At 65.8% G+C, this 54662-nt stretch carries 59 protein-coding genes and 1 tRNA gene (2 of these 60 only partly in view); 34 read left to right on the top strand and 26 right to left on the bottom strand.

Annotation, left to right across the window (positions count from 1 at the left end; genetic code table 11):
* The 6 genes from ligA to C8J43_RS06135 form a co-directional block, all read left to right on the top strand.
* Positions 1-1156 carry the 3' portion of an NAD-dependent DNA ligase LigA gene (gene ligA / locus C8J43_RS06160; RefSeq protein ID WP_133030181.1) on the top strand. 968 nt of this gene lie to the left of the window's left edge, so 1156 of the gene's 2124 nt are visible here — the last part of the coding sequence; its start codon lies beyond the left edge, outside the window; its stop codon occupies positions 1154-1156.
* Between the two features lie 209 nt (positions 1157-1365).
* Complete coding sequence (locus tag C8J43_RS06155; protein ID WP_133030180.1) at positions 1366-4743, top strand: TonB-dependent receptor; 3378 nt, start codon at positions 1366-1368, stop codon at positions 4741-4743.
* A 196-nt stretch (positions 4744-4939) separates the two neighbouring features.
* The gene (locus C8J43_RS06150; protein WP_082470895.1) at positions 4940-6115 is read left to right on the top strand and encodes a sensor histidine kinase; all 1176 of its coding nucleotides are present in this window, start codon (positions 4940-4942) and stop codon (positions 6113-6115) included.
* Complete coding sequence (locus C8J43_RS06145) at positions 6112-6909, top strand: LytTR family DNA-binding domain-containing protein (RefSeq protein ID WP_031393111.1); 798 nt, start codon at positions 6112-6114, stop codon at positions 6907-6909. The genes C8J43_RS06150 and C8J43_RS06145 overlap by 4 nt, the downstream gene beginning before the upstream one ends.
* Before the next feature lie 174 nt (positions 6910-7083).
* Positions 7084-8100, top strand: a complete 1017-nt coding sequence (locus C8J43_RS06140) for a cell wall hydrolase (protein ID WP_133030179.1) — start codon at positions 7084-7086, stop codon at positions 8098-8100.
* A 478-nt stretch (positions 8101-8578) separates the two neighbouring features.
* On the top strand, positions 8579-10447 hold the full coding sequence (locus C8J43_RS06135; RefSeq protein WP_133030178.1) for an ABC-F family ATP-binding cassette domain-containing protein: 1869 nt from the start codon (positions 8579-8581) through the stop codon (positions 10445-10447).
* Positions 10448-10577: 130 nt separating this feature from the next.
* Here the strand turns inward: C8J43_RS06135 and C8J43_RS06130 are convergent, their stop codons facing one another.
* The gene (locus C8J43_RS06130; protein ID WP_133030177.1) at positions 10578-10889 is read right to left on the bottom strand and encodes a DUF3297 family protein; all 312 of its coding nucleotides are present in this window, start codon (positions 10887-10889) and stop codon (positions 10578-10580) included.
* 108 nt (positions 10890-10997) lie between these two features.
* A complete protein-coding gene (locus tag C8J43_RS06125; protein WP_056051987.1) occupies positions 10998-11381 on the bottom strand; it encodes a hypothetical protein in 384 nt (127 codons plus the stop codon).
* A 216-nt stretch (positions 11382-11597) separates the two neighbouring features.
* Here C8J43_RS06125 and C8J43_RS06120 point away from each other — a divergent pair, with 216 nt between their 5' ends.
* Complete coding sequence (locus tag C8J43_RS06120) at positions 11598-12251, top strand: L,D-transpeptidase family protein (protein WP_243645450.1); 654 nt, start codon at positions 11598-11600, stop codon at positions 12249-12251.
* A 467-nt stretch (positions 12252-12718) separates the two neighbouring features.
* On the opposite strand, the gene typA is transcribed toward C8J43_RS06120, so the two are convergent.
* The 3 genes from typA to C8J43_RS06105 all read right to left on the bottom strand — a co-directional run bounded on the left by typA (position 12719) and on the right by C8J43_RS06105 (position 17079).
* Complete coding sequence (gene typA, locus C8J43_RS06115) at positions 12719-14563, bottom strand: translational GTPase TypA (protein WP_056051990.1); 1845 nt, start codon at positions 14561-14563, stop codon at positions 12719-12721.
* A 90-nt stretch (positions 14564-14653) separates the two neighbouring features.
* Positions 14654-15631 carry a DUF2268 domain-containing putative Zn-dependent protease gene (locus tag C8J43_RS06110; RefSeq protein ID WP_133030175.1) on the bottom strand — a complete coding sequence of 326 codons (978 nt, stop codon included), beginning with the start codon at positions 15629-15631 and terminating at the stop codon, positions 14654-14656.
* 434 nt (positions 15632-16065) lie between these two features.
* The gene (locus C8J43_RS06105; protein WP_133030174.1) at positions 16066-17079 is read right to left on the bottom strand and encodes a zinc-binding alcohol dehydrogenase family protein; all 1014 of its coding nucleotides are present in this window, start codon (positions 17077-17079) and stop codon (positions 16066-16068) included.
* A gap of 152 nt (positions 17080-17231) precedes the next feature.
* Here C8J43_RS06105 and C8J43_RS06100 point away from each other — a divergent pair, with 152 nt between their 5' ends.
* Genes C8J43_RS06100 through C8J43_RS06090 form a run of 3 tightly spaced genes read left to right on the top strand, consistent with a single transcriptional unit; the run spans position 17232 to position 19340 of the window.
* Positions 17232-18443, top strand: coding sequence for a toxic anion resistance protein (locus C8J43_RS06100; RefSeq protein ID WP_056066683.1), 1212 nt, complete (start codon positions 17232-17234; stop codon positions 18441-18443).
* Positions 18444-18448: 5 nt separating this feature from the next.
* Complete coding sequence (locus tag C8J43_RS06095; RefSeq protein ID WP_243645449.1) at positions 18449-19156, top strand: hypothetical protein; 708 nt, start codon at positions 18449-18451, stop codon at positions 19154-19156.
* A 4-nt stretch (positions 19157-19160) separates the two neighbouring features.
* Complete coding sequence (locus tag C8J43_RS06090; protein ID WP_133030173.1) at positions 19161-19340, top strand: hypothetical protein; 180 nt, start codon at positions 19161-19163, stop codon at positions 19338-19340.
* Positions 19341-19458: 118 nt separating this feature from the next.
* On the opposite strand, the gene C8J43_RS06085 is transcribed toward C8J43_RS06090, so the two are convergent.
* From C8J43_RS06085 to ubiA, 4 genes are all read right to left on the bottom strand, one after another.
* Positions 19459-20319 carry a hypothetical protein gene (locus C8J43_RS06085; RefSeq protein ID WP_165899559.1) on the bottom strand — a complete coding sequence of 287 codons (861 nt, stop codon included), beginning with the start codon at positions 20317-20319 and terminating at the stop codon, positions 19459-19461.
* Between the two features lie 167 nt (positions 20320-20486).
* On the bottom strand, positions 20487-21251 hold the full coding sequence (locus tag C8J43_RS06080) for a 3'(2'),5'-bisphosphate nucleotidase CysQ (protein ID WP_133030171.1): 765 nt from the start codon (positions 21249-21251) through the stop codon (positions 20487-20489).
* Positions 21252-21294: 43 nt separating this feature from the next.
* Positions 21295-22641: a TldD/PmbA family protein gene (locus tag C8J43_RS06075; RefSeq protein WP_133030170.1), complete on the bottom strand. Its 1347-nt coding sequence runs from the start codon at positions 22639-22641 to the stop codon at positions 21295-21297.
* A 9-nt stretch (positions 22642-22650) separates the two neighbouring features.
* The gene (gene ubiA / locus C8J43_RS06070; RefSeq protein ID WP_133030169.1) at positions 22651-23592 is read right to left on the bottom strand and encodes a 4-hydroxybenzoate octaprenyltransferase; all 942 of its coding nucleotides are present in this window, start codon (positions 23590-23592) and stop codon (positions 22651-22653) included.
* An 82-nt stretch (positions 23593-23674) separates the two neighbouring features.
* On the opposite strand from ubiA, the gene C8J43_RS21825 reads away from it, so the two are divergent.
* The 3 genes from C8J43_RS21825 to C8J43_RS06055 all read left to right on the top strand — a co-directional run bounded on the left by C8J43_RS21825 (position 23675) and on the right by C8J43_RS06055 (position 26274).
* Complete coding sequence (locus C8J43_RS21825) at positions 23675-23836, top strand: hypothetical protein (protein ID WP_165899558.1); 162 nt, start codon at positions 23675-23677, stop codon at positions 23834-23836.
* A gap of 238 nt (positions 23837-24074) precedes the next feature.
* Positions 24075-24815, top strand: coding sequence for a 16S rRNA (uracil(1498)-N(3))-methyltransferase (locus C8J43_RS06060; RefSeq protein ID WP_133030168.1), 741 nt, complete (start codon positions 24075-24077; stop codon positions 24813-24815).
* A gap of 85 nt (positions 24816-24900) precedes the next feature.
* Positions 24901-26274, top strand: a complete 1374-nt coding sequence (locus C8J43_RS06055; RefSeq protein ID WP_133030167.1) for a glutamate--cysteine ligase — start codon at positions 24901-24903, stop codon at positions 26272-26274.
* Positions 26275-26384: 110 nt separating this feature from the next.
* Here the strand turns inward: C8J43_RS06055 and C8J43_RS06050 are convergent, their stop codons facing one another.
* Positions 26385-27659, bottom strand: coding sequence for an isoprenylcysteine carboxylmethyltransferase family protein (locus C8J43_RS06050; RefSeq protein WP_133030166.1), 1275 nt, complete (start codon positions 27657-27659; stop codon positions 26385-26387).
* A 155-nt stretch (positions 27660-27814) separates the two neighbouring features.
* Between C8J43_RS06050 and C8J43_RS06045 the strand changes: the two genes are divergently transcribed.
* A tRNA-Gly gene (locus tag C8J43_RS06045) sits at positions 27815-27888 on the top strand.
* A gap of 22 nt (positions 27889-27910) precedes the next feature.
* Here the strand turns inward: C8J43_RS06045 and C8J43_RS06040 are convergent.
* The 6 genes from C8J43_RS06040 to groES form a co-directional block, all read right to left on the bottom strand.
* Positions 27911-28312, bottom strand: coding sequence for a winged helix DNA-binding protein (locus C8J43_RS06040; protein ID WP_056052022.1), 402 nt, complete (start codon positions 28310-28312; stop codon positions 27911-27913).
* Between the two features lie 22 nt (positions 28313-28334).
* On the bottom strand, positions 28335-28793 hold the full coding sequence (locus C8J43_RS06035; protein WP_056052025.1) for a hypothetical protein: 459 nt from the start codon (positions 28791-28793) through the stop codon (positions 28335-28337).
* Between the two features lie 34 nt (positions 28794-28827).
* Positions 28828-29187: a hypothetical protein gene (locus C8J43_RS06030; RefSeq protein ID WP_056052029.1), complete on the bottom strand. Its 360-nt coding sequence runs from the start codon at positions 29185-29187 to the stop codon at positions 28828-28830.
* A gap of 2 nt (positions 29188-29189) precedes the next feature.
* The gene (locus tag C8J43_RS06025; protein ID WP_056052032.1) at positions 29190-29786 is read right to left on the bottom strand and encodes a sigma factor-like helix-turn-helix DNA-binding protein; all 597 of its coding nucleotides are present in this window, start codon (positions 29784-29786) and stop codon (positions 29190-29192) included.
* 340 nt (positions 29787-30126) lie between these two features.
* Positions 30127-31770, bottom strand: coding sequence for a chaperonin GroEL (gene groL, locus C8J43_RS06020; protein WP_056052034.1), 1644 nt, complete (start codon positions 31768-31770; stop codon positions 30127-30129).
* A gap of 120 nt (positions 31771-31890) precedes the next feature.
* Entirely contained in the window at positions 31891-32178 is a 288-nt protein-coding gene (gene groES / locus C8J43_RS06015; RefSeq protein WP_056052039.1) for a co-chaperone GroES, read from the bottom strand.
* Positions 32179-32654: 476 nt separating this feature from the next.
* Here groES and sppA point away from each other — a divergent pair, with 476 nt between their 5' ends.
* Positions 32655-34598 (top strand): signal peptide peptidase SppA, encoded by a 1944-nt coding sequence (sppA, locus tag C8J43_RS06010; RefSeq protein WP_133030165.1) that lies wholly within the window; start codon positions 32655-32657, stop codon positions 34596-34598.
* On the top strand, positions 34598-35194 hold the full coding sequence (locus C8J43_RS06005) for a GNAT family N-acetyltransferase (protein WP_133030164.1): 597 nt from the start codon (positions 34598-34600) through the stop codon (positions 35192-35194). Before sppA ends, C8J43_RS06005 begins: the two co-directional genes overlap by 1 nt.
* Before the next feature lie 321 nt (positions 35195-35515).
* Here the strand turns inward: C8J43_RS06005 and C8J43_RS06000 are convergent, their stop codons facing one another.
* A complete protein-coding gene (locus tag C8J43_RS06000) occupies positions 35516-36154 on the bottom strand; it encodes a trimeric intracellular cation channel family protein (RefSeq protein WP_133030163.1) in 639 nt (212 codons plus the stop codon).
* A 160-nt stretch (positions 36155-36314) separates the two neighbouring features.
* On the opposite strand from C8J43_RS06000, the gene C8J43_RS05995 reads away from it, so the two are divergent.
* Together C8J43_RS05995 and C8J43_RS05990 are read left to right on the top strand one after the other, a co-directional pair.
* Positions 36315-36620, top strand: a complete 306-nt coding sequence (locus C8J43_RS05995; protein WP_121884198.1) for a glycine zipper 2TM domain-containing protein — start codon at positions 36315-36317, stop codon at positions 36618-36620.
* A gap of 106 nt (positions 36621-36726) precedes the next feature.
* The gene (locus tag C8J43_RS05990) at positions 36727-37155 is read left to right on the top strand and encodes an OsmC family protein (RefSeq protein ID WP_056052049.1); all 429 of its coding nucleotides are present in this window, start codon (positions 36727-36729) and stop codon (positions 37153-37155) included.
* A gap of 57 nt (positions 37156-37212) precedes the next feature.
* On the opposite strand, the gene C8J43_RS05985 is transcribed toward C8J43_RS05990, so the two are convergent.
* A complete protein-coding gene (locus C8J43_RS05985) occupies positions 37213-37434 on the bottom strand; it encodes a hypothetical protein (RefSeq protein WP_056052052.1) in 222 nt (73 codons plus the stop codon).
* Between the two features lie 111 nt (positions 37435-37545).
* Here C8J43_RS05985 and C8J43_RS05980 point away from each other — a divergent pair, with 111 nt between their 5' ends.
* The 3 genes from C8J43_RS05980 (at position 37546) to C8J43_RS05970 (ending at position 40258) form a co-directional block, all read left to right on the top strand.
* A complete protein-coding gene (locus C8J43_RS05980; protein WP_133030162.1) occupies positions 37546-38274 on the top strand; it encodes a hypothetical protein in 729 nt (242 codons plus the stop codon).
* A gap of 317 nt (positions 38275-38591) precedes the next feature.
* On the top strand, positions 38592-38966 hold the full coding sequence (crcB, locus tag C8J43_RS05975; RefSeq protein WP_207893341.1) for a fluoride efflux transporter CrcB: 375 nt from the start codon (positions 38592-38594) through the stop codon (positions 38964-38966).
* A complete protein-coding gene (locus C8J43_RS05970; RefSeq protein WP_133030161.1) occupies positions 38963-40258 on the top strand; it encodes an RluA family pseudouridine synthase in 1296 nt (431 codons plus the stop codon). Before crcB ends, C8J43_RS05970 begins: the two co-directional genes overlap by 4 nt.
* 366 nt (positions 40259-40624) lie before the next feature.
* On the opposite strand, the gene C8J43_RS05965 is transcribed toward C8J43_RS05970, so the two are convergent.
* Positions 40625-41119: a DUF1440 domain-containing protein gene (locus tag C8J43_RS05965; RefSeq protein ID WP_133030160.1), complete on the bottom strand. Its 495-nt coding sequence runs from the start codon at positions 41117-41119 to the stop codon at positions 40625-40627.
* A gap of 114 nt (positions 41120-41233) precedes the next feature.
* On the opposite strand from C8J43_RS05965, the gene C8J43_RS05960 reads away from it, so the two are divergent.
* From C8J43_RS05960 to C8J43_RS05950, 3 genes are read left to right on the top strand one after another with little or no spacing between them, the layout of a single operon-like run.
* Positions 41234-41893 carry an HAD-IA family hydrolase gene (locus tag C8J43_RS05960; RefSeq protein ID WP_133030159.1) on the top strand — a complete coding sequence of 220 codons (660 nt, stop codon included), beginning with the start codon at positions 41234-41236 and terminating at the stop codon, positions 41891-41893.
* Positions 41890-42108 carry a hypothetical protein gene (locus tag C8J43_RS05955; protein WP_056489735.1) on the top strand — a complete coding sequence of 73 codons (219 nt, stop codon included), beginning with the start codon at positions 41890-41892 and terminating at the stop codon, positions 42106-42108. The genes C8J43_RS05960 and C8J43_RS05955 overlap by 4 nt, the downstream gene beginning before the upstream one ends.
* A complete protein-coding gene (locus tag C8J43_RS05950) occupies positions 42105-42785 on the top strand; it encodes an ATP12 family protein (RefSeq protein WP_133030158.1) in 681 nt (226 codons plus the stop codon). Before C8J43_RS05955 ends, C8J43_RS05950 begins: the two co-directional genes overlap by 4 nt.
* Positions 42786-42894: 109 nt before the next feature.
* Here C8J43_RS05950 and gmk read toward each other — a convergent pair whose 3' ends face one another.
* The 5 genes from gmk to C8J43_RS05925 all read right to left on the bottom strand — a co-directional run bounded on the left by gmk (position 42895) and on the right by C8J43_RS05925 (position 46262).
* Positions 42895-43545 carry a guanylate kinase gene (gene gmk, locus C8J43_RS05945; RefSeq protein WP_056489738.1) on the bottom strand — a complete coding sequence of 217 codons (651 nt, stop codon included), beginning with the start codon at positions 43543-43545 and terminating at the stop codon, positions 42895-42897.
* 72 nt (positions 43546-43617) lie between these two features.
* Positions 43618-43818, bottom strand: coding sequence for a hypothetical protein (locus C8J43_RS05940; RefSeq protein ID WP_056052077.1), 201 nt, complete (start codon positions 43816-43818; stop codon positions 43618-43620).
* Positions 43815-44027, bottom strand: a complete 213-nt coding sequence (locus C8J43_RS05935; protein WP_056489740.1) for a hypothetical protein — start codon at positions 44025-44027, stop codon at positions 43815-43817. Before C8J43_RS05935 ends, C8J43_RS05940 begins: the two co-directional genes overlap by 4 nt.
* A gap of 171 nt (positions 44028-44198) precedes the next feature.
* On the bottom strand, positions 44199-45590 hold the full coding sequence (fumC, locus tag C8J43_RS05930; RefSeq protein WP_133030157.1) for a class II fumarate hydratase: 1392 nt from the start codon (positions 45588-45590) through the stop codon (positions 44199-44201).
* Positions 45591-45776: 186 nt separating this feature from the next.
* A complete protein-coding gene (locus tag C8J43_RS05925) occupies positions 45777-46262 on the bottom strand; it encodes a ClpXP protease specificity-enhancing factor SspB (protein WP_056489744.1) in 486 nt (161 codons plus the stop codon).
* A 71-nt stretch (positions 46263-46333) separates the two neighbouring features.
* Here C8J43_RS05925 and hisB point away from each other — a divergent pair, with 71 nt between their 5' ends.
* The 9 genes from hisB (at position 46334) to C8J43_RS05885 (ending at position 52329) form a co-directional block, all read left to right on the top strand.
* Positions 46334-46921, top strand: coding sequence for an imidazoleglycerol-phosphate dehydratase HisB (hisB, locus tag C8J43_RS05920; RefSeq protein WP_060526386.1), 588 nt, complete (start codon positions 46334-46336; stop codon positions 46919-46921).
* Positions 46918-47235, top strand: a complete 318-nt coding sequence (locus C8J43_RS05915) for a YciI family protein (protein WP_133030156.1) — start codon at positions 46918-46920, stop codon at positions 47233-47235. The genes hisB and C8J43_RS05915 overlap by 4 nt, the downstream gene beginning before the upstream one ends.
* Entirely contained in the window at positions 47232-47837 is a 606-nt protein-coding gene (hisH, locus tag C8J43_RS05910) for an imidazole glycerol phosphate synthase subunit HisH (RefSeq protein ID WP_133030155.1), read from the top strand. Before C8J43_RS05915 ends, hisH begins: the two co-directional genes overlap by 4 nt.
* Entirely contained in the window at positions 47834-48568 is a 735-nt protein-coding gene (gene hisA, locus C8J43_RS05905) for a 1-(5-phosphoribosyl)-5-[(5-phosphoribosylamino)methylideneamino]imidazole-4-carboxamide isomerase (RefSeq protein WP_120301399.1), read from the top strand. Before hisH ends, hisA begins: the two co-directional genes overlap by 4 nt.
* Before the next feature lie 220 nt (positions 48569-48788).
* Entirely contained in the window at positions 48789-49562 is a 774-nt protein-coding gene (hisF, locus tag C8J43_RS05900) for an imidazole glycerol phosphate synthase subunit HisF (protein ID WP_133030154.1), read from the top strand.
* Between the two features lie 4 nt (positions 49563-49566).
* Positions 49567-49743, top strand: coding sequence for a hypothetical protein (locus C8J43_RS21820; RefSeq protein WP_165899557.1), 177 nt, complete (start codon positions 49567-49569; stop codon positions 49741-49743).
* A gap of 32 nt (positions 49744-49775) precedes the next feature.
* A complete protein-coding gene (locus tag C8J43_RS05895) occupies positions 49776-50093 on the top strand; it encodes a phosphoribosyl-ATP diphosphatase (RefSeq protein ID WP_056489754.1) in 318 nt (105 codons plus the stop codon).
* A 141-nt stretch (positions 50094-50234) separates the two neighbouring features.
* The gene (locus tag C8J43_RS05890) at positions 50235-50612 is read left to right on the top strand and encodes an HIT domain-containing protein (RefSeq protein WP_133030153.1); all 378 of its coding nucleotides are present in this window, start codon (positions 50235-50237) and stop codon (positions 50610-50612) included.
* A 112-nt stretch (positions 50613-50724) separates the two neighbouring features.
* On the top strand, positions 50725-52329 hold the full coding sequence (locus C8J43_RS05885) for an amino acid permease (protein ID WP_133030152.1): 1605 nt from the start codon (positions 50725-50727) through the stop codon (positions 52327-52329).
* 132 nt (positions 52330-52461) lie between these two features.
* On the opposite strand, the gene C8J43_RS05880 is transcribed toward C8J43_RS05885, so the two are convergent.
* Positions 52462-53475, bottom strand: coding sequence for an adenosine kinase (locus C8J43_RS05880; RefSeq protein ID WP_056052111.1), 1014 nt, complete (start codon positions 53473-53475; stop codon positions 52462-52464).
* Between the two features lie 179 nt (positions 53476-53654).
* Complete coding sequence (locus C8J43_RS05875) at positions 53655-54431, bottom strand: cyclase family protein (RefSeq protein WP_133030151.1); 777 nt, start codon at positions 54429-54431, stop codon at positions 53655-53657.
* 222 nt (positions 54432-54653) lie between these two features.
* Here C8J43_RS05875 and C8J43_RS05870 point away from each other — a divergent pair, with 222 nt between their 5' ends.
* Positions 54654-54662, top strand: partial view of an EI24 domain-containing protein gene (locus C8J43_RS05870; protein ID WP_133030150.1) — the 5' portion only. The gene runs 696 nt beyond the window's last position; the window shows 9 of its 705 coding nt (coding positions 1-9); it begins with the start codon at positions 54654-54656; its stop codon lies beyond the right edge, outside the window.

Here is a 54662-nt window from a genome sequence, read left to right as displayed (position 1 = left end):
GATCGCGCACAAATTCCCCGCCGAGCGTGCGCAGACACTGCTCGAGAAGATCGACATTCAGGTCGGCCGGACCGGCGCGATGACTCCCGTCGCTCGACTATCACCCGTCACGGTCGGCGGCGTCGTCGTCACCAACGCAACGCTGCACAACGCCGACGAGATCGAGCGACTCGGTGTGCGGCCGGGCGACCGCGTCCTCGTGCAACGCGCCGGCGACGTGATCCCGCAGATCGTCGAGAACCTCACCCCGGACGCCGAGCGCGAGGCGTATGTCTTCCCGCATGTCTGCCCCGAATGCGGGTCCGCCGCCGAGCGCGAGGAGGGCGAGGTCGTGTATCGCTGCACCGGCGGGCTGATCTGCCCGGCGCAACGCGTCGAGCGGCTGATCCACTTCGCCTCCCGCCACGCGTTCGACATCGGCGGGCTCGGGCAGACGCTGATCGAGGCGTTCTTCCGCGACGGCCTGATCGAATCGCCCGCCGACATCTTCCGCCTGACCGAGGAGCAACTAGCCGCGCGCAAGAAGGACGGGCGCGTCTGGGCGGCCAAGGTCATCGCGGCGATCGAGACCAAGCGGACGATCCCGCTCGACCGGTTCCTGTTCTCGCTCGGCATCCGCCACGTCGGCGAGATTACCGCGCGTGACCTTGCGCGACGCTATGTGTCGGCGAAGGCGCTCGGCGCGGTACTGCGTCACGCAGTCTTCCTGCGCGGCCAGATCGAAGCAGCAATTGGCGAACCCGAGCGGAAATTCGTGCTTCGCCGCGACAAGCTGCTGGTTGGCGCGATCGAGACCGCCGGGATCGGCCCCGAGGTGGCGAGCGCGCTGATCGGGTTCTGCGCCGAACCGCACAACCGCCGAGTCGTGTTCGACCTGCTCCGCGAAGTGAAGCCGGCGGATGTCGTCCACGAAACCCGCGAGTCGCCGGTCACCGGCCAGATACTGGTCTTCACCGGCAGCCTCGAAACGCTCAGCCGCGACGAAGCCAAGGCACAGGCGGAAGCGCTCGGCGCACGCGTCGCGGCGTCGGTCTCGAGCAAGACCGGCCTCATCATCGCCGGACCGGGGGCGGGCTCCAAGCTGAAAAAAGCCACCGAACTGGGCATCCGCGTCATCACCGAAGCCGAATGGGCGGAGATCGTCGCCGCGAGCTGAACTCCGTAACGGCCTGTTTCGAAACGGTTCCAGCACGACCGAAACGGTTCGACTCCGTGGCTTTTTTGCAACGCGGCATGACCGAGTGCGGATGTGACAATAGACGACTCGCCAATGTCACATATCCGAAATATTCCACGTGCAGGGCCGGATTAACACGACATGAAGTCGCGAAATCCAGAGCCGAAGGCTCAAAAGGGGTATTACTGATGCGGAACAACCTTTTCCTGGGTGTGGCAGCGATTGCGCTGGTCGCACCGATGACGGCCTCTGCGCAGGAGACGACCTCGTCGATCCGCGGCACCGTGACGTCCGCTGGAACGCCCGTCGTCGGCGCGACCGTCGAGATCACCAACACCCTGGCCGGCAGCCGCGCGACCGCGATCACCGACAACTCGGGCTCGTTCAACGTCAACGGCCTGCGCGCCGGCGGTCCCTACACCGTCGCGGTCAACGCGACCGGCTATTCGGCGACTCAGGTCACCGACATCACCACGACCGTCGCGCAGGCGTTCGACGTGCCGATCGAACTGAATTCGGAAGCCGGTGGCGGCAACGAGATCGTCGTGACCGCGGCGCGCCTGCCTAACGCCCGCTCGATCTCGCAGGGTCCGACGACCGTGCTGAACGCGGTGCAGATCGCCAACATCGCCTCGGTCAACCGCGACATCCGCGACCTCGAACGCCGCGATCCGTTCGCCCGCCTCGACGACAGCCCCACGGGCGGCCGTTCGGTCTCGTTCGCTGGCCAGAATGCGCGCTACAACCGCTTCACCGTCGACGGTGTGTCGGTCAGCGACAATTTCGGGCTCAACAGCGATGGCCTTCCCAGCCGCCGCTCGCCGATCCCGCTCGATGCGATCGGCCAGTTCCAGGCGCAAGTCGCGCCGTACGACGTCCGCCAGGGCAATTTCCAGGGCGGCGCGGTCAACATCGTGCTGAAGTCGGGCACCAACGACTTCCACGGCACCGGCTTCTATTCGCAGTCGCGCGACGAGTTCGTCGGCAAGAAGACCAAGGACCTGACCGTCAGCGTCCCCAACTTCAAGGTCGAGAATTTCGGCGCCGAGCTGTCCGGCCCGATCATCAAGGACAAGGTGTTCTTCATGGTCGCCGGCGAGCGTCTGCGCGGCGGTCGTCCGATCGCGGAAGGCCCGATCGACAACAATGTCGGCAACGGCGTTCCCGGCGTGCTGCAGAACTCGGTCGACCAGATCAGCGCGATCGCCAAGTCGGTCTATAATTACGACACCGGCGGCGTACTGCGGAACCTCGGCGACAAGGACGACCGCGTCGTCGCCAAGATCGACGCGAACATCACCGACACCCAGCGGCTGTCGCTGACCTACACCTACGCCAACGACGCGATCAACCTGCTCAACAACACGTTCCTGAACGCGCCGACCGGCCTCGGTCTCGCGTCGAACGCCTATGTCTCGGGCAACCGCCTGCACACCGGCGTGGCGCAGTTGAACTCGACCTGGAGCGACAGCTTCTCGACCGAAGTCCGCGGCTTCTACAAGAACTACACGCGCATCCAGGAGCCGGTGCTCGGCCGCGGCTTTGCGCAGTTCCGCGTCTGCACCAACCCGACCAACCCGGTCGGCGGCTCGCTGACCGCGTGCGACAACAACGCCGGTGTCGTGTCGTTCGGTCCGGACAGCTCGCGCCAGACCAACGCGCTCAAGACCGAGACCTGGGGTGGCCTGGCGCAGGCACGCCTGACGATGAACGACCACGACGTGCGCGTGTTCACCGAGATTTCGAGCGTCTCGATCTTCAACTCGTTCCTGCAGAACTCGTCGGGCAATTATTACTTCGACTCGATCGCGGACTTCCAGGCACAGCGCGCGAACTCGCTCGGCTATGGCAACGCGATCCCGTCGCTGGTGCCCGAGGATGCCGCCGCGACCTTCGGCTATCAGAGCTACACGTTCGGCGTGATGGACTCGTGGAAGGTGACGCCGACGCTGAACGTCAGCTACGGCGCACGCTACGACCTGTATGCGATGGATGACAATCCGACGCTCAACACCGCGTTCGCGTCGCGCTATGCGAACGGCGCGATCGTCAACGGCAAGGTCGTCCAGATCGGCAGCAACACCGCCAACATCTCCGGGTTCGGGCTGTTCCAGCCGCGCGCCGGGTTCGACTGGAAGCCTGCCAATCGGGTGAGCATCCGCGGCGGCGGCGGCATCTTCGGCGGCGGCACCCCCGACGTCTATGTGTCGAACAGCTTCTCCAACACCGGCGTGCTGAGCAACTCGATCTCGATCAACCGGTCGGCCACGGGCTTCACCGGCGCGACCACCAACGCGGTGACCGGCGCGGCCGCACTGAACGGGGTTACGGGGACCAGCATCCCGACCGCGGTCAACACGCTATTGACCAACGCGACGGTCTCCACCGCCTCGACGACCAATGCGCTCGACCCGAACTTCAAGATTCCGTCACAGTGGCGCGCCACGCTGACCGGCGAATACACCGCCAACCTCGGGCCGCTCGGCGACAACTGGGTGTTCGGTGCGGACTTGCTGTATTCGAAGGTTCGCGAGCAGGTGTATTTCACCGACATCCGTTCGGTGCCGATCACCGGTTCGCTGACGCCGGACGGCCGCCAGCGCTACCAGAACCTGATCGACGGTCCGAACAGCACCAACACGAACACCGACATCCTGTTGACCAACACCAACAAGGGCCGCGCCTATATCGCGGTCGCGCGGTTCGACAAGACGTTCGACTTCGGCCTGAACATCAACGGCAGCTTCACCTATCAGGACGTCAAGGACGCGGCACCTGCGACCTCGTCGACTGCCGGCTCGAACTATAGCAACGGTGCGTTCGCCGATCCCAACAACGTTCAGTACGGCATCTCGAACGACCAGGTTAAGTACTTCTTCAAGTACGGCGTGAACTACGATCACGCGTTCTTCGGCGATTACAAGACCACGTTCGGCCTGTTCGGCGAATCGCGGATTGGTCATCCGTTCAGCTACACGTTCCAGGATTTCGGCGCGAACCGGTCGTCGGTCTTCGGTACGACGGGTGTCAGCTCGGGCACCGGTGTCGGCGGCAACCGCTATCTGATGTACGTCCCGACCGTGAACGATGCGCGCGTGTCGTACAGCAGCACTGCGGTCGAGAATGCGGTCAACGCGTTCATCGACTCGTCGGGTCTGGCGAAGTATCGCGGCAAGGTCGCGCCGCGCAACGCCTTCCACTCCAAGTGGTTCACGCGTCTCGACCTTCACCTTGCGCAGGAAATCCCGACGTTCCTGAGCGGGTCGCGCGTGACGCTCTTCGCCGATATCGAGAACTTCACCAACTTCATCAACAAGAACTGGGGCCAGCAGCGCGAATACGCGTTCCCGTACAACACCGCCGTCGTCCGCGTTCAGTGCATCGCGACGCCGACCCCGACCGGTGCGTCGATCGCCGGCGTCGTTGCCAACACCGCCGGTCAGCCCTGCGCGCAGTATCGTTACTCGCCGGTCGGCGGCGGTACGAGCTTTGCCGCCCAGCAGGACCAGATCTACGTGAACCAGTCGCTCTACTCGATCCGTATCGGCGCGCGCTTCACGTTCTGATCCGCGCCTGACGTGATGGAATGACGAGACCGCCGCTTCCCACCGGAAGCGGCGGTCTTTTTTGTCCGACACGCGACCGCCAACGACAGTCCCCCCTCACAAGTCCACGCAGGTTAAGACCGCGCGGAAGATCGGTTGCCGGCCCAAGACTTGGTTTTGCGTGGGCTAGCCTCGGCGTGTAAGAGCCGATGCCATCATGGCTACGCTTCCCGTTCCTGCCCCGCCGACCGCACCCAGCACGCACGGATCGAGCGCGGCCGGATCCGTCCGCGGCACCCGATCACTGCCCTTCACCGCGCGGCCGTTCTTCGAGAATAAAAGCCGCGCGTTCTGGACGTTGCAGGCGGTGGGGTGGAGCGGATACCTGCTGCTCCGCGGCGTCGTGTCGATCTCGAACGGAGTGACGCTCGACGTCGTGATCCCGGTGATCGTCGAGGCGATCCTCGGCTATTGCATTACGCTGCTGCTCTCGACCTTCTACGGGATGTATCGCGGGTTGCCGCGCCTTGTGGCGATATTCCTGACGATCGCGACGCTCGCTGCCGCGACGTTCCTGTACGCGGTGCTCGACGCGTTCACCTTCTCGTTCATCGCGAGTGCGACGCCGGGGGTGACGCTGGGCCGGCTGCTGGTGTCGATCTACATCACCTTCACGGTGCTGTTCGGGTGGTCGGCGCTGTATTTCGGGATCAACTTCTACCTGATCGTCGAACAGCAGATCGACCAGATGGAGCATCTCGAGAACCAGGCGTCGTCGGCGCAACTGGCGATGCTGCGGTACCAGCTCAATCCGCACTTCCTGTTCAACACGCTGAACTCGATCTCGACCTTGGTGCTGCTCAAGCAGACCGAGCGGGCGAACGCGATGCTGAGCCGGTTGTCGTCGTTCCTGCGCTATACGCTGGCGAACGAGCCGACCGCGCATGTGACGGTCGCGCAGGAGGTGGACCAGCTGAAGCTGTATCTGGAGATCGAGAAGATGCGCTTCGAAGACCGCATGCGACCGAAGTTCGAGATCGATCCGCGCGCCGAACGCGCCCGCCTGCCCTCGCTACTGCTGCAACCTTTGGTCGAAAACGCGATCAAATACGCCGTCACCCCGCAAGAGGAAGGCGCCGAAATCTGCGTCGAAGTGCGGCTCGCCGGGGAACGCGTGCAGATCGCCGTATCCGATACCGGTCCGGGCTTGATCGAGGGCCGGATCGGTTCAAGCCATTCGACAGGCGTGGGGCTCGCTAATATTAGAGACAGGTTGGCTCAGGCATATGGGCCCGACCACCGTTTCGAAACCCGCTCCACGCCCGCTGGCGGATTCTCGGTCGAGATCGAGATTCCGTATCAGCTTGAAGACGTGAACAGAGAGGCCTCATGACCATCCGTACCATTCTCGTCGACGACGAGCCGCTGGCGATCCAGGGGCTGGAACTCCGACTCCAGGCCCATGAAGACGTCGAGATCATCGAAAAATGCTCGAACGGCCGCGAGGCGATTCGCGCAATCAAGACGCACAAGCCCGACCTGGTCTTCCTCGATATCCAGATGCCGGGGTTCGACGGGTTCTCCGTCGTGCAGGGGCTGATGGAGGTCGAACCGCCGCTGTTCGTGTTCGTCACCGCCTATTCGGACCACGCGTTGCGTGCGTTCGAGGCGCAAGCGGTCGATTACCTGATGAAGCCGGTCGAGGAATCGCGGCTGGCGGATACGATCGAGCGGGTTCGGCAGCGTCTGTCCGAGAAGCGCGGGGTCGAGGAAGTCGATCGGTTGCGCGAAGTGCTCGCCGATGTCGCGCCCGATGCGGCGGCGGACATGCCCGACGGGGACGCCGTGTCGGCGAACCGGTTCGAGAAGCTCATCAACATCAAGGATCGCGGGCAGATCTTCCGCGTCGATGTGGATACGATCGAGCGGATCGATGCGGCTGGCGACTACATGTGCATTTATACCGGCGATAATACGCTGATTTTACGCGAGACGATGAAGGATCTGGAGAAGCGGCTCGATCCGCGCAGGTTCCAGCGGGTGCATCGGTCGACGATCGTGAACCTGGATCTGGTGAAGCAGGTCAAGCCGCATACTAACGGCGAGTGTTTCCTGGTGCTGAATTCGGGGGCGAGTGTGAAGGTTTCGCGGTCGTATCGTGATGTGGTGGCGCGGTTCGTTCACTGAGTTAGTCGTTGTCATCCCAGCGAAAGCTGGGACCTCCCGGTAACCGGCTCCGTCCTTGCCGATCGAGGTCCCGACTTTCGTCGGGATGACGGGGGTGCGTTTCGTTAGCGACCGCTTCCCCGCTTCCCGCAGCCCATTAACCAGTCTCTAAACCCCGCGGCCTAGAGCGGGGGGATGAAGACGTCGGGTTACGGCCTTTATCCACACGCGCTGATCAGCCTGCCCGCTCTGGTGATGGCGACGTCGTGCGTGCCGGCGGATCGGCCGGCGGCGATCGCTCGGGTCCAGCCGGAGCGGAACTCGCGCGCCTTGCTGAGCCGGATGGCGTTGCATGTGCCCGACGACATTTCCGCGAAGATCGCGACGGCCGCACCCGATGCGCCGTTTGCGGCTGCGGCGCCGTTCGTTGCACCACCGTTTCTGACTTCGAACTCCGTTGATGATGCTGGGCGCGCCGCCGACTGCCTGACTGCGGCGGTGTATTACGAGGCGCGATCGCAGTCGGAGGATGGGCAGCGGGCGGTGGCGCAGGTGGTGTTGAACCGCGTTCGCGACCGGGCCTTTCCGAACAGCGTTTGCGGGGTCGTGTATCAGGGGGCCGAGCGGCGGACCGGGTGCCAGTTCAGCTTTACCTGCGATGGCTCAATGAACCGGGCGCGCGAGCCGGGGGCTTGGGATCGCGCGCGGGCGGTGGCGAGCGCGGCGCTGGGTGGGAGCGTGTACGCGCCGGTTGGGGCGGCGACGTCGTTTCATACGACGAGCATCTTGCCTTGGTGGGCGTCTAGTCTCGCGCGGATCACGACGGTCGGGGCGCATGTGTTCTATCGCTGGCAGGGGGCGTTGGAGCGGGCTCTGACGTTTCGGCAGGCTTATGCCGGGGTCGAGCCTGGGGTTCGGGATGTTGGTTTGGCGAGCGGTGGTGGCGTGGCGGCGGTCGCGGCGCAGGTTGCTGGGGTTTCGGTGCATTATGGCAATCGGGATGACGTTGCGGACTCGGGTGCGGAGCCGGCCGATGCGTTGCATGGGGTGACGGTGCACCGGGGTGTGTCGCGGTCTGGTCCGGCGATTGCGGGTGCAGCGATTATGCCTACGCGGCTGGTTTCAGGTGTACGGGTTCATGTTGGTGGGCGGGCGGCTCCGATGATCGGCAGCGGTAACGCCGCCGACGCGGTCGTTTCGGACGAAACCTGATGGCTCCCTCCACTTTCGGGGGAGGGTCGGGGTGGGTCACTGCCCCGAGCGACACGTTCGCGGACGAGCCCCACCCCAGCCCTCCCCTGAAGGGGAGGGAGTTTTAGAGGCTCCCTATTCCAATACCTGCACCACCCCGGCGAAGGCCGGGGCCCAGTTGGGGGACGTCGCGAACGACGGACCGCGCTTCGTTACGACCACCTTGCCAACTGGGCCCCGGCCTTCGCCGGGGTGGTGGCTTATATAGAGGACGGATCCGCAATCTGATCCTCCCCCGCAAGGGCGAGGGGGCTGGCGCTTGCCAGACGGAGGGGGAGGCATGCGAAACGTCTGCTCCGTGTCCTCCCCCTCCGTCGCCTTTGGCGCCACCTCCCCCTGGCGGGGGAGGATCGAGAAGCGTTGGACTTGGGGATCGGTCCGTAAATGCCCCCCTTCCCCACCCTCGCAAAACCATGCTGCATCTGCTAACGGGACGCGCATGCTGAACCTGAACAATATCACGGTGCGCCTGGGCGGACGCGTTATCCTCGATGGCGCCACGGCCGCGTTGCCGCCGGGCTCGCGCGTCGGGCTGATCGGGCGCAACGGCGCGGGCAAGTCGACGATGGTGCGCGTGATCGCAGGGCAGCTCGAGCCCGACGACGGGTCCGCCGACATGCCGAAGGGCGCCCGCATCGGCTACCTCGCGCAGGAAGCGCCGCACGGCGTGAAGACACCGTTCGAGACCGTGCTCGAAGCCGATCTGGAGCGCGCCGCGCTGATGATCGAGAGCGAGACGAGCGAGGATCCCGACCGGCTCGGCGACGTGTACGAGCGGCTGATCGCGATCGACGCCTATACCGCGCCCGCACGCGCCGCGCAGATCCTGCTCGGACTCGGGTTCGACGAGGACATGCAGGCGCGCACGCTCGACAGCTTCTCGGGTGGCTGGAAGATGCGCGTCGCGCTTGCCGCTCTGCTGTTCTCGCAGCCGGACCTGCTGCTGCTCGACGAGCCTTCGAACCATCTCGATCTCGAGGCGGTGATGTGGCTGGAGGACTTCCTCAAGGGTTACAAGGCGACGATCGTGGTGGTCAGCCACGAGCGCGATTTCCTTAACAACGTGGTCGATCACATTTTGCATCTGCAGGGCGGCAAGATCACGCTGTATCCGGGCGGCTACGACGCGTTCGAGCGGCAGCGTGCCGAGCGGCTCGCGCAGATCGAGGCGGCGCGCGCCAACCAGGCGGTCCAGCGCGAGAAGCTGCAGGAATATATCGCCAAGAATTCCGCGCGGGCCTCGACCGCGAAGCAGGCGCAGTCGCGACAGAAGATGCTGTCGAAGATGCAGCCGATCGCCGAGAGCTATAACGATCCGACGCTGTCGTTCGGCTTCCCCAACCCGACCGAACTGCGGCCGCCGCTGATCACGCTCGACATGGCGACGGTAGGCTATGCCGACGTGCCGATCCTGAAGCGGCTCAACATGCGGCTCGATCCCGACGACCGGGTCGCGCTGCTCGGGCGCAACGGCAACGGCAAGACCACGCTCGCGCGGCTGCTGGCGGCGCAGCTGACGCCGATGGACGGCGAGATGTCGTCGTCGGGCAAGATGAAGGTCGGGTATTTCACGCAGTATCAGGTCGAGGAACTCGATCCGACCGATTCGCCGATCGAGCATATGTCGCATCTGATGAAGGGCGCGACTCCGGCTGCCGTACGCGCGCAATTGGGGCGGTTCGGCTTCTCGGGCGACAAGGCGACGACGCGGGTCGGCAAGCTGTCGGGTGGCGAGCGGGCGCGTCTGGCGCTGGCGCTGATCACGCGCGATGCGCCGCATCTGCTGATCCTCGATGAGCCTACCAACCATCTGGACGTCGATGCGCGCGAGGCGCTCGTACAGGCGCTCAATGCGTACACTGGCGCTGTCGTGCTGGTCAGCCATGATCGGCACATGCTGGAGCTGACCGCGGATCGCCTGGTGCTGGTCGACGACGGGACGGCGAAGGAGTTCGACGGCAGCCTCGACGATTATATCGCGTTCGTCCTGAAGGGCGATGGCGGCAAGGGCGATGCGGCGTCGAAGGCCGACAAGAAGGCGGGGAAGAAGGCTGCGGCCGAGGCGAAGAGCAACGATGCGGCGCTGCGGAAGGCCTTGCGCGAGATCGAGGAGCAGACCGCGAAGTTCACCAAGGAGCGGAATGCTCTGGACCGCGCGATGGTCGATCCGGCGACTGCGGAGCCGCGATTCTCGCGGATGTCGATGGGGGATCTGAGCAAGCGTCGCGCCGAGGTGAATGCGAAGCTCGAGGCTAGCGAGGCCAAGTGGCTTGAGGCTAGCGAGGCGCTGGAGGGAGTCGAAGCCTAGGCTTCCTTACGCCCCTCCCTGGAAGGGAGGGGTTGGGGGTGGGTCGGGTTCCGCGTGTTCAGGCAGTTGCGGCTCAAGCTGGCCTACCCACCCCCGGCCCCTCCCTTCCAGGGAGGGGGGAAGATTAGCGTCAGTCTTCGTTCGTCGCTGCCGGACGCTCGAACCAAGCCTCGACCGGACCGACCAGCTTCAGTGTCAGCGGGTTGCCGTTGCGGTCGACCTTCTTGCCGAGCGCGACTCGGATCCAGCCCTCCGAGATGCAATATTCCTCGACGTCGTGGCGCACCTTGTCCTTGAAGCGGATGCCGATGCCGCGTTCGAGCAGGTCCTGCTGGAAGAACGGGCTGCGCTGGTTGATCGAGAGGCGATCGGGGGGCGTGTCGCCGGTTGCGGCCGGGGTGGCGGCGGCTTCGGTCTCGGGGGTGTTGGGCGTATCGGTCATGGTCGCGCGTCTAGCGGCAAGCACCGGGCGCGCGCCACAAAAAAGGCACCTGACGAAAAAGCGGCGCCAGGATTGCTCCCGACGCCGCCTGTCGATCTCGTGATCGGATCAGTTGCAGACCCGCACCGAAACCCGGTCGCCATAATAGGGGTCGACCCGCCATTCGTTCCAGCACCGCGGCGCATAATAGGTCGCCACCGGCGCCTCGTAATAGACCCGCGGGGGCGGCGGTGGCGCGTCGTAATACCCGCGGTCGTAATAGCGCGGCCGGTTGCTGCTGGCGATCGCTGCACCGACGCCGAGGCCGAGGATACCGCCGAGCACCGCTGCGCCCGCGACATTGCCGCCGCCACGATGGTGATAGCCGCCCCAGCCGCCGCCGTAGCCACGGCCATACCCACCCCAGCGCTGCGCATCGGCCGGCGCGGCGGCAGTGAGTGCCGTAGCCGCCAAAGCGACGCCCAAACCTGCCTTCTTGAAAAACCCGTTCATCTTCCGAACTCCGTTACTAGTTACGCCCGGTCCGCTTGGGACAAACGCATAAGTGTCCGACCGTGTTTCAGGATTTAGGCGATTCGGTCTGAACTGGTTCGGAACGGCTTGTTAACCCACGGTATAGCTGGGGCAGTCCCGGGTGGGGACATTGCCGGCGCGGCAGGCCGGGCATTGTTCACGAATATCGGATAGGGTGCGGCGATGCGCAGGATGATGACGACGCGAGCGATCGCCTTTGCCGTGCTCGGCGGGAGTGCGGTGCTGATCGGTGGCCTGGCTTTGTCCGGGTCTCCGTTGAGGGTACGGGCGGTCGAGGCGCCGGCGCGGGTGGCTCAGGTCGCTGTGCCGGTTGCGAAGGCGGCGCCGAAGCCCGTTGCGGTCGCTGCCGAGGACCCGGCCGACGCGTATGTCGTGAAGCGGGTGCTGAACGTTCCAGAGCCTTTGCGGCATGGCGCGTATTACTGGGATACCGAGGGCGTGCCCGAGGGGCCGATCGTGATCACGATCGATCTGGTGGCGCAGACCTTGTCGATCTTTCGCAGCGGGTACGAGATCGGGACGGCGGCGGTGATCTATGGCGCGGATGAGAAGCCGACTCCGCTCGGCGTGTTCAAGATCACGCAGAAGGACGCGCATCATGTGTCGAACCTTTACGGGGCGCCGATGCCGTACATGATGCGGCTGACTAACGATGGGGTTTCGATCCATGGCAGCGCGTTGATGGATGGGAAGTACGCTACGCATGGGTGCGTTGGCGTGCCGACTGCGTTCGCGAAGCTGATCTTCGAGCAGGTTAGGCTGGGGGATCGGGTGATCGTGACGAGTGGGGAGATGTTGGCGCGGGGTGGACGGATTACTGCTGCTTGAGGGGGGCGGTTTTGGGTCGTGGTGCGGGGTGATGCCGCGGATCGTCTCCTCCGTCATCCTGACGAAAGTCAGGATCCAGAGCCACGAAGGTCGCCAGCCGTTACTCTGGATCCTGACTTTCGTCAGGATGACGGTAGCGAGCATGATCCCTACCGCGTCGACCGCTGCTTCGTGCCGCCCTTCGCCCCCCACCATCAACGTCCGTCATCCCCGCGCAGGCGGGGATCCATATCCTCTGACGTCTGCAAGGTACCCGCTAGGCTAGCCAATATGGGTTCCCGCCTCCGCGGGAATGACGGCGTGTAGCTGGGTGATCGACACGAATGCACAAAGAAAAAGGGCCGGAGGTTTCCCCCCGGCCCGTCTTCATTTCTTGCCCAGCGCGCCGCGGCAAAGCCGCGTCGTCGGACCTCGCTTTAGCGAGGCCGGCCGAGCTTGTAAGCTTGGCCGGCTTCGCCGTGCCAGGCTTACGCGCTCTGCTTAGCCCGGCTCGCCCGCTTGCGCTCGTTCGCATCCAGGAAGCGCTTGCGCAGACGGATCGACTTCGGCGTGACTTCGACCATCTCGTCGTCGTCGATGTACGCGATCGCCTGCTCCAGCGTCGCGCGCTTCGGCGGGGACAGGCGGACCTGGTCGTCCTTGCCGCCCGAGGCGCGGAAGTTGGTCAGCGCCTTGGTCTTCATCGGGTTGACCTCGAGGTCGTCCGGCTTGGCGTTCTCGCCGACGATCATGCCCTCATAGAGCGCCTCGCCGTGGCCCACGAACAGGATGCCGCGCTCTTCGAGCGGACCCAGTGCGTAGTTGTTCGCCTCGCCAGACCCGTTCGAGATCAGCACGCCGTTCTTGCGGCCCTCGATCGCGCCCTTGTGCGGACCGTACTTCTCGAACAGCCGATTCATGATCCCCGTGCCGCGCGTGTCGGACAGGAACTCGCCATGATAACCGATCATCCCGCGCGACGGCGCCGAGAAGGTGATGCGGGTCTTGCCGCCGGTCGACGGACGCATGTCGGTCAGCTCGGCCTTACGCGTGTTCATCTTCTCGACGACGGTGCCCGAATGCTCCTCGTCGACGTCGATGATGACGGTCTCGTACGGCTCGGTCTTCTTGCCGTTCTCGTCCTCGCCGAACAGCACGCGCGGACGCGAAATGCCCAGCTCGAAGCCCTCGCGGCGCATCGTCTCGATCAGCACGCCCAGCTGAAGCTCGCCGCGGCCGGCGACTTCGAAGCTGTCCTTGTCGGCCGCCTCGGTCACCTTCACGGCGACGTTCGACTCGGCTTCGCGGAACAGGCGCTCGCGGATCATGCGGCTCGTCACCTTGCTGCCTTCGCGGCCCGCCATCGGCGAATCGTTCACGGCAAAACGCATCGACAGCGTGGGGGGATCGATCGGCTGCGCGTGCAGCGGCTCGGTCACCGTGATGTCGGCGATCGTGTCGGCCACGGTCGCGACCGAGAGACCTGCGAGCGAGATGATGTCGCCAGCCTTGGCTTCGTCGACGGGAACCCGCTCGAGACCACGGAACGACATGATCTTGGACGCACGACCGGTCTCGATGATCTTGCCGTCGTTATCGAGTGCGTGGATCGCCTGGTTGGTCTTCACGGTACCCGAATTGACGCGACCGGTGAGGACACGGCCGAGGAACGGATCGCGGTCGAGCAGCGTGACGAGGAAGGTGAACGGCACGCCGGCGACTTCCACGGCGGGCGGCGGCACGTGCTTCACGATCGTCTCGAACATCGGGATCAGCGTGCCTTCGCGCGCGTCCATGTCGGTCGAGGCATAGCCGTTGCGACCCGATGCGTAGAGCACGGGGAAGTCGAGCTGGTCGTCGTTCGCGTCGAGCGACACGAACAGGTCGAACACTTCGTCGAGCACTTCCTGGATGCGCGCGTCGTTGCGATCGACCTTGTTGACGACGACGATCGGCTTCAGGCCGAGCGCCAGCGCCTTGCCAGTGACGAACTTGGTCTGCGGCATCGCGCCTTCCGACGAATCGACCAGCAGGACGACGCCGTCGACCATCGACAGGATGCGCTCGACTTCGCCGCCGAAATCGGCGTGGCCGGGCGTGTCGACGATGTTGATGCGGATGCTCTCGGACTCGCCGGGAGGGGTCCAGTCGACCGAGGTCGGCTTGGCGAGAATGGTGATGCCACGCTCTTTTTCGAGGTCGTTCGAATCCATTGCGCGCTCTTCGACGCGCTGGTTGTCGCGGAAGGTGCCGGACTGGCGGAAGAGCTGGTCGACCAGCGTCGTCTTGCCGTGATCGACGTGCGCAATGATCGCCACGTTGCGGAGGCTCATGAATGTATTCTCTTGATCGAGGAACGGGGTTGGCGCGCGCCATAGCGTAATTGTTGCGCCGCGGGAAGACGCAGCGGGATTTCGTCGCCTTTAGAGGGAACCTCCGCGGCGCTTGTATGTTCCGGCGGCGAGAATAGTACGGGGATCGCGGACCGCCAGCATTGCCCTTAGCGCGGCGTGCTTGTCGGGCGCGGCGGCATAGTAACGCTGCCAGATCCGCAGCCCCATCCAATAGCCGAGTTCGGGTGGCCAGCCGGCGGGCGGCGTGGAGTAGTTGCCGATCCAGCGGGCGTACGCCTTGGCTTCGGGCGAGCCTTGCTCGGGGTCGTCCTTGTCGGTGAGCTTGCGGGTGAGCGCGATGTCGGCCTGCATCTGGCGCCAGAGTTCGGCCTCGCGCGGGGTGGCCCAGGCGGCGCGGGCGGCGTCGGGCTCCTCGCCGGTGACGAGTTGCGCGATGAAGTCCGCCGCGCCCTCGACGAGAATCGCGGCGAGCAGGGGATCGCGGGCGAGCGTCATGCCGGCGTCCTGCTGGAAGGAATGCACCGTCTCGTGTGCGAAGAAATGGCGGAGCGTCTGGCGCAGTTTCTCGGGCGTCGGCGACATGCGGCACAGCACTTCGAGCCCGAGTACCTGCGCGCCTGGCTTGGCGGTGCCACCGGAGGTGTGTGCGCCAAAGACTATATAGACCTGCGGGAGCTTCACGTCGGGGAGCGCGCCGTGGAGGCCGAGATAGATCGCGCGTAGATCGGCGGTGGCGGCCTTGGCGGCGGGGAGGCAGGTCTTGATCGCCTGCGCATAGCGGGTGGGGTTGGCAGCGATGGCACGCGCGAGATTGTCCGCATCGACGATCCGGCCGGGGGTGAAGACGCCGATCCCGAAACTGCCTTTGTCGAGATAGTCGCGTTTCAGCTGCGCGGCGGTGGGCTTGCCTTTGGTCTTGGCGAAGAGCGCGGCGAAGCGGTCGGCGTCTTCGGTGTGGATCGTGGCGGTGAGCGGGTCGGCTGGCGGGGGACGATTCGTGGCTGCCGCTGGGAGGAGGGCGAGCGCGAGAATCAGCGGGCGGAGCATGGTGCAGAGTATCGCGTGTTTGCCGGGGCGCTAGAGCGGATATTGTAATCCTCCCCCGCCAGGGGGAGGTGTCGCCGAAGGGGACGGAGGGGGAGGACACGGAGCAGAGGTTGGCGCGTGCCGCCCCCTCCGTCAGGCAAGAGCCTGCCACCTCCCCCTTGCGGGGGAGGATCGTGAGGTAGCGGCGACCAGAACGCCCCGCCCTCCATTCCACCCCGGCGAAGGCCGGGGCCCAGTTGGAAAGGTGGCAATAACGACGTGCCGCGATCCGTCAGCAACGTCCCCCAACTGGGCCCCGGCCTCCGCCGGGGTGGTGCACACCCTTGCAAGTCATCCCCGCGGAGGCGGGGATCTATATTCTCAGGAGGCTGGCAACTTTATCTCGAGGCCTGCCAGTATGGATCCCCGCCTGTGCGGGGATGACGTGGGTGGTATTAGAACCCTTCCAGCACGATCTTCCCCTTCGCCGTATGGCTCTCGATCCGCTCATGCGCCTTGCGCAAATTCCCCGCATCGATCTTCCCGAAATTCTCCGCGAGCGTCGTCCGGATCGTCCCCGCATCCACCAGCCGCGCGACCTCGTCGAGCAACTTGCCCTGCTCGCCCATGTCCGCGGTCTGGAACAGCGCGCGCGTGTACATCAGCTCCCAGTGCACCGAGATCGACTTCTGCTTGAGCGGCACGATGTCGAGCGTCTTCGGATCGTCGATCAGCGCCAACCGGCCCTGCGGCGCCAGCAGCTCGCCGATCTCGGCGATGTGCTCGTCGGTATGCGTCGTCGAGAACACGAACCCCGGCGCGCCGAGCCCGAGCGCCTCGACCTGCGCGGCGAGCGGCTTGCGATGATCGATCACGTGATGCGCGCCGAGCTCCTCGACCCAGCCCCGCGTCTCGTCGCGCGACGCGGTGGCGATCACGGTCAGGTCGGTGAGCTGCCGCGCGAGCTGGATCGTGATCGAGCCGACCCCGCCTGCCCCGCCGATGATCAGGATCGCGTTCGCCGCACCGGGGACGGGTTTGCGCACGTCGAGCCGGTCGAACAGCGTCTCCCACGCGGTGACCGAGGTCAGCGGTAGCGCCGCGGCCTGCGCCCAGTCGAGCGATGCCGGCTTGTGCCCGACGATGCGCTCGTCGACGAGGTGATACTCCGAGTTGGTGCCGGGCCGGTCGATCGCGCCTGCGTAGAACACGTCGTCGCCGACCTTGAACCCGGTCACGTCCGGACCGATCGCGACGACGACGCCCGATGCGTCCCAGCCCAGCACCTGCGGCTTGCCGTCGGGATCTTCGCGACGCTGGCGGATCTTGGTGTCGACCGGGTTGACCGACACCGCCTTCACCTCGACCAGCAGGTCGCGACCCGCCGCTTCGGGCTTGGGGAGATCAAGATCGACGAGCGACTGCGGATCGTCGATCGGGAGCGACTTGGTATAGCCGATGGCGCGCATGCTGGAACTCCTGTGATGTCGCCGACAACCTGTCCACGCCCGCGCCCGGTTTCAAGGAGAGCAGTTGGCAAGCCTGAGTGTATTATCTATATACGCCACTTGAACGCGGGGCGGGTTGCAGCCACCATGCCCCACCGAACGGAGACACGAGCATGGCGACGACCCCGAACACGCTGACGGAAGAGCCGGGCCTGGTGCTGACCCCGCCCGATCCGGTGCCGACCGTCGCCGCCGCCAAGGCGTCTGGCCTCGTCCCGGTCGATGCCGGCGTGAAGTCGCAGCTCGAGGAACGCGTCTCGGGCTTCGTCACCGATCTCGTCGCGCAGGACGTGAACTCCCCCGAATTCGGCAAGCGAGTCGATGCGATCACCGCGATGGGCGCGAAGGAAATCCGCGACGCCGCCGGCCAGTCGAACCGCTTCCTCGATCGCCCGGTCAAGGCGATGGATCAGGAGACCGGCGTCGGCAAGGACCTCGCCGAGCTTCGCCGCGTCGTCGAGGATCTCGATCCCGGCAAGAAGGGCAACCTCACCGCGCCGCAGAAGCTGTTCGGGATCATCCCGTTCGGTGGCAAGATGCGCAATTATTTCGACGGCTATAAGTCGTCGCAGACGCACATCGCGCAGATCTTGAAGAGCCTCGGCTCGGGCAAGGACGAGTTGCTGATGGACAATGCCGCGATCGATACCGAGCGCGCGAACCTGTGGGCGGCGATGGGCCGGCTCGAGCAGATGATCCATCTGTCGAAGACGATGGACGCCAAGCTGGAGGACGTCGCGAACGACCTCGACCACAGCGATCCCGCCAAGGCGAAGGCAATCCGCGAAACCGCGCTGTTCTACACGCGCCAGCGTACGCAGGACCTGCTGACGCAGATGGCGGTGACCGTGCAGGGCTATCTCGCGCTCGATCTGGTCAAGAAGAACAATGTCGAGCTGGTGAAGGGCGTCGATCGCGCCTCGACCACGACCGTCTCCGCGCTGCGCACCGCGGTGACGGTGGCACAGGCGCTGACCAACCAGAAGCTGGTGCTGGAGCAGATCACCGCGCTCAACACGACCACCGCGAACATCATCGATTCGACCGGCAAGCTGCTGAAATCGCAGACCGCGCAGATCCACGAACAGGCCGCGTCGGCGACGATCCCGCTGGAAACGCTGCAGCGCGCGTTCCAGAATATCTACGACACGATGGACGCGATCGACGTATTCAAGCTGAAGGCGCTCGATTCGATGAAGGTCACCGTCGGCGCGTTGTCGAACGAGGTCGATAAATCGCGCGGGTATATCGCGCGTGCCGAAGGCGCGACGCAGGGGCAGTTGGGCGGACCTTCCGCCAGCCCGTTCAAGCTGGAGGCGATGTAACCCTCGTGAGCGAAGTCGACGACGCCATCGCCAACGCCCGCGCCTCATGGTCGCGCATTTCCGACGACCGGACGGGCACCGTCATCGCACGCTCGCCATCGCGGGGGCGGGCAAGGCAGACTCAGGCGATCGGCAAGCGACTGACCCGGATCGCGGTCGCCGACGTCGCCATCCTGATCGCGGCGATGGTGATCGGCTGGATCATGCCGCTCGGGATCGGTGGCGCGATGCTGGTGATGGCGCTGCTGGTCGCCGCCACGGTACTGTTCGCGGTTTGGCCAGCGGAACGCGCGCCTACGCCCGAGCGGCTCGCGGCAGTCGACATCCGTGCCCTCCCCGCGCAGACCGAACGCTGGCTCGAAGCACAGCGCCCCGCCCTCCCCGCACCCGCGATGACGCTGGTCGACCGGATCGGCCTGCGCCTCGAAACGCTGACGCCGCAGCTCGCGACGCTCGACGCGAACACGCAGGAAGCGGTCGACGTGCGGAAACTGATCGGTGAACAGCTCCCCGCCTTCGTCAAGGATTACGAGAAGGTCCCGGCGTCGCTCCGCACGACGCCGCGCAACGGCCGCTCACCCGACGCCGAACTGGTCGACGGGCTGAAGCTGATCGAACAGGAAATCGGCGAGATGACCGCGCGCCTCGCGCAGAGCGACCTCGACAACCTCTCCACCCGCGGTCGCTTCCTGGAGATGAAGTACAAGGATTGAGGCGGTGAAGCGCACCCGCCTCAGCGTCTGCCGCCGCAAGGCGCGCTTCGTCTCCGAAGCCGATGCGCTCGTCGTGGCGCAGACCGGACGCGTACCGCTGAGGGCCTATCGCTGCGATCGGTGCCCGCACTTTCACCTCTCCAGCAGGACAAAGGGCAAGCGCGTGCCTGGGTCGCCGACATGATTTCGAACGGAGAGGAAACCGCGTGGTCGGGCAGACCGAGCCTGCAACATGAGGCTGATTCTTGAAGTTCGCGTGCAGGGGCGAATGCCCAGCAAGCTAATCGCCTCATCAGCGCAGGCTATTTCGGTTCATCCCGTTTTTTCGTCGTTTTCATGCTCCTCGCGATACTCGATGCCTGCCACAATGCGTCATGATTGGGCGATGTCGTGTATAGACCGCTTAGATAGTCCTGATCGAAACGCGTGATGCTCGTCGGCGCTACGATCGCGTCTGCGAACAGCGACAGGATCGATGTCGTCGGCGCGGGATGTCCGAGCCCCGGTCGGGCGAGCGCCACCATTGCCACATAGTCGGACAGGGCATCCAGCTTGACCGATCCTATCTGCGCAGGATCGACAATCACCAGCATGGACGACACGATACCGCGCGTGATCTCGTTGATCCGTGTCGCGCTGCCTGTAAAACCCGATGAAGCAGCGGATGGCATCGCCCCATCCTTGAAATATCCATTCAACGCCGACGACGCATTTGTCGCCGCACCCTCGTATGTCGTGCCGATCCACCGGACCGGCTGCTTTGGCTGACGGAAACGGTCGAGACGCGCCGATCCCTCCCTGCGCAGGGTGATCGGATATTTGTCGGCCACGCTTTTGGCGACCGCATCGGCCTGCGGAGACACCACGATCAGGATCGTGGGCGAGCACCCTGGCTTGCCACTTCGAAGATGGACCGAATTGGCGACCTGCGCGATCCGGTCATTCATCATCTGCGCCTGCGCGGCATCGAGGCCGATGACCCCCGTACAGATTTGCCGATCCCACCGTGGCAACTGGTGAGTCGGCATGGGATCCGCCAGACGCTTGACGAAATCGCGGATGACCGCCTCATTGCGCGCCTCAACGACGATGTCCGGCTTGACCGGAGCCGGTTCGGTCGCAGCTTGAAGCGCTATCGCCTGGAGCAGAATCGCGATCGACACGGACAAGGACATATCTTCTCTCCGCCGCCGCTCCGGTTATCAGAGGACCACAACACAGGATAAGACGCATACATCGACGTGGCGTCAACCGGCGGTCCATTCGCGGTAACGACATTGGGCCGATTTTGAACCTTGTCCGTCAGCCAGCGTGGGGGCCCAAGCAGTCTCTACTGCAACTGTACGCGAGCGCGATCAGACAGCCGTTCTACGGCCGCGGCGTGGATACCCGCCACGCTCGTCAATATGCCGAACGCCTGCGGGCGCGGTTTGTTGAAGACGAGCGGCGCGCCCAACGCATCGCTGACCGTCGCCCCGGCTTCGCTCGCAACGAGGACCGCGGCGGCGATGTCCCATTCGTTGCCCCAGCGCAACGTCGCGACGAGGTCGGCTTCGTCGGCGGCAACCATCGCTATGCGGAGCGCGATCGAATTAGGTTTGTGGACCATCACGAGGTCGCGATCGGCCTTGGGGAGCGCGTCGACAGGGGTACGGCTGCCGGGGAATTGAGTGCGATCACCGGCCTGAAGCGGGATGCCGTTGCGGGTGGCGCCCTGCCCGGCCACGGCATGCCAGCGTTCGTCGCGCGACGTCGCTTCTAGAATACCGATTACCGGGCGGCCGCGGTCGACCAAGGCGACCGAGACGCACCAGCCGGGACGGGCGCGGATATAGTCTCGCGTGCCGTCGATCGGGTCGACCACCCATAGCAGGTCGTGGGCGAGGCGGTCGGCGTTGTCGGCGGTTTCCTCGGACAGCCAGCCGGCTTCCGGGAGAAGGGTCGACAGCCGCGCCTTGAGCATGCGGTCGATCGCGATGTCGAGCTCGCAGACCGGACTGCCGGGGGTCTTTTCCCAGCGCCGGAAGTCGGTGTCGAAGCGGTCGAGCGCCATCGCGCCAGCCTCCGCGGCGATCTTAGCGACCGCGTCCGCCATAGCTCGCAGCCATGCCGGAGATCGTTCCGGCCCGCGCCGCCGCTCAGCCACTCGCCACCGTCATGCCCTCCACGCGCAGCGTCGGCACGTTGACGCCGTAGCGGAATTCGAGGTCGTTGGCGGGGGTCATCGCGAGGAACATGTCCTTGACGTTGCCGGCGATCGTGAACTCGGCAACCGGCGTGGTGATCTGGCCGTTCTCGATGCGGAAGCCAGCCGCGCCACGGCTGTAATCGCCGGTCACGCCGTTCGCGCCGCCGCCCATCAGTTCGGTGACATAGACGCCCGACTCGATTTCGGCGATCAGCGTTTCGAGGGGTACGTGGCCCGGCTCCATGAACACGTTGCTGGTGGAAACGCCGGGCCCGCCGCCGACACCGCGCGCGGCATGGCCGGTGGGTTCGAGGCCGAGCTGACGCGCCGAGGCGGAATCGAGCAGCCAGCGTTCGAGCATGCCGTCCTCGATGATGTCGCTCGGCGAGACGGGCAGGCCTTCGCCGTCGAACGGGCGCGAGCGCAGGCCGTGCGGGCGGTGCGGATCGTCGCGGATGGTGATGCCGTGCGCAAACACCTGGCTGCCGAGCGAATCGAGCAGGAAGCTGGTCTTCCGCGTGATCGCCTGGCCCGAGATCGCGCCGAGCATGTGGCCGACCAGCGATCCGCCGACGCGGCGGTCGTAGACGATCGTCGTGGGGCCGCTGACGAGGCGGCCGGGGTTGAGCCGCGCGACCGCCTGTTCGCCGGCGCGGCGGCCGATCGCTTCGGGCGATTCGAGATGCGCGCGGAGGCGGGCACTGCTGTGCGCGTAGTCGCGCTGCATGCCGCCGCCTTCACCCGCAAGCACGCTGGCCGACACGCCGTAGCCGGTCGCGGCATAGGCTCCGGCGAATCCGTGGCTGGTGGCCAATGCCCAGACGCTGCGCGAGGCGCTGGCGCCGCCGCCTTCGCTGTTCGAGACGCCGGGGACGGCGCGGGCGGCGTCCTCGGCTTCGAGCGCGGCGTCGCGAAGTTGCTCGGGGCTGGCTTCGCCCCCGTCGTCTAAGCCTAGCATCGGCGTGATGCCGTGGAGCAGGCGTTCGGCGGGTGCCAGACCTGCCCAGGGGTCTTCAGGGGCCTCGCGCGCCATCGCGACCGCGCGTTCAACGAGCGCGTCCATCGCGGCGGTCGACAGGTCGGAGGTGGAGACGCTGGCGGAGCGCTGGCCTACGAACACGCGCAGGCCGAGATCCTCGCTCTCGGAGCGGCCGATATCCTCGAGCTTGCCGAGGCGGATCGACACGTCGAGCGCGGCATCGGCGGCGAAGACCGCGTCGGCGGCGTCGGCGCCCGCCGCCCTCGCGCGCTGGACGATGTCGTGGGCGCGGTCGCGGGCTTGGTCTGGGGTCAGCATATCAGCGACTTAAGGATGCAGGCTCGTGCCGACAACCACGCAGGCGAGGAACATCAGCAGTCCGGCGAAACGGTTCGCGCGGAAGCGGGCGAGTGCGGCGGTGCCCGCGCCCTCGTGCGTGTCGGGTTTGAGCGTGACTACCTGCCAGGCGAGGTGGAGCGCGACGGGAACGAGCGCGGCGATCGCGAGCGGGTCGGGGCGGACTTGCCAGAACGCTGCGGCCCATAACGCGACAGCAGCGACGTAGAAGATGCCGACGCCGGCCTTGACGTGGCTGCCCATCCGGAGGGCAGACGAGCGGATGCCGATCATTGCATCGTCCTCGCGGTCCTGCAGCGCGTAGATCGTGTCGTAGCCGATCACCCACGCGATCGAGCCGGCATAGAGCAGCCACATCGGCGTATCGAGCGACCCGGCGATATCGCTCCAGCCGACCAGCAACGCCCAGGAGAAGACGATGCCGAGCCACGCCTGCGGCCACCAGGTGATGCGCTTCATGAACGGGTAGGCGGCGACCGGCGCGAGGCTGGCGAGCGCGACGATCGCGGCGAAAAAGGTGAGTTGCAGCAGGACGACGAACCCGATCAGGCAGAGCGCGACGAGCCAGACCCAGGCGAGCGTGATCGACACGAGCCCGCTCGGGATGGGGCGGGCGCGGGTGCGGGAGACCTTTGCGTCGAGGTCGCGGTCGATGATGTCGTTGAAGACGCACCCCGCGCCGCGCATCGCGATGCTGCCGAGGAGGAGCCACAGGATCATGTCCCAGCGCTCGACCGCGCCACCGGCGAGTGCGACGCCCCAGGCGCCGGGCCAGAACAGCAGCCACCAGCCGATCGGGCGATCGAACCGCGCTAGCAGCGCGAGGCCACGGAGGGTTGGCGGGAGGCGGCTGACCAACCCTCGGTGTTCGCTGTCGGGGACGATTTCCGCGTGGCTCGGCTGGGTCTGCATCATGGGGGCGTAGGAAGACGGGGTTTGGCGCGCAAGCCTTTGCCGGGTACCGGTGGGGCGTGACGCGTTCGGACCCTCTCGCATGATCGGCCTTTCGGTGGCGGTCGGCCGCTTCGTCGAGGCGTTGTTCTGGGGGATTTTCCGGGTGGCGGGGGCGGTCGCGGGGGTGCTGATCCTCGGGGTGGTGGTTTTGGTTGTTGCGTGGGTGGTGGCGCGGAAGATGTGGGCGCGGCGGAAACGCTGAACGCCCCTTCTCGAAAAGGCGCGTCCTCAAATCCTCCCCGGCACGGGGAGGGGGACCGTTCGCCTCTGGCGAAGGGTGGAGGGGGATCGCCGCGAACGTAACGCTGGCGTAGGGCGAAGCACGCGCCGCAACCCTTGTGGAAGACGCTGAACGCAAGCGCTTCTCGCGTGGAATCCCCCCTCCACCAGCTTTGCTGGTCCCCCTCCCCGTGCCGGGGAGGATTTGCTAGAGGCGAGTTATGCCCGCAACCCCAGCCTGGCCGCCGCAGTCCACGCCGCGCCTCTTCGTCGATACGCCGCTCGCGTCCGGTCCGCTTCACGTCGATGGGCCGGCAGCGCATTATCTCGTCGGGGTGATGCGGATGAAGATCGGCGATCCGGTGAAGCTGTTCGATGATCGGACCGGCGAATGGCTCGGCGTCGCGTCGAGCGTTGGCAAGCGCGATCTGGTGCTCGACGTGACCGAATTGCTGCGACCGCGCGAGGACGTGCCCGATCTTTGGCTCTGCGCCGCGCCGCTGAAGAAGGGCCGCGTGGACTGGATGGCGGAGAAGGCGTGCGAGCTCGGCGTCGCGCGGCTGGTGCCGGTGGTCACGCGGCGGACGATCGTCGACAAGCCCAATACCGAACGTCTGCGCACGCAGATGATCGAGGCGGCGGAGCAATGCGGGCGCACCGCGCTGCCCGAGGTGGCCGAGCCGGTCAAACTTGCCGCGTTGCTGCGGGATTGGCCCGTGGATCGCGCGCTGTTCTTTGCCGACGAGACCGGCGGCGTGCCGGCATTGGAAGCGATGCGCGTGCGACCGGGACCGGCGGCACTCCTGATCGGCCCCGAAGGTGGCTTCGATGCAGACGAACGCGAGGCGATCCGCGCGCATCCGAATGCGGTCGGGATCGGGCTGGGGCCGCGCATCCTCCGGGCGGAAACCGCGGCAGGCGCGGCCGTTGCCTTGTGGATGGCGGCGGCGGGCGACTGGTAGGCGTCCCGACCTCCACGAAGACATTGCTACCGATTGGTCCGAATCCCCTCTAGCCCCCTCGTTCATCGGCGCGTAAGGCGCGGCGATGACGACGATTCCCGCTTCGAAAAAGACCAGCCCGACGATCGAGTCGCGCGACCAGTTGATCGCCAGCTTTGCGGGCGGCGAGAAGCCGAAGGACGCGTGGCGAATCGGCACCGAGCACGAGAAGTTCGTCTATGCGAACGGCGATCACCACGCCCCGTCCTATGACGAGCCGAGCGGCATCCGCGCGTTGCTTGGCGAGCTGGAGCAATATGGCTGGAAGCCGGTCATGGAGGGCGGAAACGCCATCGCCATGTCGGGCCCCGACGGCAGCATCAGCCTGGAGCCTGCGGGCCAGTTCGAGCTGTCGGGCGCGCCGCTCGATTCGCTGCACGAGACTTGCGCCGAGACCGGGCGTCATCTGGAGCAGGTGAAAGCGGCGGGCGAGAAGCTCGGCATCGGCTTCCTCGGGCTCGGCATGTGGCCGGACAAGACGCGTGCGGAACTGCCGACGATGCCCAAGGGACGCTATGCGATCATGCTGCGGCACATGCCCCGGGTCGGCAGCATGGGGCTCGACATGATGCTGCGGACCTGCACGATCCAGGTGAATCTGGATTACGCGTCCGAGGCGGACATGGTGAAGAAATTCCGCGTCGGGCTCGCGCTCCAGCCGCTGGCGACCGCGCTGTTCGCGAACTCGCCGTTCACCGAGGGCAAGCCGAACGGCATGCTGTCGTATCGCAGCCATATCTGGTCCGACACCGATCCGCATCGCACCGGCATGCTGCCGTTCGTGTTCGAGGATGGCTTCGGCTACGAGCGCTATGCCGAGTATGCGCTCGATGTGCCGATGTACTTCGTCTACCGCGAGGGCAAGTATATCGACGCCGCCGGGCTGTCGTTCCGCGACTTCCTGAAGGGCGAATTGTCGGTGTTGCCGGGCGAGAAGCCGACGCTCGACGACTGGACCGATCATCTGTCGACCGCATTCCCCGAGGTGCGGTTGAAGACCTTCCTCGAGATGCGCGGTGCGGACGGCGGCCCGTGGAACCGGATCTGCGCGTTGCCGGCGCTGTGGGTCGGGCTGCTCTACGATCAGGGTGCGCTCGATGCCGCGTGGGATCTGGTCAAGGACTGGACGATCGACGAGCGTCAGGCTCTGCGTGACGCGGTGCCGAAGCTCGGGCTGAACGCGCCGATCGCGGGCGGCGGGAAGCTGCGCGATATCGCGGGCCAAGTGCTCGACATCGCCGGTGCCGGGTTGTCGGCGCGGGCGCGGTTCAATCGGGCGGGCGACAACGAGACCGGCTTCCTCGATCCGCTGCGGGAGATCGTGCGGAGCGGCAAGGTGCCCTCCGAAGTGCTGCTGGAGAAGTATCACGGCGTCTGGAGCGGGGACGTCTCGAAGGTGTACGACGAATCGAGCTTCTAACTGCTCCCCTCCCGTTCGCGGGCGGGGTCGGGGGAGGGCTTGGCCGCGGACGTGTCAGTCGATGGCGAGGTCAGCCCCTCCCCTAACCCCTCCAGTAAACGGGAGGGGAATCAGCCGCGCAACCTCGCGAACAGTCGCGGCACCAGCCCGTTACGCGTCATCCAGTCGAAATAGGCGCGATAGTCCGGGTCGAGCTTCAAATGCCGCTCCTCGGTCTTCGCCCGCCAGAAATACACACCGCCGACCGCGGCTAGCAACAGCGTCGCCCTCGCCGCATCGACGATGCTGCCGGTGGTCAGGATCGGGATCGTCGAGATCCACCAGAACAGGTTCTTCGACAGATAGGCCGGATGCCGCGAGATCGCGTAGGGTCCGTGCGTCAGGATGCCGCGGTTGGTCAGGTTGGAGAAGCGGAAGCCGAACGCCATCGTCGCCCAGGCATAGATCGCGGTCAGCGCGACCAGCACCGCGCCGATCAGTGCGAGCAGCACCGGATGCCCCTGAAACCAGTACGCCCAATCCGACGTGCCCGGGTGATAATCGAGCGGACCGCCGTCGTTCATGAGGATGAACGGCGGATAGCACATCAGCGCCGCCATCCACGCCGCCGCGAACGGGTTGGCGCTGCGGATGTGCGAATCGAGCGGGCGGCACGTCAGGATATAGCCGACCGTCGCGAATGCCACGTCGATCAGGAACATGAACGTGATCAGCCAGTTCGCCAGCGCGACGGGATCGTGCAGCACCGACTGCAGGTCGCCGCGCACGAACGTGGCGAAACCCGGCGGGACGATCGCCAGCATAAAGGCTAGAAAGAAGGTCTTCACACCCCACGCACGAAGATGGCCGTAGATCGCTTCGTTCTCGACACCCGCCTGCCCGGTCATCCAGCCGCCGAGGTGCCAGGCGCCGTCGCGCGGTTCGATCAGATGACGGTCGATCCAGAGCACATAGGGGATCGATGCGACGAACAGGATCGGCGCGGCGTTCGTGAAGCACCACATCGCGAACGCGAAATTACCCTGCCAATATGATCGCACCGTGCCGTAGATGACCGCGATCGCGGCCCATGTCGCCCACAGTCCCGCGAGCTTGGTCAGGCTGGTGTCGAGCGTCGTGCGCAAGGCTCTGGGCGCGGACCAGTCGATCCCCGTACTCGCGTTGCGGTGGACCTTGTCGACCAGCAGCGACCAGGCGACCATCGGCAGCGCGCATGCGACGACGTTGACCAAGGCCGAATAGGGGCCGTCCAACCCATACCAACGCGCGATCCCCAGCCAGACGAAGATGCCGATCAGGCCGCTGAGGCCGGCGGCGCCGCTGACCGCTGAGCGCGGGCGTGGATCGGGCTCGGCTCGAGCGGAAAGCGCATCATCATGATCCATCGCCATGGTCCGTAGCGCGGAATGGTAAGCAACGCGTGAACCATCTGGCCCTTTGCAGGCAAAGCCTCGCGGGGTAACTGCCAAGAGGCTGCCATGTGGGTGCTTGCGCCGACCGCGCGGCGACGCTAGTTCGGGGCTTCGCTACGGCGTGCCGAGCGGGTGTAGTACAATGGTAGTACAGCAGCCTTCCAAGCTGAATACACGGGTTCGATTCCCGTCATCCGCTCCAGCATTCCCTCATGTCGGCACGCTTATACGTCGACCATGCGCGCAAGCAGTCCCGTCATCCGCCTGCGCCCGAGCGTCGTAAGCTGGACATGCGAGCGGCGACCGTCGCGTTCGTCGCGCGTTCGCTCCACGAGTCCCGAATCCTGCAGCATCGTCAGATACCGCAGCGCCGTCGCCGAGGGGGCGCGCGCGCCGATGCACACTGCCGATACGCTCAGCCGAAGGCCGTCGTCGTCGGAGATGAACAGGTCGAGCAGGATATCCCATGCCGGTTCGGAGAACAGGCTGGTGCCGAGCAGGTCGTCGCGGATCTTTCGCATGGCGTAAAGCCGCCGCGCGACCTCGACCAGAGCCGGGTCATGCAGGATAGGCAGTGGACTGTGTTTCAGGGCGATGCCCGAAACGATGGAAGATGCGTAGGTCATGAGCGCTGTGTCCGATTACGCTTCAACGCATCGTCGGATCCTGGCGGCTCCAATCGAGATCCCAGCCCCTTGCCCGGATTCGTCGCGAGTGCCTGGCTGTCCCGATCACGAGAAGCAGAACGATGGGGTAACTCCAGGCTGCGGAGAGCAGCGCGTAGACGAGCCGGATCACGTCGGGGCTGATCGCCCTGGCCAGATGCGCCCCGGTCCCCAGCGCATGCAGCGCGGTAACCCAGGCCGGCCAGAAACGATCGGCGCTCAGCGTGATCCCGATCATCACCGCAAGCAGCATCAGGTCGACGATCATGACGCCCAGTTCCAACCCCGAAAACAGCGAAGGAACGTTGCGCTCGACGATACCGGTCGACACTGCTGCAAGCAGCAGCGCCAGACCCGTGAGCCGCTCCGGTGCGCCACCCCGAAGGATCGCGTAGGCCGAAGCCGCCAACTGTATCGAATAGAAGATCCAGACCCGATCCAACTTTAGCCTCCGAAGCAGGACCGAAATCGGCCAATCAGGCCACCGCTGCCAAACGCAGGGGCGTCTCGGCGCGTAGTGCGCCTTCGTTGGGCGGGCATTGGGCGGTATCGCCGTAACCGTAGAACTGGCCGAGCCCGATATCCGTCCGCACCTGGACGAGCGCCTGATGCGCTTCGACGAACCGCTGGCGGGCGTTGATGATGTCGAGCGACGCCTGCGAGATCATCTGCAGGGCGGCGACGCCCGTGCCGACCGGCAGGTTGGCGGCGACGCGCTGTTGCAGCAGCGTCGCGACGCACGACGCGGCGAGCATGGCTGCCTCGTCGACGGCGGCTTCCGCCTTCAGGAATTGCTGTGTGACCGCGTCGGTCGCGGTGCGGCGTTCTTTCAACATCGTTATCTCCCCCGTGGCGCCGCCGTTGACGGGCCATGTATCGGAGCAGCGTGGTCGCGATTCGCCCGCAACAGGCTGGTCAGCGTCATCGCCATGTTCACGAGCGCCATCGAGGTGATGGCGATCAGGCCCATGAGTCCGATCAGTCTGACGATCCTGTCGCCTCTCGAAACCCGGTTCCGCGCTGCGCCGATCGGCCCGCTCTGCTGGGACAATCCCATGAAGCGGCGAACGAGCCCCCATGGCTCGATCTGGTCGACCTTTGGGGGTGCGGATGGGGGGATGGGAACGTCGATTGGTTCGGATGGGAGCCGTTCGTATGTCAGAATGGGTGTATCGGTCGGGTCTGCCGCATCAGGCGCAGGGCGCTCCTGCGTGACGACATTGCCGTCCGCGCCCTCATGCTCCTGGAGCCGACGCGCCGCCTCGAACCGGGTGCCGACGCCGAGAATCTGGATCGCGCGTTCGATGCGCTTGTCGATCGCCGATGGCGAGACGCCGAAGATCGCCGCGATCTCCTTCGAATTGTGATGCGTTAGCACCAGCCGCAAGCAGGCGCGCTGAGCTTCGGTCAGTTGATCGATGCGTCCCCCGGTCATGCCCGCGTAGTAGCGCTATCGCGCCGCGGTTGCACCTGCCGAGTGTTCGATGCGGAACGATGTTTCGGGAAACTGAATGGTATACGTATTGGTCAAGTTCTGGCCGAAACGGTCCCGTTGCTTGGTACATGCTCAGATAAGGTCACGAGTTGTTGGAATGACGCACAAAGGGCCGGGGATCGCTCCCCGGCCCTTTGCCTTGGTCGATGTGTCTGGCTTGGAACCGAGCATCGGCGGAGCCGCTGCTGTCGTCGGACGGGATCGGTGGCTTGCGCCGCCGACCCGCCGGCCGTCCTCAGTCAAAGTCACAGCCAAAATGGCTGCGACTTTGACCTTCGGATCAGAAGTCCATGCCGCCCATGCCGCCCATGCCGCCGCCGCCCATGGGCATGGCGGGCTTGTCTTCGGCCATTTCGCTCACGGCCGCTTCGGTCGTGATCAGGAGGCCTGCGACCGATGCTGCGTTCTGCAGCGCGGTGCGGACGACCTTGGTCGGATCGATCACGCCGGCTTCCACCAGGTTCTCGTACGTGTCGGTCGCGGCGTTGAAGCCGATGTTCGAGTCGTTGCCGTCGAGCAGCTTGCCCGAAACAACCGCACCGTCATGACCGGCGTTCTGCGCGATCTGACGAACCAGAGCCGTCAGCGACTTGCGAACGATATCGATGCCGCGCGTCTGGTCGTCGTTCGCACCCTCGAGGCCATCAAGCGCCTTGGTTGCGTACAGCAGAGCCGTACCGCCGCCGGGGACGATGCCTTCTTCGACAGCTGCGCGGGTTGCGTGCAGCGCGTCGTCGACGCGGTCCTTGCGCTCCTTGACCTCAACCTCGGAAGACCCACCGACCTTGATCACGGCAACGCCACCAGCGAGCTTCGCGAGACGCTCCTGGAGCTTCTCCTTGTCGTAGTCGCTGGTCGTGTTCTCGATCTGCTGGCGGATCGCTTCGGTACGGCCCTTGATCGTGTCGTGATCGCCGGCACCGTCGACGATGACGGTGTTGTCCTTGTCGATCGTGACGCGCTTGGCGGTGCCGAGCATGCCGAGCGTGACGGTCTCGAGCTTGATGCCGAGGTCTTCCGAGATCATCTCGCCCTTGGTCAGGATCGCGATGTCCTCGAGCATCGCCTTGCGACGATCGCCGAAGCCCGGTGCCTTGACCGCTGCGACCTTCAGGCCGCCGCGCAGCTTGTTGACGACGAGCGTGGCCAGAGCCTCACCCTCGATGTCCTCGGCGATGATCAGGAGCGGACGACCCGACTGAACGACGGCTTCCAGGATCGGGAGCATCGCCTGCAGGTTCGAGAGCTTCTTCTCGTGGATCAGGATGTAGGGATCCTGAAGCTCGACGGTCATCTTCTCGGGGTTGGTGATGAAGTACGGCGACAGATAGCCGCGGTCGAACTGCATGCCCTCGACGACGTCGAGCTCGAATTCGAGACCCTTCGCTTCCTCGACGGTGATCACGCCTTCCTTGCCGACCTTCTCCATGGCTTCGGCGATCTTCTCGCCGACTTCACGGTCGCCGTTTGCCGAGATGATGCCGACCTGCGCCACTTCCTTCGAACCCGAAACCGGCTTCGAGCGCGCCTTGACGTCCTCGACGACCTTGATGACGGCGAGATCGATGCCGCGCTTCAGGTCCATCGGGTTCATGCCCGCTGCGACCGACTTCATGCCCTCGCGAACGATGGCCTGCGCCAGAACCGTCGCGGTGGTGGTGCCGTCGCCGGCGATGTCGTTGGTCTTCGAGGCCACTTCGCGCAGCATCTGCGCACCCATGTTCTCGAACTTGTCCTTGAGCTCGATCTCCTTGGCGACGGTGACGCCGTCCTTGGTGATGCGCGGTGCGCCGAAGCTCTTGTCGATGACGACGTTGCGGCCCTTGGGGCCCAAGGTCACCTTGACTGCGTCGGCGAGGATGTCGACGCCGCGAAGGATGCGCTCACGCGCGTCACGACCGAATTTTACGTCCTTGGAAGCCATGTCAGCTGCCCTTTCAAAAAGTGGAAGTTCACAAAGTGCAGACGCTGGCGCGAGTTTCGCCGCCAGCATTCCCTGGCCCGTTCACGTCAGTGATACCTGACGATGCCGAGCCCGTTGGCGTCAGCCGACGATACCAAGGATGTCCGATTCCTTCATGATGAGGAGGTCCTCACCGTCGACCTTGACCTCGGTGCCCGACCATTTGCCGAACAGGATCTTGTCGCCGGTCTTGACGTCGAGCGGGGTGATCGTGCCGTTCTCGGCGCGGGTCCCGGTGCCGATGGCGACGACTTCGCCTTCCTGCGGCTTTTCCTTGGCGGTGTCGGGGATGATGATGCCGCCAGCCGTCTTCTCTTCGGCTTCGAGGCGCTTCACCAGCACGCGATCATGCAACGGACGAAAGTTCATGGGGTCCATGTCCTTTTGGATTGTGACAGATTTCTGGCACTCGAGGTTATCGAGTGCCAACGGACGGCATATGTGCCTCGGGGTGCGGCATGTCAAAGGTTCCGGGGGCGAATTTTTTTCGGACGGGCGTGGTATTCGGGTATCGTGGCTGAGAGGCATTGAACGATAGCACTGCCATTCTCCTGCGAACGCAAGAGCCCAGGGTCACGGAGGGCGGTGCTTGGTATCCTGGGCTCCTGCGTTCGCAGGAGAACTAGGAGAGTTGGGTCGATGCTGCCTTTTGCTCCGCTTGCGGTAGGGGTCGGGGGAGGGGTTTCTTGGGCGGGTGCTTGTGGGACTCCCCTCCCCTAACCCCTCCCGCAAGTGGGAGGGGATTGCGTGGTGATTGGGATAGATGGGCGCGCTACAACGCTTCTGTATTGGCACCGTAATACAGGGCATTTACCTCGGTCCGCGCATGCTCTAGCTCTCGTGTCATGACCGATACCGCTGCGCCGTCCTACGCCCCCTCCTATGTCGACCCTGCCCGCCCGCCGCGGAAGAAATGGCGGCTCGTGCGAGGTGTGTGGAAGTTCCTCGTGGCGATCAAGGACGCGCTCGTCCTGATCGCGATGTTGCTGTTCTTCGGGCTGATCTTCGCGGCGCTCAACGCGCGGCAGAGCACGACGGCGATCAAGGACGGTGCGCTGGTGCTCGACCTCAACGGCTCGATCGTCGAGCAGCCCGAGGAACAGGCCGCGTTCGCCGCACTTTCGGGGCAGAGCCGGACCCGGCAGTTTCGCCTGCGCGACGTGGTCCGCTCGATCGACACCGCGCGGACCGATGCGCGCGTGAAAGTGGTCGTGCTCGATCTCGACAGCTTCGGTGGTGCGTATCCGGCGGCGCTGGGCGAGGTCGGCGATGCGCTGGCGCGGGTGCGGGCGAGCGGCAAGCCGGTGCTCGCCTATGCGACGGCGTACACCGATGGCGGATACCGCCTGGCGGCGAATGCGAGCGAGATCTGGGTCAACCCGATGGGCGGCACGATCTTCATGGGGCCCGGCGGAAGCCAGCTCTATTACAAGGGCCTGATCGACAAGCTCGGCGTCAATGCGCACGTCTACCGCGTCGGCCGCTACAAGTCGTTCGTCGAGCCCTACACGCGGGCCGACCAGAGCGACGACGCGCGCGCCGCCAGCACTGCGCTGTACGGGACGCTATTCTCGCAGTGGCGTGAGGCCGTCGCGAAAGCACGCCCCAAGGCACAGATCGCGCAGTTCATGAGCGCGCCCGACAAGGTGATCCTCGCGGCGAACGGCAACATCGCCGACGCAAACCTGCGCGCAGGCATCGTCGACAAGCTCGGTGATCGGACCGCGTTCGGGCGCCGCGTGGCGGAGATCGCCGGCAGCGACGCCAGCAAGCCGGCGGGTAACTACACCGCGATCAAATACGATGCCTGGGTGAAGGCGAACCCCCTCCCCACCGCGGGCGACGCGATCGGCGTGCTGACGATCGCCGGCGATATCGTCGACGGCGAGGGCGGCCCCGGCAAGGCGGCGGGCAAGACGATCGAGAAGGCGGTGCTCGATGGGCTCGCCAAGAAGACACTGAAGGCTCTCGTCGTGCGCGTCGATTCGCCGGGTGGATCGGTGATGGCGTCGGAGCAGATCCGACTCGCGATCCTCGAAGCCAAGCGCCAGAAACTGCCCGTGATCGTGTCGATGGGCGGCATGGCCGCGAGTGGCGGGTACTGGGTGTCGACGCCCGCCGACGTGATCTTCGCCGAGCCCGGCACGATCACCGGCTCGATCGGTATCTTCGGCGTGGTGCCGACGTTCGAGAACGCGCTCGCCAAGATCGGCGTGACCAGCGACGGGGTGAAGACCACGCCGCTGTCGGGCCAGCCCGACGTCACCGGCGGGACCACGCCGATGTTCGACGCGATCGCACAGGCCGGCATCGAGAACGGCTATCGCGAATTCCTCGAGCGCGTCGCCGCGTCGCGCAAGATGACGCCGGCGCGGGTCGACGAGATCGGCCAGGGCCGCGTCTGGGATGGCGGCACCGCACGCCAGATCGGTCTGGTCGACCGGTTCGGGACGTTGCAGGACGCGATCGACGAGGCCGCCAAGCGCGCCAAGCTCGATCCCGCCAAGGTGCATGCCGAGTATCTGGAGAAGAAGCCGGGCTTCCTCGCGGCGATCGCGCAGGATTTCGGCAATGACGGCGACGATGATGCCGGCGGCGGCGACGCCTTCGCGCATGTCGCGGCGGATCGTCGCCAGATGCTCGCACGGGCGGTCGGCGACATGAAGCGGCTGGCGACGTCGGGCTCGATCCAGGTCCGCTGCCTGGAGTGCGGCGGGATGGGACCGACGACCGCGGACATCGGCGATGCCAAGCTGCTCGATCTGCTGCTGGCACGGATCGGGTTCTGATGGTGGCCCCCGCGTCTCGGGCAGTCGGCAACGGCGGCGGGATCGTCATCCGGGCGGCAGTGCCCGAGGATGCCGCGTCGATCGCGGCAATCTATGCGCCGCACGTGTTGGTCGGGACGGTATCGTTCGAGACCGAGGCGCCCGATGCGGGCGAGATGCGCGCGCGGATGGCGGTGTCGGACGGGCTGTACCCGTGGCTGGTCGCGACGATCGGCTCGGAGGGTGGCGTGCTGGCGTATGCCTATGCGTCGGCGTTCCACAAGCGCGAGGCCTACCGGTTCGCGTGCGAGACGACGATCTACGTCGCGGATGCGGCGCAGCGCCAGGGTGCGGGGCGGCTGTTGTACGAGGCGCTGATCGATACGCTGCGCGCGCAGGGGTTTACGCAGGCGATAGGGGCGATCGCGTTGCCGAACGACGGCTCGATCAAGCTGCATGAGGCGGTCGGGTTTCGACGCGCGGGAGTGTACCGCGAGGTCGGCTACAAGAACGGGCAATGGATCGATGTCGGGCATTGGCAGTGCGCGCTGACCGAGCCTTCGGTGCCGCCGGTGGAGCCGAAGCGGTTTGCGGATGTCGGGGTGGTGCGGGGGTAAAGCTTCCGCACCTCATTATAGAAGGATTATAGAAGGCTCGCGCGAACACTCACACCACCCCGGCGAAGGCCGGGGCCCAATTGGTGAGGTTGTAGTAACGTAGCGCGGTCCGTCGTTAGCAACGTCCCCCAATTGGGCCCCGGCCTTCGCCGGGGTGGTGGCGGTGTTGGGAGGCGCTTTCTCCAATGAGCAGCGATCAGGCCGACGAGCGACAACCGTCGGCTCAGGTTCAACCGCCCACCCTACCTTGTTCTCCCGCGAAGGCGGGAGCCCAGACTGGGTCTCCGCCTTCGCGGGGAAACATACTTGGCGCGGACGAGGTTAGCGGCGTCCACCGTACGCAGGCAGCGCCAGATGAAAGCGGATCGCTGCCGCCCTCAGCGTGAACCCGGCACTCGCCGCGATCACCGCCGCCCAGCTCAGCGGTACGCCCAGCAACACCAGCCCGACATAACTCGCCGCCGCCAGCGCCGCCGCCGTCACGTACAGCTCCGGCCGCATCAGGATCGACGGCTCGCCCGCCAGCACGTCGCGGATGATGCCGCCGACGCACGCGGTCATCACCCCCATCAGCGCCGCCGGCACCGGTGGCACGCCATAGCCGAGCGCCTTGGCCGCGCCGTACACCGCGTACGCCGCGAGCCCGACCGCGTCGAACCACCCGAGCGCCTCGCCCTTCCACCAGCGCTCGGGCGTCACCCAGATCAGCAGCGCCATGCCGAGGCACACGCTCGCCGCCCGCGCGTCATGCACCCAGAACACCGGCGCGCCGATCAGCAGGTCGCGCACCGTGCCGCCGCCGACACCGGTGATCAGCCCGAAGAATACCAGCGTCACGAACGTCTGGCCTCGCTTGGCCGCGGCGAGTGCGCCCGACGCGGCGAACACCGCGAGGCCGGCGAGGTCGAACCACGGCGCGGCGACGGGCAGGATCTCGACGGGCAGCGGAACGGGCAGCATCAGGGGGGCGTAATCGCCTGACCTCAGACGGTAAAGCGGAAGTGCGAACGCCAACGCGATACGCTGAACAAACATGAACGCGGTGTTGTTTTCGGTTCATGAAACCGTCGGTATAGTCCTCTCGTTACATCATCAGATCAATCAATACGGGAGTTTATCCATGCGTAAGTTCATCCTCGCACTCGGCCTTGGCGCGATGGTCCTGCCGACCGTCCTCGTTCCCGTGTCGGCCGCCGATGCGCGCGATCGTCGCGAGTGGCGTGGTCGTGACGGCCGCGTCTACTGCAAGAAGAACAACGGCACGACCGGCACGATCATCGGCGGCGTCGGCGGCGCACTGCTCGGCCGTACGGTCGACACCCGCGGCGACCGCACGGTCGGCACGCTGGGCGGCGCCGTCCTCGGTGGCCTCGCCGGTCGCGCGATCGACAAGGGCACGAGCAACAACGACCGTCGTTGCCGCTGACACTCATCGGCTAAATCAATGTCGCTATTTCGGTAGTTGCGCGTTGTGGAAGGGCGTCGTGGGAAACCGCGACGCCTTTTTTCTTGTCCGATGAAGGATCAAAACGATGACCACACGCAGCGGTTCGGCGAAGTATGAAGGCCTCGGCAAGGACGGCAAGGGTCATGTCTCGACACAGTCGGGCGTGTTGTCGAACAACCCCTACGGCTTCAACACGCGGTTCGAGAACGAGCCCGGCACCAACCCCGAGGAGCTGATCGCGGCCGCGCATGCGTCGTGCTTCACGATGGCGCTGAGCTTCGCGCTCGCCGGCAAGGGCTATGAGGCTGGCACGCTCGAGACGTCCGCCAAGGTGACGCTCGACAAGGATGGCGACGGGTTCAAGATCACCAAGTCGGCGCTGACGCTGAACGCCAAGGTCGACGGCATCTCGAAGGAGGAGTTCGAGGCAATCGCCGCAGACGCCAAGGCGAACTGCCCGGTGTCGAAGGTGCTCAACGCCGAGATCACGCTGGAGCATAACCTCGCCGCATAACGGCGAGTAATTTTCGCAATCAGGAGGGCCCGGTGGAAACGCCGGGCCCTTCTTGCGTCAGATGATCCCGCCGCCGAGGCTGAGGCGGAGCGCGAAGATGATAATCAGGACGATGTTGAGGTTGCGGCCACCGCTGCTCGACGACAGTGCGCCGACCGCGGCGCCGACGATGCCGATCGGGATGACGAGCCAATTCATCCAGCCGAGCAACGGGATGAACGCGACGAGGCCAAGCACCAGAGTGACGAGGCCGATGAGGATCGAGACGATGTTCAGCATGGGGTGAACATGGCGAGTCGCGGGGGTTCGGGCAAGATCGGCGTCACGCGCGCGGTTGGGGACATGCGGAAAACGCTTTCTTCACCGTATTTCGCGCATAGGATGCGGGTGATGAGTTTTCCCTTCCGCCCCGCCCTGATCCTTTTGCCGCTCGCGCTGGCCGCGTGCGGACGATCGTCGACCGACCAGCAGAATCTCAACAGCCTCGATGCCGAGCTGACCAATGGGACGCGCGATCCGGCGGTCGGCGAGTCGCTTGGCGCGCAGATCATGGTCGATCCGCGACTGGCGCAATCGGCGAACACCGGTGGAACGCGCCCGCAGCAGCAGACCGGACCAGGTGCGGTGCCCGCGGACGTGGCGTTGCAGAAGGATCCGGTCGATCCGGCGACGCTGAAGCGAGCACCGGCGCCGTCGAACGACTGCCCGGAGTGCAAATCCGCGGATGGCGCACTGACGCTGGGCGCGCTGGCAGAGCGGCAGAAGACGCCGGATTCTGCGACTTGTGCGCAGAAGATCGGCTATTCGGCGGGGTGGGCGAACCGGTTGCCGGCGGACCTGTCGCTGTATCCGGCGGCATGGTTGACCGAGGCTGCTGGGGCGGATCGGGACGGGTGTCGGTTGCGCGTGGTGAGTTTCGCGAGCGCTGCGCCGATGCAGAAGATGCTCGACTGGTATTTTACGAAGGCTAGCGCGGCGGGGTATTCGGCTGGGCATAGTACGGATGGCAAGCAGCATGTGCTGGGCGGGGTTCGGGGGAACGACGCTTACGTGGTGTATGTGACGGCGCGGGCTGGTGGCGGGAGCGATGTGGATCTGGTTTCCAACGCTGGGCGGTGAGGTGTTGCGATAGGTGCACCACCCCGGCGGAGGCCGGGGCCCAATTGGGAAACGTTGCTAACTAAGCGCCGTCCTTCGTTACTGCGACCTTTCCAATTGGGTCCCGGCCTTCGCCGGGGTGGTGGCGTATGGGGGTGGCGTCATCTCTTCCCTCCTTGTTCTCCCGCGAAGGCGGGAGTCCAGTCTGGGTCCCCGCCTTCGCGGGGAAACATTTTAGGACAGGGCTCGAACGGTGATCTCGAACTGACCAAGGGGAGACGCGCGCCTTCCACCAACCCCACCTTTCCGTTTTGCCCGATTCACGCTAGGGCGCGAGAATGCTTCCCCTTCTCTATGTCATGGTCGGTGGTGCGGTCGGATCCAGCGCGCGCTATCTGACTGGCCGCGCGATGCTGTCGTTGCTGGGGCCGGACTATCCCTTTGGTACGCTTGCCGTGAATGTGATCGGTGGATTGCTAATGGGGGTGCTGGTTGGCGTACTCGCCCGCAATACCGCTTCGGAAACGTGGCGGCTGTTGCTCGGCGTGGGCGTGCTTGGGGGATTCACGACGTTTTCAGCGTTCTCGCTGGACGTCGTCACGATGATCGAGCGAGGCGCAATCGGCGTCGCGTTCGGGTATGTTTTGGTGTCGGTGATCGGTTCGGTCGCCGCGTTGTTCGCGGGTCTCTCCGCAGTAAGGGCCGTCGCATGACTGCGGGCAAAAGCGATAGCGATACGGGTTTCCGCGAGTTCAACGTCGGGTTCGACGATGACGGCATCCGGCTCGACCGGTGGTTCAAGCGGCATCTGCCCGACACGAGCTTCACGACGGTGGCGATGTGGGCGCGCACCGGGCAGCTCCGCGTCGACGGCGCGCGTGCGACGCCGGGCGACCGGATAGCGGCAGGCCAGATGCTCCGCGTGCCGCCGCCCGAAGCCGACAAGGCCGCCGCCGACGTCGACAAGCCCAGGCGCGTCCGCGAGCGCGTGATCCTGTCCGACGAGGAAACCGAACTCGCGCAGAGCATGGTCATCCACAAGGATTTCCAGGCATTCGTGCTGAACAAGCCGCCGGGCCTGGCGACGCAGGGCGGGACCAAGACGACGCAGCATGTCGATGGGCTGCTCGACGGGTTGCAGTACGACAACGAGGGGCGGCCGAAGCTGGTCCACCGGCTCGACAAGGATACGTCCGGCGCGCTGCTGGTGGCGCGGACGTCGCGAGCGGCGGCGTTCTTCGCAAAGGCGTTTTCAGGGCGGACCGCGCGGAAAGTCTACTGGGCGCTGGTGGTCGACGTGCCGTCGATCGAGGACGGCATGATCGAGCTGCCGATCGCCAAGCAGCCGGGCACCGGCGGCGAGAAGATGCACGTCGACGAGGCCGAGGGCGCACCGGCGCGGACGCGGTACCGCGTGATCGAGCGGGCGGGTAACCGCGCGGCGTGGGTCGAGTTGCAGCCGTTTACGGGGCGCACGCACCAGTTGCGCGTGCACATGGCGGCGATCGGTCATCCTATCGTCGGTGATGGCAAGTACGGTGGGGCCGCTGCGTTCCTGACCGGCGGGATCTCGCGGAAGATGCATCTGCATGCTCGCCGCATCAAGGTGGATCATCCGGATGGCGGGTCGATCGACGTGACCGCCGAGCTGCCGACGCATTTCGCGGAGAGCCTCAAGCAATTGGGCTTCGAGGAGAAGCTGGGCGACGACCTGGTGCTCGACGAGAAGACCGCGCCGACGCGCGAGCAGATGAAGTCGCGGGCCAAGGCACATGCGAAGTCGGTGCGGAAAGACCGTAAGGGTGAGCGGCGTGGGCGTGGGGTTGTCGAGGAGAAGGCGGCGGGCAAGCCTGCGCCGAAGACGGGTGGGCCTCGGACCGGGGCTGGGTCGAAGTTCGGGGCGCCGCGGAGCGGGCCTCGGGTTGAGGGGGCCAAGCCGGCTGGGCGTGGGCGTCCGGGTGGCGCTGGGAAGCCTGGCCCGCGGAGTGGGCCTGGGACTCGGTAATTGATGCTCTTCGGCTGACGCGTGCCCTCACCCTTCCCACGGCCAAGCGGCCGCGGGCCCCTTCCCGCTCCCCTGAGGGGAGAGGGTGAAGTGGTAAGCTGTGCGCTCAACCTTCCCATACTGCTCCACCCCGGCGAAGGCCGGGGCCCAATTGGAAAGGTTGAGGTAACGGAGCAATGACTTCCGTTACCGACGTGCCCCAATTGGGCCCCGGCCTTCGCCGGGGTGGGGTTTGAGTTGGTTGAAGGCGCCTTGCCACAAGCCGTTCCCCCGCGAAGGCGGGGGTCCAGGAGCCACGATCGCGTCGCTGCTTGATTCCTGGGCCCCCGCCTTCGCGGGGGGAATCTACAGAGCGCAGTTAGCGCCCTACTTCAGCCACCCCAGCAGCAACCGCCGCACACTCTCCGTCACCGTCCCGAACACGATATGCGACGCCGCGCTGTACAGATGCGTCGTCGGTGGGGTGTTCCACGGCGCCTCGCCCAGCCCCACCGCCGGCACCGCCGCCTCGTCGAGCAACGCCGTCGTCGCCGCAGCGAACGCGGTGCCGTAGCCTGCGGTCACCGAAGGCCGGTATTCCGCCGCCACCGCGTAGGCGATCCCCAGCCCTGCCCCGAGTGCATAATGCACGACCTGTCCGGCAAGCGGCTTGCGGTTGTCGGAGATGTCGTGGCCGACCACCACCTGCGACACCTTGTCCGCCGCCTTCTCAGTCGCAGGCTCGGAATCGCTCTCCGACGAGGACAGCGCGGCGACGCCGGCCTGGAAGCGGTCCATCACGAACGAGGCGGCCAAGCCGGCGACCAGGCCAGCGGCGGCGGCGGCCCAGATGTTCGGGGTGTCGGTCTGTGCGTGCGCCATCGTTGAGTCTCCAGAGCTATCCGACACGAACCGTTCGCAGGCGTGCGCGTTCCGGTTTGGCGTTCCCTCGCGTGCACGCGTGATCTACGAGGCGGCGATGCGTTGGAAAATCTCATGACCCGCCTTGCCGTGTTCGATTGCGACGGGACGCTCGTCGACAGCCAGGCGAATATCTGCGTCGCGTGCGAGCGTGCGTTCGAGGGTGCCGGACTGATCCCGCCGCCGCGCGCCGACATTCGGCGGATCGTGGGCTTAAGCCTCGTCGAGGCAATGCAGGTGTTGCTGCCGGAGGCGGACGACGCGCTGCACCGCTCGCTCGCTACCGATTACAAGAATGCGTTCCATGCGATGCGCGCGAGTGGCGAGCTTGCCGACGAGCCACTGTTCGCGGGGATTGCGGAGGTGCTGGGGACGCTCGCCGCAGACGGCTGGGCGCTGGGCGTGGCGACGGGGAAGTCCGATCGCGGGCTCGCACATATCCTCGCCGCGCACGGGATCACCGAGCGTTTCGTGACGTTGCAGACCGCGGATCGGCACCCGTCGAAGCCCGATCCGGCGATGCTGCTCGCGGCGATCGCGGAAGCAGGTGCTGCCGTGGAGACGACCGCGATGATCGGCGATACGAGCTTCGACATGGCGATGGCGCGCGCGGCGCGGGTGCGGGCCGTCGGAGTCGCGTGGGGGTATCACGACGTGCACGAGCTTTCGGACGCGGGGGCGGATGTCGTTGCGACGACCGTGCCTGACCTGCTGCATATGGTGGCGCGGCCATGACCGACGCTGACAAGCTGGCGCAGCGGCGCTGGTTCGTGCTGGTCGGCGTCCGGCTGGCGGGGGTTGCGGGCGCGCTGCTCGGGCTGATCCTGATCGCGCGCGCGCATGATCTGGGGCCGAAGATCCTCGGGACGGCGATCGTGCTGTCGGCGATGGCGATGATCGCGATCGTGCCGCGCAGCCTTGCGCATCGCTGGCGGAGTCCCGACGCGTGAAGCGGTTCTGGACAGACGTCGCGATCGATGCGGATCGGGTGGTGACGCTCGACGGCAAGCCGGTGCGGACGCCCGGGCGGCGACCGCTGGCGTTGCCGAGCGATGCGCTGGCCGAGGCGGTCGCGGAGGAATGGCGTGCGGTCGGCGAGACGATCGATCCGCGGACGATGCCGCTGACGGGCCTAGCCAATGCGGCGACCGATCCGATTGCGAACGATCCTGCGCAGTTCGCCGCGCGGCTGGCGGCGTATGGCGAGAGCGACCTGCTCTGCTACCGCGCGGAGGGGCCGCCGCTGCTGGTCGAGCGGCAGGCGGCGTCCTGGGATCCGCTGCTGGCGTGGGCGCGGGGGCGATATGACGTGACGTTCGCGGTCACCACCGGCGTGATGCACGTCGCGCAACCGGACGCGACGATCGCGCGACTGCACGAGGCCGTGGCGGCGTATGACGATTTTCGGTTGGCCGGGTTGTCGCCGGTGGTGACGCTGACCGGGTCGCTAGTGATCGGGCTGGCGCTGATCGAGGGCGAGATCGATGCGGATGCGGCCTGGGCTGCCGCGGGGATCGATGAGGATTGGTCGGTCGAGATGTGGGGCGAGGACTGGCAGGCGGCGGAGTTGCGCGCGTTGAAGCGGCGCGAGTTCGGGTTGGGCGTCGAGTTTCTAGAACTACTCTAGCCCCCCTCCCTGGAAGGGAGGGGTTGGGGGTGGGTGGGCCTGTTGGCTGACGCAGCGATCCCCAGCGGCCGACCCACCCCCGGCCCCTCCCTTTCAGGGAGGGGTGAAGTTAGCGCGTCAGGCGGCGGATAAAACCGATCAACCCGGTCTGGCGCGAGCGCTTGAGGCGCTCCGCCGCCAGGATCGTCTTCACGCCGCGGATGCAGCTGTCGACGTCGTCGTTGACCAGCACGTAGTCATAGCCGTCCCAGTGGCTGACCTCGTTCGCCGCGCGCGACATGCGGGCCTCGATCACCTCTTCCGAATCGGTGCCGCGGCTGGTTAGGCGGCGATGGAGTTCTTCCATCGAAGGCGGGAAGATGAAGACGCGGACGACGTCGCCGCCGGCGATCTGGAACAGCTGTTGGGCGCCCTGCCAATCTATGTCGAAGAGCACATCTTTGCCGGCTGCGAGCAGTTCCTCGACCTGAGCGCGCGGGGTGCCGTAGCGGTGGTTGAAGACGTGCGCCCATTCGAGGAACTCGTCCTTCGCGACCATGTCGCGAAAGCCTTCGAGATCGGTGAAATGGTAATCTTTCCCATCGACTTCGCCGGGTCGCACCGACCGGGTCGTGACCGAGACCGACATCTCGAGTTCGTGCTCGTCCGCGAGCAATCTGCGCGCGATGGTCGACTTGCCGGCACCGGACGGCGAGGACAGGACGAACAGGACTCCGCGACGACGGAAACCATGCGGGTCGGACGGAAGTGTGTGGGGCATGCGCGCCCTTGCCGCGGACCGCATATGGGCGTCAACCCATGCGCGGCCCGCGCGTGGTATTACGAAGGCGGATTAATAGCCGGCCTTGCGGGCCTTGTTGCGGTCATAGGCCTTCTTGGCTGCGTAACCGCCGCCGAGGATCATGCCGAGTGGGCCCATGCGGCGCATCAGGCCCATCGCCACGACGCCCTTTACTGCACCCGAGGCGCCGCCCGAACCGTCGCGACGGCCCATCTCGCGGCCGACCAATGCACTGATAATACGTCCGATCATGCTTCTGACTCCCCGAAAACCTGGTCCTTGAGTTCCGCTGCACCGCGCAGCACTGCCCAGCCGATCGCGTAGGTCACGGCTAGCGGCACGACGACCTTGAGTACGTTGGCGGTGATCGCACCGATGATCGCGCCGTCCGCGTTGCCGTCGTCGCCGCTGAGCGAGTCGATGCCTGCGCCGATCAGCGCGCCTATGGTCGTTGCGCCCACGTAATTTCTCCTGTCCGTGTGGCGGGTTAGCGTTTGGCGGAGGATTGGGTTCCCGGCTGAGTTGCCGGCGGGCGCCCCGCGCTGCCCCGCACCCTTCCGTTCGCCCTGAGCGAAGTCGAAGGGTGTGCCCCAAGCGGGGGTGCTTCGACTTCGCTCAGCACGAACGGAAGGTCAGCGGCCGAGCATCGATTCGGGTTTGACGACGCGGTCGAAGGTTTCGGCGTCGACGAGGCCTAGCGCGAGCCCGGCTTCTTTCAGCGTCAGGCCTTCAGCGTGGGCGTATTTGGCGATCTTTGCGGCAGCGTCGTAGCCGATCTCCGGGGCAAGCGCCGTTACCAGCATCAGCGAGCGATCGAGCAGTTCGGCGATGCGGCCGCGATTGGGTTCGATGCCGTCTACGCAGCGTTCCGCGAATCCTTCCATCGCGGTCGCGAGCAGGTCGATCGCGCGCAGCACGTTCGCGCCGATCAGCGGCTTGAACACGTTCAATTCGAGATGGCCCTGCATGCCGCCGACGGTGACCGCGACGTGATTGCCCATCACTTGCCCCGCGACCATCGTCAGCATCTCGCACTGCGTCGGGTTCACCTTGCCGGGCATGATCGAGCTGCCGGGCTCATTGGCGGGAAGGTCGATCTCGCCGAAGCCGCAGCGCGGACCCGAGCCGAGCAGGCGGATATCGTTGGCGATCTTGGTCAGTGCGACCGCAAGCGTGTTGAGCGTGCCCGAAAGGTGGACGAGCGGGTCGTTCGACGCGAGTGCTTCGAACTTGTTGCGCGCGCTGACGAACGGCAGGCCCGTGATCTCGCCCAGTTCGTGCGCGATCGCGTCGCCGAACCCGGCGGGGGCATTGAGGCCGGTGCCGACCGCGGTGCCGCCTTGCGCGAGGATGACCATGCCGTGGCTGATCGCGGGCTCGATGCGGTTGCGACAGCGGTCGAGCTGGTTCGCGTAGCCGGAGAATTCCTGGCCGAGTGTCAACGGGGTCGCGTCCTGCAGGTGCGTGCGGCCGATCTTGACGATGTCGTCCCAGGCGTTGGCCTTCGCGTCGAGTGCGGCGTGGAGCTTGTCGAGCGCGGGGATCAGGCGGTGCGTGGTGGCGATCGCGGCTGCGATGTGGAGCGCGGTCGGGAAGCTGTCGTTGGACGACTGGCTCATGTTGACGTGGTCGTTGGGGTGGACCGGCGACTTGCCGCCGCGCGTGCCGGTGAGGACTTCGTTGGCGCGGCCGGCGATGACCTCGTTCGCGTTCATGTTCGACTGCGTGCCGCTGCCGGTCTGCCAGATGACGAGGGGGAATTGGTCGTCGAGCTTGCCGTCGATGACTTCCTGTGCGGCGGAGTCGATCGCGGTGGCGATGTTCTCGTCGAGGCCGTGGGAGCGGTTTACGCGGGCGGCGGCTTGTTTGACGAGCGCGAGCGCGTGGACGATCTCGATCGGCATGCGTTCGCGGGTGGCGAACGGGAAGTTCTCGATCGAGCGTTCGGTTTGGGCGCCCCAATAGGCGGTGGCGGGGACTTCGATCGGGCCGATCGTGTCGGTTTCTGTGCGGGTTTGGGTCATGCGGAGTCAACCTTCCGGGGCTTGCGTGGGTCCCTCGCCCCTTCGGGGAGAGGGAGGGAGGAGCCGCAGGCGACGGAAGGGTGAGGGGTTTTGGGAGGAAGCGGCCTTAGCCTCACTCCCCTCTCCCTTCCCACCGCAAGTGCGGCGGGCCCCTTCCCTCTCCCCGGAGGGGCGAGGGAGTTTGGGTTACTTTTTGCGTTTGAAATCCACGGCTACGACGTTCGAGCCGTCCTCGATCGGCACCGCGGTCGGGCCATCGTTTTCCGCTTCGTCATGGTCGCCGAGCGCGTCTTCCGCCCCCTCCTGCGCCTGGAATCGGAGTTCGAAGCTTACCGCCGGGTCCTGGAACGCAGTGATCGCCGAGTATGGGATCACCAGCTTCGACGGGACCTGATTGAACGACAGCCCGATCGAGAAGCGCTCGTCGTCGACGATGAGGTCCCAGTAGCGGTTCTGCATGACGATCGTCATCTCGTCCGGGAAGCGCTCGATCAGGCGCTTGGGGATGTCGACTCCCGGCGCCTGCGTCTTGAAGGTGATGTAGAAATGATGCTCGCCGGGAAGCCCGCCGGCCTCCGCGACCGAGCCGAGCACGCGGCCGACCACGGCACGCAGGGCTTCTTGTACGATCTCGTCGTACGGAATCAGGCTATCGGGCAGTCCATCGGTCATATCCCTTGGGTAGCGCCATTCGGATGCCGGTCAAGATTGCATGCGTCGTGGCGCACGTTATGGGAGGTGGCATGCGCACCGCCACGATCACCCGCTCCACCGCCGAGACGGCGATCGACGTCACCGTGAACCTTGATGGGACCGGCGTGTACGACGTCGAGACCGGGGTCGGTTTCTTCGATCACATGCTCGAACAATTGTCGCGTCACTCGCTGATCGATATCCGCGTGCGGACCAAGGGCGATTTGCACATCGACGAGCATCACACCGTCGAGGATACCGGCATCGCAATCGGGCAGGCGTTTGCGCAGGCGCTCGGCGATAAACGCGGTATCGCGCGGTACGGCGATGCGCTGTCGCCGATGGACGAGACGTTGACGCGGGTGGCGCTGGATATTTCCGGGCGGCCCTGGCTGGTGTGGAAGGACCTGTTCTCGCAGAAGCGGCTGGGCGGGATGGATACCGAGATGTTCGAGCATTTCTTCCACAGCTTCGCGCAAGCGGCCGGCATCACGCTGCACGTCGAGACACTGTACGGGTCGAACAACCACCACATCGCTGAGGCGGCGTTCAAGGGTGTCGCGCGCGCACTGCGGACCGCGATCGAGATCGATCCGCGCAAGGCCGACGCGATTCCGTCGACCAAGGGAATCCTGTGAGCGAGCCCTTTGCGCGGACCGACGCGCCGTTGTGCGTGGTCGTGCTGACCTACGTTGCACCACTGGACGCGATCGATGCGCGGATGAAGGAGCACGTTGCGTGGCTCGCCAAGGGCTATGCGGAAGGCGTGTTTCTCGCATCGGGCCGGCAAATTCCGCGTACCGGCGGCGTCATCCTGATCCGTGGCGAGAAGGCAGCGGTCGAAGCAGTGGTGGCGACCGATCCGTTCGTGAGCGGCGGACTTGCGACGGCTGAGATCACTACGTTTACCGCGAGCATGGTCCTGCCGGGGATCGCCGAGTTGCTCGCGTGACGCTTGCTCTGATCGATTACGGTGCGGGCAACCTGCATTCGGTCGAGAACGCGTTGCGGACGGCTGGATGTGTCGATCTGACCGTGACTTCGGACGCCGACGTAGTGGCGAAGGCCGAGCGGATCGTGTTGCCGGGCGTGGGCGCGTATGGCGCTTGTGCGGCGGCGTTGCGCGCGGTGCCGGGGATGGTCGAGGCGCTGAACCGGCGGGTTCGCGACGAGGGTGCGCCGTTTCTCGGGATCTGCGTCGGCATGCAGTTGATGGCCGATGCGGGGGAAGAGATGGGGACTCATGCCGGGCTTGGCTGGGTCGCCGGGCGCGTGCGACGACTGGAGCCGGGGACTATGGAGGCGAAGGTGCCGCATATGGGCTGGAACGACGTCGTTCCCTCCGTCGCGCATCCGCTGATCGAGCCGGGCGAAGCGTATTTCCTGCATAGCTTCGCGTTCGAAGGCGCCGACGTGCTTGCGACGACCGATCATGCCGGACCGGTCACGGCGGCAATCGGTCGCGACACGATGATCGGCGTGCAGTTTCATCCTGAGAAGAGCCAGCGCTATGGCCTGGCCTTGCTCGAACGTTTCCTGGAGTGGCGGCCGTGAGCCTGATTATCTTTCCCGCGATCGACCTCAAGGCGGGTCAGGTGGTGCGTCTCGCCGAGGGCGATATGGACCGCGCGACCGTCTATGGCGACGATCCGGCGGCACAGGCGATGCTGTTCGCCGAGGCGGGCGCTGAGCATCTGCACGTGGTCGATCTCGATGGCGCGTTCGCGGGGGCCTCGGTCAATGGCGACGCGGTGCGGTCGATCGTCGCGCAGTTTCCGGGGCATGTGCAGCTTGGCGGCGGCATCCGGACGCGGGCGAGCGTCGAGGGCTGGTTCGATCTGGGCGTCTCCCGCGTGGTGATCGGGACGGCGGCGCTGGAGGACCCCGAGTTCGTGCGCGGCGTGGCGAAGGATTTTCCGGGCGGGATCGTCGTCGCGGTCGACGCTAAGGACGGCATGGTCGCGACCAAGGGCTGGGCGGACGTGTCGACCACGAGCGCGGTCGATCTGGCGCGGCGGTTCGAGGATGCGGGGGTGGCGTCGTTGCTGTTCACCGATGTCGGGCGCGACGGGATGCTGAAGGGGTGCAACGTCGACGCTACGGTCGATCTGGCGCGGTCGGTCGATATCCCTGTGATCGCCAGCGGTGGGGTGAAGGGCATTGCCGAGATCCACGTGCTGGCTTTGCATGTGCGGGATGGGGTCGAGGGCGTGATCACGGGGCGGGCCTTGTACGATGGCCGGCTCGATCTCGCGGCGGCATTGAGCGTGGCGAAGGCTGCATGATGGTTCACGCGGAGACGCGGAGACGCGGAGAGAAGTTGAGCGCCGCAGGCAGAAACTTGTTCGCGCAGAGGCGCAGAGGCGCGGAGAGTAAGAAGTTACGCCCGGCTCCCCTTCTCTCTCTCAGCGCCTCTGCGCCTCTGCGCGAAATATTCTTCTTAGCGGCTCCGCCGCGTCTCCGCGTCTCCGCGTCTCCGCGTGAACAAAACCTCCGGCGCAGCGCATGACGGTCCGCGCGCGCGTCATTCCGTGTCTCGACGTCGCCGATGGGCGCGTGGTGAAGGGCGTGAATTTCGTCGAACTACGCGATGCCGGCGATCCGGTCGAGCAGGCGCGGGCGTATGACGCGGCTGGGGCGGACGAACTGTGTTTCCTCGATATCGGTGCCTCCCATGAGGGTCGGGGGACGATTCTCGACGTCGTGAGACGGACCGCCGCGGTGTGCTTCATGCCGTTGACCGTCGGTGGCGGGGTGCGGACGGCGGACGATGCGCGCGCGCTATTGCTGGCGGGCGCGGACAAGGTGGCGGTCAACTCCGCGGCGGTGGAGCGGCCGGAACTGGTTGCGGATATCGCCGAGCGGTTTGGGAGCCAGTGCTGTGTCGCGAGTGTCGATGCGCGGCGATCGGGCGAAGGCTGGGAAGTGTTCACGCATGGCGGTCGGCGCGCGACCGGGATCGATGCGATCGCGCACGCGCTGAAGCTCGCCGAACTGGGCGCGGGCGAGTTGCTGGTCACGTCGATGGATCGCGACGGGACGCGCAGCGGCTACGATCTCGACCTGATCCGGGCGATTTCCGACCGGGTGAGCGTACCCGTGGTGGCGAGCGGCGGGGTCGGCGGGCTCGACGACCTGGTCGCGGGTATCCGGGACGGGCATGCAAGCGCGGTGCTGGCGGCGTCGATCTTCCATTTCGGGCAGGCGTCGATCGGCGATGCGCATGCCGCGCTGGCGGCGACGGGGATTCCGGTGCGCTCGCCGGTTCGGTCCGCCTGATCCGATGATCGCCCTGCCCCTCCTTGCGGTGCAGTCGGGGCATAGCGGGATCGTCCATCCCCGCACCGGGCCGGAGCTGTCGGACATAGCGCTGTTCGTGTTCGCGGTGATAGGCGTGTTCCTCGTGCGGCGGGCATTGCGGAAGCGGTTCGCGAAGACCAAACCGCCCGCAGAGGATTGACCCGCTTGCCCCGCTGCGTCAGCACGCAGCGCATGGACCCCGTATTCGACCGCCTCGAGGCGACCATCCGCGCCCGCCGCGATGCGCCCGCCGACACCTCCTATACTGCGAGCCTGTTCGCCAAGGGCCGCCCGAAGATCGCGCAGAAGCTCGGCGAGGAAGCTGTCGAGACGGTGATCGCGGCATGCTCGGGCGACGAGGCGAGCATCGTGCCGGAAGCGGCGGACCTGATGTTCCATTTGGCGGTGTTGCTCGCGGATGCGGGGCTCAGCCTAGATGACGTGCGCGCCGAGCTAGAGCGGCGCGAGGGCGTTGGCGGCCTGGTCGAGAAGGCTGGACGGACGGGCTAAACGCCACATCCGTCATTCCCGCGGAGGCGGGAACCCATACTGGCTGGCGCCGCGAACAGATTACGACGGTTCGAGGATATGGATCCCCGCCTTCGCGAGGATGACGAAAGTGGGTATGCTACGGCGAAAGGAGTTTGCCCCATGCCGATCGACGCCACCCAGCCTTACGACGACCAGAACATCTTCGCGAAGATCCTGCGCGGCGAAATTCCGTCGAAGCGGGTGTATGACGACGCGTTCGCGATCGCGTTCCACGACATCAACCCGCAGGCGCCGACGCATCTGCTCGTGATCCCCAAGGGCGCGTACGTGTCCTGGGACGACTTCTCGGCACGCGCGTCCGATGCGGAGATCGCAGGCTTCATCCGCGCGGTCGGCGCAGTGGCGCGCGCGGCGGGGCTGGTCGAACCGGGTTATCGGCTGCTCGCGAACATCGGCCAGGACGGACACCAAGAGGTACCGCACCTGCATGTTCATGTCTTCGGCGGGCGCCCGCTCGGGCCGATGCTGGCGCGATAGGGCAGCTTCACCGCACTAAAGGATTGCACGTAATAAAATTGCCATTAGGCTCGGGGGCTTGAGCAAGGGGGGCCTTTTGACCCGGCCCCCGCTATCCCCGGGGGACACCGCGTTGATTTTTGGTCGCGTAAAATCGCTGGACGCCATTCTGGCGACGGCAGAGAAAAAGGGGTTGGCGCGAACGCTCAGCGCGTTTCAGCTGACCCTGCTGGGCGTCGGCGCGGTGATCGGCACGGGTATCTTCGTGCTGACGTCCGAAGCCGCGCAGAAAGCCGGGCCGGGGATGTTGCTGAGCTTCGTCGTCGCGGGCTTCGTCTGTGCGGTGGCGGCGCTCTGCTATTCCGAACTCGCGTCGATGGTGCCGGTGTCGGGCTCCGCGTATACCTATACCTACGCGGTCACGGGTGAGTTGCTCGCCTGGATGGTCGGCTGGGCGCTGATCCTCGAATATGCGGTCGGCGCGAGCGCGGTCGCAGTCGGCTGGTCGAACCATCTAGCCGGGCTGCTCGACGGGATCGGCTTCCACATTCCCAACGGGTTGCGCAACGCCGACGCGCTGATGGCGCACGTCCAGGTCGCGTTCGGCGCCACGCCCAACGTCGATCTGCAGACCGCGATGACGGTCGGCGGCTTCATGAACCTGCCCGCGGTGATCATCATCGGCCTCGTCACGTGGCTGCTGGTCGTCGGTACGACCGAGAGCGCGCGCGTCAACGCGGTGCTGGTGCTGATCAAGATCGCCGCGCTGACCGCGTTCATCGCGCTGACGATTCCCGTGCTTCAGGCGGATAATTTCCATCCGTTCCTGCCCTACGGCGTCGGCAATCCGCTGAGCTCGTCGGGCGTCGGGGTGCTGGGTGCGGCGGCGTCGATCTTCTTCGCCTATGTCGGCTTCGATGCGGTCTCTACGGCTGCGGAGGAGACCAAGAATCCGCAACGCAACGTGCCGATCGGGCTGATCGCCAGCCTCGGCATCTGTACGCTGTTCTACCTGCTGGTCGCATCGGGCGCGATCGGTGCGATCGGCGCGAACCCGGTGACGACCGCCGATGGCGGCATCCTGGCACCGGGCTCGGCCGAGATGGCCGGACGTTGCGCGGCGATCGTCGCAGGGGGCGCAATGGAGCCATTGGTCTGCTCGAAGGAAGCGCTCGTCCATGTGCTCCAGGAAATCCACTGGCCGATCATGGGCCGCCTGGTAGGCCTCGCCGCGGTGCTGGCGCTGCCGTCGGTGGTGCTGATGATGATGTTCGGCCAGACCCGCGTGTTCTTCACGATGGCGCGTGACGGCCTGTTGCCGGCACGCCTCGCGTCGATCCATCCGAAGTTCCGCACGCCGCATGTCGTCACGATCGTGACGGGTATCGCCGCGGCGATCGCGGCGGCGGTGCTGCCGGTCGGCAAGCTCGCCGATTATTCGAACGCGGGGACGTTGTTCGCGTTCATGATGGTGGCGATCTCGGTGATGGTCCTGCGCAAGACCGATCCCGACCGCAAGCGTCCGTTCCGCACGCCGGCGGTGTACATCGTCGCGCCGCTCGCGATCATCGGCTGCATCGGGCTGTATCTGTCGCTGCCGCTGACCGCCAAGCTGGTCTTGCCGGGCTGGGGCGCGATCGGGTTGGCGATCTACTTCCTCTACAGCCGCTCGCGCAGCCATGTCGGGCTGGGGATCGATGTCGACGACGTCGATACCGCGGCGCCGGGCAGCCATTGATCGAGCCCAAGAAAAAGGGCCGCGGGAGAAAACTCCCGCGGCCCTTTTTTTGTGCCTTCAACTAAAGCCTGTTCTCCCGCGAAGGGGGGAGCCTAGTCTGGGTCCCCGCCTTCGCGGGGACACAAGCTCAGGTCAGCCGATATGCTTGGCGGCGAGTGCCTTCATGTCGACCATCGGGCGGGCGCCGACATGGCTGATGATCTCGGCTGCGCAGACCGCACCAAGCTTCAGCGACGCCTGCAGATCGTAGCCCTGCGCCTGACCGTGGAGGAAGCCCGCCGCGAACAGATCGCCCGCACCGGTGGTGTCGACGACCTTGGCGATCGGCTCGGCCTTGACCTCGGCGCGGTTGCCGTTCTGAAGCGCGCAGGCACCGTGCTCGCCGCGGGTGACGACCAGGGTCGGGACCTGCGCCGAGATCTTGGCGACCGCTGCGTCGAAGTCTTCCGTCTCTGCGAGCGCGGCGAGTTCGCCTTCGTTGGCGAACAGGATGTCGATCAAGCCGTCGCTGAGCAGCTGGCGGAAATCACCACCGTGGCGCGAGATGCAGAACACGTCGCTGAGCGTGAACGCGACCTTCCGGCCCGCATCGCGCGCGCAATCGATCGCGGCACGCATTGCGGCGCGCGGCTCTTCGGGATCCCAGAGATAGCCTTCGAGATACAGGATCGCGCTATCGGCGATCATCGCGGTATCGATCGCGGCGGCGGGGAGGAACTGGCCCGCACCTAGGAAGGTGTTCATCGTGCGCTGGCCGTCCGGCGTCACGAAGATCAGGCAGCGGCCGGTGGTCGGGTCGCCGGCGCGGACGGGCGTGGCGAACTCGATGCCGATGCTGCGGACGTCGTGCGCGAAGACCTGGCCGAGTTGGTCGTCGGCGACCTGGCCGATGAACCCGCATTTGCCACCGAGCGCGGCGATGCCGGCGACGGTGTTGGCAGCCGATCCACCGGAGATTTCCATGCCCGGGCCCATCTTGGCGTATAGCGCGTCGGCTTCCTCGGACGAGAACATGAGCTGCATCGAGCCCTTGGCGACGCCGATTTCCTCGATGAACGCGTCATCGGCGGTGCTGAGGATGTCGACGATGGCATTGCCGATCGCGACGACGTCGTAGGTGGGAGCGTCGGTGGTGGGGGTGGACAAGGGGAAGTCTCCGGGCGGACGGGAAAGCGTTGCCGTAAATCGCGGAAGGGATTGGCGCAACCGGCGCGGCAAGCGTGGCCGCGACCAGAGGTACGCGCCAAGACCTCACGCGAAACACGGGTCCCTGCTGGGGCTGAAGGTCAGGCGGTATCTCGGGAGACCCGAGATACACGATGAGATCAGCCGTCCAGGATCGCGACGGCGCGAGTCCAGCCCGCCGACGCGGCGCGGATCTTGACCGGAAAGCAGGCGATCGTGAATCCGGTCGTCGGCAATTGTTCGAGATTGTGCAGCTTCTCGATGTGACAATAGCCGATGTCACGCCCGGCCTTGTGACCTTCCCAGATCAGCGTCGCATCGCCGCTCTCGGCGTATCGGGCGGCGGTATGCACGAACGGCGCGTCCCAGCTCCACGCATCGGTTCCCGTGACGCGAACGCCCCGCTCGGTCAGGTACAGCGTGGCGTCGCGTCCCATCCCGCACCCCGACGCAACATAATCGTCGTGCCCGAATCGCATGCCCGCGCGCGTGTTGACGACGACGATCTCCAGCGGCGACAGGGTGTGCCCGATCCTGTGTAGTTCCGCCTCGACGTCGGCAGCGCTGACGACATAGCCATCGGGGAAATGCCGGAAATCCAGCTTCACGCCGGACTGGAAGCACCAGTCGAGCGGAACCTCGTCGATCGTGATCGCCCGCTTCCCGCCATCCATCGTCGAGGCATAGTGATACGGCGCATCGAGATGCGTGCCGTTATGCGTGATGAGCGTCACGCGCTCGATCGCCCAGGCCTCGCCATCGGGCAGGTCTGTAGCCTGCAACCCCGGGAAAAATCCCAGCAGGCCGGGTATCGACGCCTTGTGATCGATATACTCGATATGAGGACCATGACCGGGAGGGTCCGACAGCACGTCGTTCTCCACGAATACAGACAGATCGACGATCGTACGTGGCATGATGGTCTCCGTTCTATCGCCGTCGGGACGCAGGCTATCCTGCGCAGTGGCAGGGTAGGTGCATGCCCAAACTGGTGCCGGATCGGGCCGATGTTTGCTAGTCGTCGTGGATCCAGGATCGGTGGCTCGCCGTGTTCGCGGAACTGGTTATCCGTTAGTCGCGGGAGTCGCGCTATCGAAAGCCGCGTTGACCTTCGCGCGACCGCGCGGCATCCCGAGCCGATGCTCCGT

Source organism: Sphingomonas sp. PP-CE-1G-424, assembly GCF_004341085.1.
GTDB lineage: Bacteria > Pseudomonadota > Alphaproteobacteria > Sphingomonadales > Sphingomonadaceae > Sphingomonas.
The sequence above is the reverse complement of the archived record's forward strand: the minus strand, read 5'-3'. Positions and strand labels throughout refer to the sequence as shown.

What these genes read in the sequence shown, in the direction of transcription:
- C8J43_RS06155 (WP_133030180.1), top strand. Translation starts at nt 1,366, where the DNA reads ATGCGGAACAACCTTTTCCTGGGTGTGGCAGCGATTGCGCTGGTCGCA.
- C8J43_RS06150 (WP_082470895.1), top strand. Translation starts at nt 4,940, where the DNA reads ATGGCTACGCTTCCCGTTCCTGCCCCGCCGACCGCACCCAGCACGCAC.
- C8J43_RS06145 (WP_031393111.1), top strand. Translation starts at nt 6,112, where the DNA reads ATGACCATCCGTACCATTCTCGTCGACGACGAGCCGCTGGCGATCCAG.
- C8J43_RS06140 (WP_133030179.1), top strand. Translation starts at nt 7,084, where the DNA reads ATGAAGACGTCGGGTTACGGCCTTTATCCACACGCGCTGATCAGCCTG.
- C8J43_RS06135 (WP_133030178.1), top strand. Translation starts at nt 8,579, where the DNA reads ATGCTGAACCTGAACAATATCACGGTGCGCCTGGGCGGACGCGTTATC.
- C8J43_RS06130 (WP_133030177.1), bottom strand. Translation starts at nt 10,889, where the DNA reads ATGACCGATACGCCCAACACCCCCGAGACCGAAGCCGCCGCCACCCCG.
- C8J43_RS06125 (WP_056051987.1), bottom strand. Translation starts at nt 11,381, where the DNA reads ATGAACGGGTTTTTCAAGAAGGCAGGTTTGGGCGTCGCTTTGGCGGCT.
- C8J43_RS06120 (WP_243645450.1), top strand. Translation starts at nt 11,598, where the DNA reads ATGACGACGCGAGCGATCGCCTTTGCCGTGCTCGGCGGGAGTGCGGTG.
- typA (WP_056051990.1), bottom strand. Translation starts at nt 14,563, where the DNA reads ATGAGCCTCCGCAACGTGGCGATCATTGCGCACGTCGATCACGGCAAG.
- C8J43_RS06110 (WP_133030175.1), bottom strand. Translation starts at nt 15,631, where the DNA reads ATGCTCCGCCCGCTGATTCTCGCGCTCGCCCTCCTCCCAGCGGCAGCC.
- C8J43_RS06105 (WP_133030174.1), bottom strand. Translation starts at nt 17,079, where the DNA reads ATGCGCGCCATCGGCTATACCAAGTCGCTCCCGATCGACGATCCGCAG.
- C8J43_RS06100 (WP_056066683.1), top strand. Translation starts at nt 17,232, where the DNA reads ATGGCGACGACCCCGAACACGCTGACGGAAGAGCCGGGCCTGGTGCTG.
- C8J43_RS06080 (WP_133030171.1), bottom strand. Translation starts at nt 21,251, where the DNA reads ATGGCGGACGCGGTCGCTAAGATCGCCGCGGAGGCTGGCGCGATGGCG.
- C8J43_RS06075 (WP_133030170.1), bottom strand. Translation starts at nt 22,641, where the DNA reads ATGCTGACCCCAGACCAAGCCCGCGACCGCGCCCACGACATCGTCCAG.
- ubiA (WP_133030169.1), bottom strand. Translation starts at nt 23,592, where the DNA reads ATGCAGACCCAGCCGAGCCACGCGGAAATCGTCCCCGACAGCGAACAC.
- C8J43_RS21825 (WP_165899558.1), top strand. Translation starts at nt 23,675, where the DNA reads ATGATCGGCCTTTCGGTGGCGGTCGGCCGCTTCGTCGAGGCGTTGTTC.
- C8J43_RS06060 (WP_133030168.1), top strand. Translation starts at nt 24,075, where the DNA reads ATGCCCGCAACCCCAGCCTGGCCGCCGCAGTCCACGCCGCGCCTCTTC.
- C8J43_RS06055 (WP_133030167.1), top strand. Translation starts at nt 24,901, where the DNA reads ATGACGACGATTCCCGCTTCGAAAAAGACCAGCCCGACGATCGAGTCG.
- C8J43_RS06050 (WP_133030166.1), bottom strand. Translation starts at nt 27,659, where the DNA reads ATGGATCATGATGATGCGCTTTCCGCTCGAGCCGAGCCCGATCCACGC.
- C8J43_RS06040 (WP_056052022.1), bottom strand. Translation starts at nt 28,312, where the DNA reads ATGACCTACGCATCTTCCATCGTTTCGGGCATCGCCCTGAAACACAGT.
- C8J43_RS06030 (WP_056052029.1), bottom strand. Translation starts at nt 29,187, where the DNA reads ATGTTGAAAGAACGCCGCACCGCGACCGACGCGGTCACACAGCAATTC.
- C8J43_RS06025 (WP_056052032.1), bottom strand. Translation starts at nt 29,786, where the DNA reads ATGACCGGGGGACGCATCGATCAACTGACCGAAGCTCAGCGCGCCTGC.
- groL (WP_056052034.1), bottom strand. Translation starts at nt 31,770, where the DNA reads ATGGCTTCCAAGGACGTAAAATTCGGTCGTGACGCGCGTGAGCGCATC.
- groES (WP_056052039.1), bottom strand. Translation starts at nt 32,178, where the DNA reads ATGAACTTTCGTCCGTTGCATGATCGCGTGCTGGTGAAGCGCCTCGAA.
- sppA (WP_133030165.1), top strand. Translation starts at nt 32,655, where the DNA reads ATGACCGATACCGCTGCGCCGTCCTACGCCCCCTCCTATGTCGACCCT.
- C8J43_RS06005 (WP_133030164.1), top strand. Translation starts at nt 34,598, where the DNA reads ATGGTGGCCCCCGCGTCTCGGGCAGTCGGCAACGGCGGCGGGATCGTC.
- C8J43_RS06000 (WP_133030163.1), bottom strand. Translation starts at nt 36,154, where the DNA reads ATGCTGCCCGTTCCGCTGCCCGTCGAGATCCTGCCCGTCGCCGCGCCG.
- C8J43_RS05995 (WP_121884198.1), top strand. Translation starts at nt 36,315, where the DNA reads ATGCGTAAGTTCATCCTCGCACTCGGCCTTGGCGCGATGGTCCTGCCG.
- C8J43_RS05990 (WP_056052049.1), top strand. Translation starts at nt 36,727, where the DNA reads ATGACCACACGCAGCGGTTCGGCGAAGTATGAAGGCCTCGGCAAGGAC.
- C8J43_RS05985 (WP_056052052.1), bottom strand. Translation starts at nt 37,434, where the DNA reads ATGCTGAACATCGTCTCGATCCTCATCGGCCTCGTCACTCTGGTGCTT.
- C8J43_RS05980 (WP_133030162.1), top strand. Translation starts at nt 37,546, where the DNA reads ATGAGTTTTCCCTTCCGCCCCGCCCTGATCCTTTTGCCGCTCGCGCTG.
- crcB (WP_207893341.1), top strand. Translation starts at nt 38,592, where the DNA reads ATGCTTCCCCTTCTCTATGTCATGGTCGGTGGTGCGGTCGGATCCAGC.
- C8J43_RS05970 (WP_133030161.1), top strand. Translation starts at nt 38,963, where the DNA reads ATGACTGCGGGCAAAAGCGATAGCGATACGGGTTTCCGCGAGTTCAAC.
- C8J43_RS05965 (WP_133030160.1), bottom strand. Translation starts at nt 41,119, where the DNA reads ATGGCGCACGCACAGACCGACACCCCGAACATCTGGGCCGCCGCCGCC.
- C8J43_RS05960 (WP_133030159.1), top strand. Translation starts at nt 41,234, where the DNA reads ATGACCCGCCTTGCCGTGTTCGATTGCGACGGGACGCTCGTCGACAGC.
- C8J43_RS05955 (WP_056489735.1), top strand. Translation starts at nt 41,890, where the DNA reads ATGACCGACGCTGACAAGCTGGCGCAGCGGCGCTGGTTCGTGCTGGTC.
- gmk (WP_056489738.1), bottom strand. Translation starts at nt 43,545, where the DNA reads ATGCCCCACACACTTCCGTCCGACCCGCATGGTTTCCGTCGTCGCGGA.
- C8J43_RS05940 (WP_056052077.1), bottom strand. Translation starts at nt 43,818, where the DNA reads ATGATCGGACGTATTATCAGTGCATTGGTCGGCCGCGAGATGGGCCGT.
- fumC (WP_133030157.1), bottom strand. Translation starts at nt 45,590, where the DNA reads ATGACCCAAACCCGCACAGAAACCGACACGATCGGCCCGATCGAAGTC.
- C8J43_RS05925 (WP_056489744.1), bottom strand. Translation starts at nt 46,262, where the DNA reads ATGACCGATGGACTGCCCGATAGCCTGATTCCGTACGACGAGATCGTA.
- hisB (WP_060526386.1), top strand. Translation starts at nt 46,334, where the DNA reads ATGCGCACCGCCACGATCACCCGCTCCACCGCCGAGACGGCGATCGAC.
- hisF (WP_133030154.1), top strand. Translation starts at nt 48,789, where the DNA reads ATGACGGTCCGCGCGCGCGTCATTCCGTGTCTCGACGTCGCCGATGGG.
- C8J43_RS21820 (WP_165899557.1), top strand. Translation starts at nt 49,567, where the DNA reads ATGATCGCCCTGCCCCTCCTTGCGGTGCAGTCGGGGCATAGCGGGATC.
- C8J43_RS05895 (WP_056489754.1), top strand. Translation starts at nt 49,776, where the DNA reads ATGGACCCCGTATTCGACCGCCTCGAGGCGACCATCCGCGCCCGCCGC.
- C8J43_RS05890 (WP_133030153.1), top strand. Translation starts at nt 50,235, where the DNA reads ATGCCGATCGACGCCACCCAGCCTTACGACGACCAGAACATCTTCGCG.
- C8J43_RS05875 (WP_133030151.1), bottom strand. Translation starts at nt 54,431, where the DNA reads ATGCCACGTACGATCGTCGATCTGTCTGTATTCGTGGAGAACGACGTG.